Origin of the sequence: Mycobacterium sp. OAE908 (genome assembly GCF_017872775.1) — a bacterium.
Lineage (GTDB): Bacteria > Actinomycetota > Actinomycetes > Mycobacteriales > Mycobacteriaceae > Mycobacterium.
This window is the reverse complement of record NZ_JAGGJL010000003.1, coordinates 230,686-288,356: the sequence shown is the minus strand read 5'-3', so window position 1 is coordinate 288,356 and position 57,671 is coordinate 230,686. Positions and strand designations below refer to the sequence as shown.

Sequence of the window (57,671 nt, the reverse complement as noted above, 5' to 3'; positions counted from 1 at the left end):
GGTGACCCAGTGCGCGGTGATCAGCGCGCCGTCGAGGTAGGTCCCGTTGGTGCTGCCGTCATCTCGCAACGCCCAATTGACGCCATCGCACTCGATGAGCAGATGCCTCTCCGACACTCGTGGGTCTTGGATGCGCATGGTCGCTTCCAACCCACGCCCCACAGTGATCGGCGCATCGACGACCTCCACGGTGTAGGGCGGCGTGTCCCCCACCGTGATGGACAACGCCGGCGCCTCGGCTTGGCCGTGTTCGTTGGTGGTCGGGCCGGTGTACGCGTGGGTCATTGCGCTCCGCTTCTCTGTGTCCGCATGCTGCTGTAGTGCTATCGCTTCAATGGCGCCCGTCGTAGGAGCTAATGATAGCAACCGGTATCGAGATCGACAATGAAGCCGCTATCGGATCCGCTCTGCGCCGCGCCGTAGATGCCGAGTGCGGCCGATATTTTAAGTTGCTTTCTACGGCTTTTTGCCAGCTCAACCTGCATTTAGCCCTCTGGGCGCGGACCGCGCGCTACGGGATCGAAGGATTGCGACTTGCTTTCGGAGCGCTTTCGTTTATTGTAGCTCTAACGACAGCATTTCGATAGCATCGAGTAACTGGAATGGAAGGACCGGCGATGACCGCAGCGCACCTCATCAGGCCCCTGAACTCTCGCGTGAATCTGCCCTCGCCCTGCGTGGCCGATCCCGATCGTTGGCTCGAAGGCGGCGAAGACCCCGAACTCAAGAGCCTGTGCCGCGGGTGCCCGCGCCGCTGGCAGTGCGCCAAAGACGCCCTGGAGACGCCCGGTGTCGAGGGCATGTGGGCCGCGGTCCACATCCCGAGGGAGGGGCGCCGTGCCCGAACATCTGCGCTACGGCAACTGCGCTCGCTCGTCGAGCATGCCGACAGCATCAGTGCCGCCACCCGGCGGTAGAAGCGCCGGCAACAGATGCGCCGCCCCACCCATGCCCACCTCACACCTCTCCGCGGCGATATCAGTCGGCGCGAATCGGCGAAAGGATCCCACAGTGTTAACACCCAATAGCGTTGTGCGAGCGACTGTTCGCAGTGTCGCGCTGATCGCCGTGGCAGCGTCACTGGCCGCGTGCGGCAGTGACGAGCCGGCCTCACCCGAGGAGTTACTCGACGGCAAGACACTTCCAGCGACAGCCCGCGGCCGCGTCGTCGGGGTCGGCGATGCCGGCGCGTGTCACCACGTCGACGCGCCCATGCTCGACATCGAGAGCCGAAACGACGCCGAACCGCAGCTGCGGATCCCGCAGCCCGCGGGCTGGGAGCGTTTCACCAAACTCGACAGCGAAATCCTACGATTCGCCTCGGCGAACAGGGATCTTGTCGCCAACCAGTTCGCCCCCAACGTCGTGGTCACCCTGGAACACACCCCTGACGCCGATCCCCAGGTGATCTTCGACCAGACGCGCGACAACGTGGTGAAAATGGCCGGCGCGCAAGACATGGCAGTGAAGGCGGGCACCCTGTGCGGGCTGCCGGCCGAGGCGGTCACCTACGTTGCCGCGGCGATGGGCCCGGCGACCCCGGCCCGCCCGATCTCCGCACTGCAGGTGGTGACCAGGACCGGCGGGCACACCTACCTGGTCACCGCGACGATGCAGACCACCCAACCGGGCAACCCCACCTACCAGCGTGACGTCGAGACCATCCTGACTGGCCTCCAAGTGCTGCCTGCCGCAGCAGACAAACTCACCGGCCAGAAGGGCAACTGAAATGTCATTCGCCTACCTAGTCGGTTATCTCTCGCTGCCCATCACCGGAATCGTCATGCTCATCATCGGTATTGCCCAGCGAACAGGGTCGCGGACCAATACGGCGCCACCGGCACCGCACGCACATCCGGGGGCCTGGCCTTCGAGCCCGCACCATCACCGTGCCCACCCCGACCCACAGCAGTCACCTCACTACGACCCCCTGTCGCCACCACGAAGCAGGGCCGGTACCGGGTTGATAGTGGCCGGCGCGGTCGTGGTTCTCATCACGATGCTGGGCGCCGTTGGGCGCGTATCCACTGCCTCCCAATCGATCTCGAGCCCAAATCGCATCGACGTCGGCGACTGCCTCGCCGCAGAAAACCTCAAGCGCTCGGGCACGCTGAAGCCCATCGACTGCGCCGACCCGCAAGCCAACTTCGAACTGGCCGCCCTGTCCGGTTCCGCACAATGCCCAGACAAGCCCATCAGCGACACCGTCTACGTCTACCTCACGAAGGTCCATACGACGATGTGCTTCATCCCGGTTCTGGCGCAGGGCGCGTGTTTTCGGGCCGACTCGGTGTACACAGTGTTCGACGTCGTCGAATGCGCGGACCGATCAGCCGGGGCCAAGTTGATCAGGGTCGTTAAGCGGATTGACGGCAGCACCGACAAGGCACTATGTCCCACGGCGACAAAGTCTTTGGCCTTTCCCCAACCCGCGCGGCTGTACTGCTTGACTACGGTGACCAGCACATGACGATCGCTGCATCACGTCGCCAGCAGTCGCTGCCGCTCGCAGGCGAGCCCTGGGCGTTTCGCACAGCCCGCAGCACCGACGACACCGGTGTCTATCTGACGGGATACTCGTCATGACCGATCATCGATCCGTGGCCGGCCGCAGCCCGCAGCGCGCGGCCCATGACCCACTACCCCCAACCGGTGCGCGCCGCGTCTCACGGATGGTCGACAACACGCTGAGCGTGGTGCTGTTCGCGGGTCAGATCGCGCTGTGGGGCGTGGCTTTCATCAGCTTCATCGCGTTGCCGATGAGTATCGACAACTGCGCCTACCAGGATTGCGGGCCGGAAAAGTGGATCGATTACGCGATGCTCACCGTGGCACTGAGCGCCCCGGCCGGGGCGATCTTCAGTGGTGCCGGCATCTATCTGCTCGCCACCCGCAAAGTCGGGTTCTGGGCGCCACTGCTGGGCTGCGCAGTCCAAGTCGCGATGCTCGCGGCCGCGTGGCTCATGGCCGGCAACGCCGGCCCCATCCACTGACAACCAGGAGGTACAGCGTGACCGAAAACGATGTGGCATATGAGGATCGCCAAACGGTCTACCAGGGCTACATGAACGGCGCCCATAACGGCGATGCGGTAGTTCAACGCGCTTTCGAGTGGTGGATGAACCGAACGCTGACCGACCTCGATCACTGGGCGGCCGTCCACGGCACCGACGCCGACACCTTCCGGGAGGTCCTCGAGCGGGCCCGCGCGACCGCGCAGCAGTCGGGAGCGCACAATGGCTTCCACGAGATTTGGGAATTCTTCCTCACCCTCATGAAGGACGGCCGCTGAGGACTGCGCGCCTGCCGTGTGCCGCGGTAGTTGGGCAGTCCTGACCGCGGGAAAATGGTTGGCCGCCAACGAGGTTCAACCCCAAAGGAAGCAGGGTGGTAATGCGCAGACTCGATGCCGATGAGTCGGCACAGCAGAGTAGTTGGCTGTGCGACACCTGGCCGCCGCTGTATGGGGCGACGGGGTGCACCGGATTTGATCCCGCCGGATCGTGGCTGGCGGCGGCGTGGGTGCTCAACGCGATATACGAACGCGACGATCTGCCATCGGGGCTGACCCATCACCAGCTGCATCAGCAAGCCATTGCCGCCGGCCTGCAAGAATCGGCCGTCGTCGGCGGGGTGAACCTCGACGAGACCACCGTCACGACCGGCGGGGGCCTGGGGTTCGCCGAGAAGCCGCCGTCCCCGTGGCGGCGTGTGACGTGGTCCGAGCTTGGCCGCCGCGACGGTTTCGGGTTCTGGGCCGTCGACGGCGAATGGCCCCAGCCGCGGTTCACTCCGCAGACCGACTGGCACGACCCTGCCGTGATGCCGGCCAACTCTTTGCCGCTTGTTCGGCCCACCGAGGAGTCAAGCTGGCCGGTGCGCATCGTCCCCCCGACTGAGGGCTCGCTGGACGCTGAGAGCCTCGAGGGGCTGGTCGATGTTCTCAGCAGTCACACGACTTCGGAGGCCCTCGCCGACTGCAGCTTTTATTACGGCGTGGTTGCGTTCGTCGGACGCGAAAGCGGCGCCACCATCGACGCTGGAGATCTGCACCAGCTGCCAGCGCTGGTGCGCGCCCAACCGGGAACCCGGTTCACGCCCAACAACTTTTGGCCTGCCGATAAGTCGTGGCTGGTTTACACCGACGCCGACCTACACGCGACACGGGTCAGCGGGTCACCCGAACTCATCGATGCGCTATGCGCACAACGCAATCTGGAAACACTGCGATGCGAGTAGCCGCAGCGATGATGCGTGGTTGACACGGCTGAAGCGGCACCGGGTGTCTTGCTGGGGTCGCCGCGGCGATCATGTCGGGGGGCAGGAGTCGCGCGGTCGGGCCGTGCGCTCAAAGCCGTAGCCGTACAGCGTTTCTCGGCACACCGCCGGCAAGGAAGCGCGCATCGACACTGGCTCTCACCAGAACCGCGCACGGTGATCTCGGTGGCCGTGGCGCCTACCGTAGCGACCCTCCGAGCGTGAGTATCTTCTGCGGCGCCGGCCACTCAGTCACGGCGGATTTCCTCGACACGAATGTCTTTCAACTCTTCAGGGTCGATGACGCCGGTCCACCCCATGTGCTGGTCGCCCGCCAATCCGATTTCGCGCGCCACGGCGGGAGAACCAATAAACCAGACCACGACTCGACCGTCTGGCAACTGGTGCTGAAGGGACACAGTGTGTCCACCGAGTGTTCCGCTGACACGGACAGCAACAACACCGTCGAGGGCAGTCCTGGGGACTTTCACCCAGGGTTCGTAATGACCCAGTCCCACAGAGGACTCACCGGACTGGAATCCGTCGGGCACCTCGGGCCCCGGTTTTGCGCGCAATGCGACCCAGTCGTCACCGCTGAATACGATCCGAAACCGCTTCCCGCGGTACTGCGCTATCGCGCCCGTCACCGGAACCTCAACCATTGGCCTCCCTTGCAGAGTCACCACCGTGGTCTGCGGGGTTTGCCGCCCGCTGCGCACACTGCGCGTCCGATGATTGCAGGGTGCCGAATTGGTGTCCAGGATGTGCTGCGACGGCCTTTACCATTGAACGGTGTCCGATGACGAGCGGTGGCGCAGTTGGCTCTACGAAACCCACTCAGCCACAGAGCTTCACGACTGGGCATTGCGCCTGCGGTACTTCCGGTTCTGCCGCGCCGTCGGCGGCCATGCCAACGACGGCGACAACCTGCGCGTCGTGCTGCGTGCAGAGACCGAGCCCGCACTGCGCAACCTGTTCACCGTCCTTGGTATCACGCCCACCACAATCCCCCCGGACGCGCCACGTCCACAACCAGGTACCCGATACACTGTCACGCAGTACGCGGCCTTCCCGGCGCGCATCGACCGCTTCCCCACCCTCGCCCAACCGGCCCACGTGCATATCGCCGGGCACAAAGCCTTTGCATGGGCTTATGCAGGGCGACTGAGGATTTCGCTGCACGACGCAGATAACCCGTTCGAGGTCACCGAGCCCACAGTGCAAGCAGCGCTTGACATCGAGCAGCGGCTGTCACAACTGGCGGCCGAGATCATCGATCCGCCCATCGACAACCGCCACTGCATCTGTCCCAAGTACTACGGCGAGTTATGGGAGTGAGTCTGACACCGCCGCCGGATGGGTACCGTCCGGCCCTGCTCGACACAACGTGGGTACAGCTGAAATATGAAGCACCGCAAGGAATATAGAGCAGGTGATTTGACCGCCCAGGCGAGCAGTTCCAGACGCATGAACACCATCCGGGTAGAAGTCGTTTCCGGCTTCGAGTCCGACGAGGTGGTGTTGTTGGCCGCCGACACCGTCGGGTTGGATACCTTTGGGGCGGCGCTCACCGAGGCCCAACGACGAGTGTCAGCGCCGCTCGACCGTGACGGAGTGACGCACCGATTCGTCTTGCAATCGGGATTGGCCGACATCGGTTTCGCCGAAAGGTGTGTTACGCGGCGGCTGGACCGCGCCGAGGCTGCTGCCGAACTCAGCGAGGGCCTGGCGGCGCTGAGAACCAGCGCCCACCCATGTCACCGATACGTCGACATCGGCTCTCCCACAGCAACGCTCGTTCTCTCGGGCGACGAATACAGCCAACCGTTGGGTAGCGCGCCGGCGAGGCGTTCGACGTTGAGCCGAGGACAGCTCGACGCCATCACGGATCGTGTCGATCGAGGCGCCGACCCTGCTGCGCTTGCAGGCTGGTTGGCCCGAATCACCGATCGCCACGATGACGCCCCGCTGTTCCAGGCCGCCGCCGAGGATTTCCAGCGCGGCGACAGCGACAAGTGGTACGCCGCGGCCGATCACGTTGTCGACTGAGCCGACACGCCCGCCACAAAGGAGACACCGTGGGTCTATTCCAAAAGAAGAAGCAGTCTCAACCAGCCGCCGACGACGCCAAGGTGTTCTACTCCACCCCTTTTGGCGACACAAGAGACGGCAAGCAAAAGCCCTTTTTGCTTGAACGCGACGGTGTTCGATACTTTCCGGTTTTTCGTAGCGTGGAGTCGATGAAGGAGTGCTTCGAGCGGATGAACCGCGCCGGGTACATGATCCTTTCCGGAGACGTAGCGGCGGTGATGGACACCATCCGCTCAATTGAGCTGTTGAAAGGCACGGGGATTGTCATTGAACCTTTCAGCGAAAACCCGGTCGAGATCATGCCTGACGTGTGACCGACACTGGCCGGCACGCTGCACATGGCGGTCTTGTAGCGGCCTTGTCACCTGGCTCTGTCTTCGAGTTTCGGGTCAAGCCGAAAGTCTCTCGACGAGTGTCAGCCAATCCGCGGCCGAAACCCAATATGCGGGTGGTTCCTGCCAATCCAGCGTTCCGACGCGCCATGCAAACCGATCCGAACTGTCGCGCGGGACCCGCCCCCAACCCAGGCCGCGGGCAACGGGACACCCGATGCTCAGCATCTCCACACCAGGAATGCGCAGCACCAGCTCAACCCTGGGAAAGCGGCTACCCTTCTCGCCTTCTCGAAAGATCCAGTGTGCCGGTAGCGCCCTCGCCTGGTCGAGCCGAGCCGACACACTCTTTGACACTCATTGGTGCCTGCACCCGTTGCCGCGGCCTAGAGCCCGCAGGGCAGGGGGCCGATGAACGGCATGCACGGTGTGGCCGGGGGAACCGCGGGAGCGGCGGGATAGACACGTCCCGACTCGTCGATTAGATCCGCCGGCTGGTAGCCGTTGCCGCTGCTTTGCAGGTAAAAGGCGTGGCAGACACTCCAGTCCCAGTCAATCGGACGATCGTCCGATACCGGCCTCGACTGCCCTGGGCACCAGTGAAACCAGTGCGGATCGGCTTGCGCAGTACCTGATGCCAGTCCAATACCGGTGATCGCCACGCCGGTAGACAGCAGGGTCCTTGCGACCGTAGTCCTGAGGTTCATGTTGTCACTCCTTCGCTCAATTTCGCTGTGCCACTGGTCGTGTGCTACGTCTCGTAATGTGCACGACAGACCCGTCACCGGTATATGGGGCATTTGCCTGATATTTACCTCTGCGCAGCGAAGGAACCCACCAGGGTGACCACGGACCAATACGATCCTGAGCAGCGCGGCCGCTACGGCGCCGCGAGCTGGCTGACTACTTGGTCATCGAGATATTTCGTGGCGAGGTAGCCACCGGGTTCATCCATGAGGGCGGCGACAGTGTTGGGGTCGTCGATGATCACCATGTGCCCCGAGTAGCTGGCGAGGGGTTTGGGTAGTCCGGCGTAGCCGCCCTGGCCGGCTGCAGAGTCGCTGCGGATGACGAGCAGTGTGTCAGTTTGGATTTGGTAGATCTGGTTGAGGTCGGCGATGGGCTGGGTGCTACCGGCGGCGACGGGGTTGCGGACGAGACCGGCGTTGTAGCGGAACCCCAACGACTCCAGGTAATCGCTCGCGAAGGACGGGGTGAGTACTTCGGACACGCCGGTGTCGGAAAGCGTGACTGCCTCAACGGATTTGCCGTTGAAGCTGGGGTTCTGGTTGCTCAGGTCGCCTTGCCGTGAGCGCACCGAGTTGAGCAGCTCTTCTGCCTTGGGCTGACGGCCCAGGATGCGGCCGATCCAGGTGAGCTGGTTCTGCCAGGTCCAGCCCTCAGTGGCGTGTTCTGTTGGCCGGGTGACGGTTTTGGCGATCGCGGCGAGCTTGCCGTAGGTGTCGTCGGTCAGTCCGCCGGTGGCGATGATGAGATCGGGTTTGGCCGCAGCCACCGCAGCGGTGTCGATCACCGAGAGCACCGTGGGGTTGCCGGTGACCGCTGACTTCTGCCAGCTGGGGAGTTGTCCGCTCGCGGCGGTGAGCGCGACGGGTTGCACGCCGAGGGACAGCACCGCGTCAGCGTCACCGGGTCCCAGCGCGGCGACCCGCATCGGCGCTGCGGTGATCTCCGTGTTGCCATGAACGTGAGTGAAGGTTTGCGCCCGGTACGTCGGCTGGCCCGGGCCCCCGAGCCACAGGACCATTGCCCCGGCGGCCACCGTGGCGATGGCCAGCAGCACAGCGGCGATGATCACCGTGCGGCGGCGCAGCCGACGGGATTTCGTGGGCGGCGGCGTGAAGGTGGGCGGGCTAAACGGTGCCGGAGCGGGGCCGGGTCTGTTGAAATGCCCAGTCGGGTACGTGATCTGGGCGGTCGCCGGGTTCGGCTGAGGGCGCGGCGGGGGTTGCCACGGCTGGGTACGGGTCGGCGGGTCGGGTGCCGCGGCTAGGGCTTGTGTTGCCGCGGCGGCGAGGTCGCGGGCGGTTTCGTAGCGCTCGTTGGGGTCTTTAGCCATCGCTTTGGCGACGACGGCGTCGATGGCTGCCGGCAGTGTGGGAGCTTGTTCGGTGACTCGTGGCGGTGGCTCGAACAGGTGGGCGGCGGCTAGGCCGCCGGGGCCACCTTCGGCGGAACGGAAGAACGGTATCTTGCCGGTCAGCAGGTGATACAGCGCGCCGCCCAGCGAGTAGATGTCAGAGCGGTGATCGACGGCGGCGGTTGGTTTGAGGCTTTCCGGCGAGGTGTAGGGCAGACTGGCGATCACGTTGCCGGCCTGGGTGAGCCGGGCAGCGCTGGGATTGCGCACGCGGGCAATGCCGAAGTCGGCCAAATAGATTCGCTCGTCGTCGGCGCTGAGCAGGAAGTTGGCAGGCTTGACGTCGCGGTGCAGGATGTGGCGGCGGTGCGCGTAATCCAGGGCGGCGGCCACTTCGCCGATGATGCGCACTGCGCGTTGCGGGGTCATCCGGCCGTTCTTGATTTCCTTCTCGGCGTCGCTGCCGTCGACGTACTGCATCGAGATCCATAGCCGCCCATCGGTTTCGCCGCGATCGTGGACAGTGACGATGCCGGGATGTTCGAGGCTGCTCGCAAGCTCGGCTTCGTTGAGGAATCGGCGCCGGATCTCGTCGTCACCAGAAAGCTCCTCCGAGAGGACCTTGATGGCCACACTGCGCGGCAAGTTGGGGTGACGGGCACGGTAGACGACGCCCATGCCGCCGGAACCAACTTTTCCCTCGATGGTGTAGCCGGCGAACACGCTTCCGACGTCTAGCGCCATGGCCGCCCGACCTCACAGGGCCCCGGCCATGCCGAGCAGTCGGGTAATCGAAGTGATGGGGTCATCGGGCCATCAGCAGCGCGTACTGGGCCGCGGTCTTCTGTTGCGCGTCATGCAGTTGGGCGGCTTGGGCTTCGATGGCGTAGCGATCGGCGGTTGTCAGACAGTAGAAGCTGGCGACCTTGCCCTGGGAGATGTCCAGGCAGCGGCTGTTGGGCATCTGCTTGACCGGCGCGGCCGGCTTGCCGGTCGCCGACGCTTCTGCGAAGAATCCGTCGGTAATCCGTTGGGCCGCTTGGGCGTCGCGGGCTTCATAGACGGAGGTTGCGGCGTTGGCCATCTGGTTCATGTCCGTGTCGTTGAACAGCTTGGAGCTGCGGGTGGGGTCGGTTTGAAGCTGCAGGGCTCCGCGTCGTTGGTACACCGCGAGCTGGTTGACGCTGGCCGCGGCGGGGCTGATCGGCACGGTGCGGGCCAGTAGCCCGGTCGGGTCGATGGGCAGTTCGGCGAGTTTGGCCGGGTCGGTGGGTGTGAATTGGTCGATCAGCGGCACCTGCAGGTCAAGGGCCTTGGCGATCAGCCCGACCGCGGTGTCGAGGTTGTCGGTGGCCTGGGCGGACATCACCAAGACGAAGGGCCCATGAGCGGTGAACGCCCGTACCTGGGTCCACTGCAGATTCTTGGCGGATTCGGTGAACGTCTGATTGAAGCCGGCGGTCTCGGGGTGGCCGGGTATTGGCACTGGTGTTACCGGCGGATTCACGACGGGTTCGGCGGCGGCGGCGTCGCTGATTTCCTTGGCGGCGTCGGCTGCTGAGGCGGGGTCGGCGAAACGAAGGACCGCGTTGTCGAGCTCCTTGTGGTCGGTGTCTTCTCGCGCGGTGTAGTACCCGGTGATGAAGTTGTGTCGGGCGGCAGGGGCGGCCAGGGATTCAGGGAGCACAAATTTCACTGCGCCGGCGTTCTTGATGACCAGGGCGCCGTTGGCGGAGCCGCGGATGAGGGCCGGGTCGACTTCCCAGGGGCCGGTGACGTAGTTGGCCATTCGTTGGCCTTCGACGATGGCGCCGAGTTCGGGGTTTCCGGCGGTGCCCATTGGCCGCGGTTTGGTCGGGTAATTGCCGACGTCGAGTAGCGCGACGTCGATCTGCCCGGGCGGGGGGCCGCCTGCGGCCTTGACAGCCTCGCCGTTGATCGCGGTGCTGCAGGAGGCCACCAGCATGGCCGTGGCCGCCAGCGCCGCAGACGCCGTGAGGAACTGGGCTGATCGGCTCCGTGTCGGTGTGTCACGGACACTGCGCATGTCAGCAACCTACCGCGAGAGGCCGATCAGGAACGTCAGGGTGTGGCCGACCTGGCGGCCATGGGCCTCGCCAACCGCGAGATCGCGCAGACGTTGTTCGTGATCGAGAAGACCATCGAAGCCCATCTGCACCGCGTGTTCCGCAAGCTCGCGATCCGATCGCGCCGGCAACTGCCGACGCTGCTCGCCGAGACGGGACCCTAACACAAAAGATCAGGGTGCCGATCCTGATGACGGTCGCCGCTCCCGGCGACAGGCTGCTCGCATGGAGAACGAACACGACGCAGCGGCCGAGCTCCTCATCGCCCCAATCCCTCTCGAGGTCGTCGAGCTGGCCCGCTCCGGCAACCGGCTAGAGGCCAAGAACATTCCTCCGCCGCCGGAGTCCAACGTTTGGGACGGAGACAATCCCCCGACCGAGCGATCGCTGCTATCCGTGGTGCCTCTAGTAAGCGGCGGATCGTCACCGGCGCTGCGAAACGTCGGTGAACTTCCCGATCGAACGCATAGTCCAGCCGCCGCACCCGTTCCATATGACGACCCGACGCGGCGACTCATGAACATCCGAGGAGAGGAACAGACCATGAACAAAACCACCCGCACACTGATGAGAATCACTGCCGGAGTACTCCTTTCAGGAGGCGTTGCCTTTGCTGGCGCAGAGCTGAGCAGCGGGACCGCGCAGGCCGGCCCATTGAGTCACTTCGGTGACTTTGACGCCGATACTGCCTACGCCCGGCCACTGCCTCAGGGCGGCCCTCCCAACACACCACTGCCTCCTCCGCCAGGGCCTGCAGATGCACCGACTGCGCCCGCGGTCTCGGCTCCTGCGCCTCCACCTCCGCCCAGGAATTGCGGCACCGACATGTTCACCGGCCTCCCCCTTCCCTGTTAGGAGCCGGACGCGACCATGGAGCAGGACGACCCCGAGGCACGCATCGCCGAGCTGGAACGACAACTGCGCGAGGTGAAAGCGGCCGCGAACAGCGATCATTCGGCGAACTATCCCTACCGTGAGGATGAGCGCGCCGGAACACCCGCGCTACCCGAAATGACGCAGTCGGGTGGCTCCCAAACTCACGACGCCACGCGCCTTGCCGACGCTTTCATGCGGGCCGCCGCCGAGTCCGATACGTCCGTCAGAGAAGCCCTCGAACGCGCCGGCATTCGTCCCGGCGTGACGATGAAGGTCAACGGGAAGGTGGTCTACCACGGACAAGAGCTGCCTCCAAACATCAACTATCAGAATGGGTTTGCGTCTCCACTGCCGTTTGACATTTCTGCCGATTCGCTCGTACGCCCGCAAAATGCGAACCGGCGCTCGCGACTAGGGCTCGATAGCCCTGGCGATGGCTTCGGGGCTGTCGCCGCGGCGATGGGTGTGCCCATCGCGGTCGGCCTCGGTGGTTCGGCAACTTTGACCGCAGCGATTCCCGCGAGCGCCTTATGGACGAGCCGCTTCGTCTGCGGTGCGCCAAATCGACTGATGCTCAACACCTCGCACTACAGCTACAAGCCGAGCCAGTCGGGCACCAGCGTCAACTTCCAATGTCTTGCCGCAGACGGCGGCCACGACGTCAACTGGTTCATGATCATGGCGTTGCAGGGCTTGCTGATCGCTGTGGTGCTCGGCGGTGCGCTAGCCGTCGGTCTCGCCATCCGCCGCCGGAGGCGGAAGCAGCCGCTACGAGCCTCGGGCGTCATCCTTGCCAGCTGTCTGGGTGCCCTGGCACTAGCCGCCGTTGCTTGGCAAGTAATTGCAGGCTCGGCTGTCACACAGATGCCGAGTGGCGGCAGTCTGACCATCGACGGCAACGCTGAAACCAAAACCATCGCGTGCAACGACGGACACCTCACCATCGACGGCCGCGAAGAAACGGTCACCGTCATCGGCCATTGCAACCGCATCTCGGTTGATGGCGTCATACATCACGTCACAGTCGATTCGGTCGATGCAATCGATGTTGGCGGGCTCAAAAACGTTGTCACTTACCATGCCGGCTCGCCGGAGATCAGCGCTGGCGGTTCGAACACGGTCCAGCGGGGCTGAGGCATCTCGAAAAATCACCATCGACGCTGCCCCTATCGGATCGGCCGCCGCCGCGATAGCACACTAAGCGCGGCGCGATGGGTCAGCGTCAGCGCATCGAATAGGTGTAGGAGTTGCTAATCGGAGTGAGCGCTTGGTCGGATAGCTCGGGATGACGCTGGTGCATCACAGCCTTGACGTAGTCGCCAGCCTGCCCGAGGGTCAGCCGGTTCCAGTCAGGCTCCACCCGCATTGCTTCGTGGAGAAGTGACCGGACCATTGCTCTGGCGGTCTCGGCTCGGTCTGGCCCGTAGTGTGCGTCGAATTCTGCGTCGTTCTTCCCGGGGCTGTGTTTGAGGTAAAGCGCGACTGCCTCGCTGGCATCGATTCCGTGATCGGCCGGCGCTGTCGCGCCGGCATAGCCCGCCTGCTGGCGGTGTGGGGGCGCGGTTGACGCGACCGCGACAGGGCCGGCGGGCGTTGAGAAGTCGTCGGAGAGTGCGGCGGCCAGCTCGGTGATCGCGCGCCGGAACCGACGACTCACCAGGTCCATATGGATCTCGTTGCCGGCTGCGATGTGCGCCTCCCACGGGATGAGCACCACGCGGCCGTGGCCCACGAGCTGCTCGTATTGGCGGCCCAGATCGGTGACATCGATCTGGGGCTTGACGGGCACCAGGTGGCTGATCACCACACAGGATCGTCGGGCCAGATGGTGATATCCGTTCTGCCCCAACCAGTTCATCGTGACTGCGGCCTGCCGTGCCCCGTCGGCGGTGGCGCTGCAGACGATCACAGCGCTGGAGATCGTCGACAGCACCGCACGCGTGGCCGGGTTGTGCAGGCCTTTGCCGACGTCGGCCAGGATGAGGTTGTAGTAGGGGCCGACGATGCGGGTGATTGCGTGCCAATCCTCGGCGCCGAATTCTCGGCGGGCGCTCCCGTAGTCGGGGGCGGCCAGCACCTCCAAACCAGCGCCCGTCATCTGGGTGTAGGCGCGGATGTCGTGGTAGCGCACCACATTCGCGTCGTGCAGCAGGTGTTCGACGGTTGCTGGGGATTGGCGCGCGGTGCGGTCAGCCAGGTTCCCGGCGCTTGGGTCGACATCGATAGCTAGGATTCGGTCACGTCGAATCTGACTCAAAGCGGACCCCAGCGCGGCGGTCACTGTGGTCCGCCCGACGCCGCCCTTCAATCCGATAACGCCGATCTGGTGCCCGTCAGGTGCGGGCCGCCGGACCCGGCCGTAGAGCGCGCTGTAGTGCAACTCGTCTGGGGACGGGCCGACATTGATGCGCGTGGCCTGCCAGAGCCACCGTCGCCAGCCGTGCCCGGCGACAGGTTTCTGCGCTTGCTGCTGCGCGGCCGTCACCCATCGCGAATTGTCGTGTTCCACAGTGCTATCCCCGGTCTCCGCCGTAGGAGTTGACGCCTCCGACATTCTCTGGCCCGGTGCTGATGACGAGGTCAAAGGTTCCGAACAGTTCTGTCATTGCGGCAGCACCGCTGTCAACAACCAAGTGATCGTGTGGCTCACGATCAGCCACTCGGTGACCACGAAGACAAACCCTGCGGTGACTAAACCTGCCTGAATCTTGCGCATCCCTCCACCGTCCCGGCATATCTGCCACGGCTGGGTTCACTCCGTAGCCGCAGATAACTCGATTTGTCTTGCCAGATAAGCAAGTTCGGGATACTTGATCTCGTTATCGGTCTCATCGAGGTTCCACAGCAGCAGCATCTCCATTAGGCGCGCCAAATCGTGATAGGAGCGCGCATGCGCGGAGGCGGGCATATCGCCGGGCATCCGGCCGGGACGCAGCGCCGCACCCGTGCCCACCGCCTCCAGCATGGCCGACTGAAGGTTCACCCAACAGTCAGGGGGCACCCGCACGCCCTTGCCCAGCAGGTCGATGACTTCCCGAACCACTGGTGGCACAACGAAGTCCAGGAGTTCCCCCGCCCGGCGCATCGTAGTATCGGCAGCGGTCACTGTCGTGCGCCACGCCTCGGACTGATCGGGGCGGCGGCCGTCTCCCAGACCGATCAGCCGCGTGTATTCGGCGTGGTCGAGGGTTTCCAGCCGGTGCAGATGCTGGCTGTCGAGGGCCATCGCGGGGGCGTCGTCGCGGATGGCCGCTGCCGAGTTGACTGAACACTCGGCGAAATGCGGGACCCCGGCTTCACGGGCCGGTGCCGACGAGCCACCGTGGTCAGTGGAAACCGCCAGCGCCCATAATTCAACGTTGGGATTGTTGGTCGTCACCAGCTCCGCGAACGCCACCATGGTCTCTGCCGGATTGGCCCAACTGAACCAGCGCGAGGCGAACCGCGGACCCAGTGTGGGATCAGAGAACAACATCCGGGCCGCACGCGGCACGAAGACACCCTGCGGGATATAGCCGGTGCCTTCGCTGCTCACGATGATCGTTTCGACTCCCGAGCGGGTCCGGAACATCCCGACGCACCAGTCCAGGAACAGGTACAGCCGCGAGGCGTGCAGCAGCTGATACACGATCTGCTCGGCCGACTCGAGCAGCGGATCGGGAAGTGACGAGCGGATACCCTCGCTCGCGGCACCCGCAGAGGCCCCGACACCTGACCCGACCACACCCGGGGGAAGGGGGGCGACCGGAGCCGACGACGACGAAATACCGCTGGCCGCAGGGCTTCCACTCGCGCCGCCGGCCGCTGGGCTGACGGCGCCCGAAGGTGCTGGCGCGCTTGGGATGTCCGATCCGAACGGCGGTAGCGGACCGACCGGACCGGCGGGAACGCCGGCTCCGCCGGGGACAGCCGGAGGCGATGTCGGTGCCGCCACAGGGGTCGGCGGCCCAGTGACCGCAGGAGCACCAGAAGCCGCTGACACCGGCGCGGGTCCGGAAGCGAATCCACCACTGGGTGCACCGCCACCCGCTGTGGGCGGCGGGCTTTGAACCGGCGGCATCAGCGGAGCCGCCGGCCCCCCCGAGGCCCCAAACCCGGCGTTGAAACCGCGAGAAAGTTCTGCTGCTGGTGTTGGAGGTGGCGCCATACCGCCGGCGGCGTTGGTCGGCAGGCCTCCAGACATCGGCGACGTCAACCCCTGTGTGGGCAGACCGCCACTCATACCGCTTGGCGCGGAAGGCAACTGCATGCCGCCACCGGACGGACTGCTGATAGGCGAGGCCGGCACGCTCGGCGCGTTGCGGGAAAGCGGGGGCGGAACTCTCGGGGGCGGCGGCGCATTCAGGTCTCCACCTTGCACATGGGTGGGTATCGGCGTTTCCCCGTCACCACCGGGTGCGGATGTTTCATCGCCTCCTGCCGGGCCGTTGAGCCCGGCAGAGCCGGGGTGACTGCCGCCCTTGCTGTCTGGCGAGCCGCCTTTCGCATCTGAAGGTGGTCCCGACGATAGGCCCTGTCCTTCGTGCGAGGTTGGACGTGTATTGGCTCCGTCGTCGCCGTTCGATGGCGGCGGTGTGAGCGGCATCCCGCCTGGGCCGCGTCCGCCGCCCATACCGCGACCCTCGTTCACGAACTGACGAAGCTGAGGGTCCACTGGATCACTGGTACCCGGCTGTTGCGAATCCGCGCCCGCGCCGCCCTTACCTGAGTTCGACTGTGCGCCAAGGCCTGCAACTTGGGGTGCCAGGCTCTGCATCGCCGCTGTCGCTGTTGCTGATTTGGTCATAGCCTCAGCCCGCGCAGTCGCCAAGACCTGCTCGATCTGCGACCAGATCAATAAGGATTGGCCGAGCCCATGCGGCTGTTGCTCAAGGCGGCCGATCTCCTCATGAGCCTTCTGATCGATTTCATCGAGGTCCGCACGCAATCCGTAGAGCAGCCGTCCCGCCTCCTCGGATGTCCGAGCCATCGCGAAATACTTGTCGGCCTGCTCGGTGCAGGTGGCGGCGAAGTCATAGCACCAGTTGCAAAACCCATCGACAAACTGCCCGGACTGTTCGTTTGCGACTTGCCTCGCATCGCCTCGGATTGAGTCGGCTGCCTGAAGTCGCTTGACACCCTCGCTGTGTTGAACTTCCGAAGCGGCGTGAAAGGTTTCGGGATCAGTCAGCGGCCAGAGGCCCCCGACGATCATCGCCGAGTACTTGCGCGTTGGCATGCCCGCTGGGGCGGTCGTCGCTACCAAGTAATGCCCAGCTTTCCGCACACCAACAACGGCCCGCCATAAGCTGTCATGCTGTCACCCCACGCTTCGTCGTCGGGAGGTTTCGAGGGCCCGGGCTCCATGTTGTGCACCAAAAGAATTCGGTCGTCGATGAAGCGCTGCAATGTTCGCCTGAAAAACTGACTTGCGTCGGGGTGGTCGTCGAGAGCGTTCTGACTACTGCGTGCCCAGTCTTGGGTATCCGAACGATACTTTGGCAGGGCCGCATCGCGCGCCGGAGTTCCTGTCGCGCCGGTTGCCAGCCAATCGTTGGAGATCCGGTCGTAATCCCCCATTAATGGCGCGATGGCATTACACAGCGCGCGATCGGCTGCCGAAGTGTCCGCGGATGATGTCGGCGCCGCCGTCGATACTGGCCCTGATGCAGGTGCAGAACCGGAAGTTGGCCGGAACAGGCCGATGATTCCAACCACCAGTGCGGCTACCGCTATCACCGCGGCGACCAGCGCCAGCCACGAAAACGAAGGCGGTTGTAGCGGACCGCCGACCGGCTGTTGAGGCGGCGATGCCCACGGCTGCTGAGGCGGGCTCATTCCGCCGCCCTGCTGAGGGTGCATTTACCCAGCGTAAGTCATCGAGCGGAGAGGTCTCTGCGGCAAAATTGGCCCGGGACGATCCGCACAGCCTGGTCCCGGCCACACCGCGTCTTCGAGAGATGAGTCAGTGCTTTCCGCACCGTGGGACGTATTGAGCGTTCAGCGGACCTCGTCGACAAAGCGCATCGCTGGCACCGCGGTGATCCGTAGAATCACCTCTAGCGCACCACGATCGGAAGCCCACCTTGTTCCAGACGCTTCACGCCTGCGAGAACGGCGACCTCTACCAGGTCGAGCTCGACAGCGTTTCCGACATAGCCGACCTCGTCCAGGAAGACTGCCTGGAATCTCTCACCAGCACCGACCGCACAATCGACTTCTGGCTGACGCCGGCGCTGCGCGGCATCCACCGGTCGGTCAATCGCACAGCTACCGAGTTATTTTTGGCTACAACACGATTCGATGCACATACTGTGCCGCTGCTCCGCGGAAATGTCGTGCTGGCCAGCCATGACGGCGGGGGCAACCTAGCAGGATTGGCAGACGCTCAGATTCGCTGGCTCGTCAACAGCGAACCCACCCGCAGTGAGGAATGGACGCTTGGTCGCCGGTTCTCCAGCGACGAACGAGGGCAACACCGCACAACCAAGTCTGATAGCGCACACCGCAACTCGCTGCGACGCCTCTGGCGATCGATGCACTGAGGCCATAGCGCCGCTGTCCCGCCGACCGAGCAGGCCCGCGGTTCGCCCTAATCCTTGCTTCTCACAACGATCCAGGCTGGCGCCGATCCGCTGAACAGCTACTGTTGCGATCGTGCTCGGCCTGGCCATCGTCATGTACATCGTGGCGGCCCTTTTCATCATCCTCGCGTTCCGGCCGGGACTCGTGTTCTACGCCCAGCAGGGCTGGAAGTTCCGCGAGCGCCTCAGCCCGTCAGGTCTGTACAGCGGAGTGAGCACGGCGAGCTGCCTGATCGTTGGGTTGGCGTCGGCGGTGATCGGCACCATCGTGTTGGTGAAAGCAGTGACACATGACCCCAGAGCCGACGCACAACGACACTGCATCGATGTGGTGCAGCCGGCGTTTGCGCGCTCCATCCGATGGGACGGCGGTCATGTCAGCAACCCCGACGTCGTGACTGACCTCGCGCGGGTGCACGGCGTCGAAGCCAAGATCGAACCCAGCCCGGGGGGCTACGACGAAGTCGCCATCTACGACCCCGCACACCACTCCCCACCCGATCAGGTCGTGTTCTCCTTCTCAGGCAATCCGATCGTCGGTGCCGACCACGCCGACTCACTGTGCAACTACTGACGCATACAAATAACGCAACAGCGGTCGTATCCTCTCGGTCATGACGGAGGACGGCACGGAATTCCCGGCGGCCGCCACGATCGCGCGGTTCGGGCGCGCCGCATGGTTCTTCGGCAATGCCTATGAAGCCGTCGTGGGTGTTCCGGAGTTGATCGCGAGCGCCGATCGGCAGGGCGGAATCTTCGGCGTCGGCAGCCCTGTCCGCTACTTCGCCCCCATCGGACCGGTAGCGGTCGGCGGAACTGCAGCTGTGCTCGCAAAGTCGTGGCGCGCCGGCGGTGATCGGCGCAAAATCACCGCGGCAAGCGCGACGCTCAGCGCTGCTCTCGGTGTGAGTGCGTATCTGATCGCGTCGATCAATGTGCCGCTGCTGCGTGGGAAAACCGCCAAGGAACACCGAAGCCAGTTGATTTCACGCTGGCATCGGGGCAACTTCGTGCGGCTGGGACTGCTCGCCGCCACCGAGATTCTGGTGCGGCGGGTTGAGGTGTCGGCGCAATCGGCACCACGCCCGCAGCCCTAGTTGGCTGACGGCCTCGGCGCGGTCGCGCGACCCGCCGATCCAGCCACCCACGACACCGCGCGCATCGTTGGCAATTGACGTCACCGATAGGTAATGCTGGGGCCATGCCTCTTGGCGTCGGCTCCGTGGTCGCGGGATACCGCATCGAACGGGCGCTCGGCACGGGCGGCATGGGCGTGGTGTACCTGGCCAAGCATCCGGCCCATCCGCGGCGCGACGCGCTGAAGTTGCTCAGCGCGGAGCTCTCGCGCGATCCCGGCTTCAGGGAACGCTTCCTGCGGGAGGCCGACATCGCCTCGATGCTGTTCCACCCCAACATCGTGTCGGTTTACGGCCGCGGCGAGACGGACGCCGGCCAACTGTGGATCGCCATGCAGTCGAGGGCACCGACGCTGAGCGAGCGCTGCGTGACGGGACGATGACCCCGATCCGGGCCGTTCACATCGTCCGGGAGGTCGCCAAGGCGCTCGACTACGCACACGACCGCAACGTGGTTCACCACGACGTGAAACCCGCAAATTTCCTTCTCGCCAATGACTTCGGCAACAACGAACACGTCCTGCTCAGTGACTTCGGCGTAGCGCGAACCATCGGCGACAGCGATACACCCGTCAACGGACTCCTCACCGCGACACTGGCCTACGCCGCCCCCGAGGTCATCGCCGGTGACCCCGTCGACGGTCGGGCTGACCTGTATTCCCTTGGCTGCACACTGTTTCGGCTCCTCACCGGCAAGCAGCCGTTCTATCAGGCCAGAGGCGAGTCAGCCACGGCCCGAGCGCACCTCGATGCGGCGCCGCCGCGAGTATCCGATCACTTACCCTGGGCGCCAACGCAACTGGATCAGGTGATCGCCAAAGCCCTCGCCAAAGACCCCGCAAAGCGCTTCGCGTCGGCGCGGGAATTCACCAACGCAGCAGCTGAGGCGATCCGGGGTACCGCGCCCGCGTCGGCAGCACCTCTGCCATCCGACGCGGACACTTCGAGCGCCCGCCGGGCGCCTCGCCACAGGGCAGAAGACCGACCGACCTCACTGACCCCGCCACCGCCGGCGCCCTCGCCCGGTGATCGCCAAGAGCACGGTCTGCTCGACCAGCTTGGCCTACCCGTGATCAATCCCAAACCGGCCCACCGAATTCCAGCGCGACGGCTACTCATCGGAGCGGTGGCCACAGCAGTCATTACCGTCGTCGCCGGCCTTGCGATCTGGGCGATGCGGCCTTCGCCCGCACCGAGCAGTCCAACCGCAGGACCGTCCACGTCCTCGGCGGCGCCGGTCAACAGCGAAGCTCAAACCCGACTCCTGCAAGTGTTGCCCGCTGGGTACCCACCTGGCCGCTGCCACCCCGCAGCGACATCAGACGGCGCCGTCGCAGTTGTGGCTTGCGGCGAGAACATCGAGCCTGACGGTCCGTCCTCCGCGACCTTCACCCTGGCCCGCGATCCGCAAGCGCTGCGCGCAGCGTTCAATGCGACCGTGTCGAGCTCGGTCACCGTGATCTGCCCGGGTCGCATTCAGTCCCCAGGCCCCTGGCGCCATACCGCGGATCCCACGGTGATGGTCGGAACAGTGTTCTGCGGCACCCGAAACGGTCAGCCGCTTGTCGCGTGGACCAATGACGGCGAACTGCTGCTAAATGTCACTCAAGGCGAGGCGCCAAGACCCACGCTAGAGCAGTTGTACGCCTGGTGGACCACCCATTCCTGATGTACCGGCGGCCATCGGCTGCAGCGTGGTAGGAAACTGGACTCTGTCAACTTCTCCGGAATCGTCGACACCCTGATCGATGCGCTGGCCACACAGGGACTGACCGAACATCCGCCGGTTCTGCTGGCTGCGCGGCACTTTAAACGCACTGTCCTTCCGGATCATGCGATCCGACGATCACGAGCGCACGAGACGACGCGCTCGCCGTGATACGGCGCGCTTCGCGACGCTTTCCGCATCACAGTCTGCGCCTGGTTCGAAAAGCGTTGTTGGACAGCTGATTTCACGTACATGGACGTCCGTCGATCAAGCAAGTCAGCACGGTCGCGGGCTTATACGGCGGAGCAGGCCGCAGCGGCGTAGCCTGCGTGGGACTAGATCAGCGTGTGCCCAGTCCCGCGATCAAATTGATCGTGGTCGCCAGGACCACGGCGCCGAGCATGTATGACAGCAGCGCCTGCCGCAGCGCTGTCGCGCGCATGGCGCGGCTTTGCAGATCGGTATCGGAGACTTGATAGGTCATGCCGATGGTGAACGCGAGATAAGCGAAGTCGACATAGGCAGGCGGCTCGTCCTCGTTGAAATCGATTCCGCCGGCGGGCCTTAGGTAGTAGAGCCGGGCATAGCGCAAGGTGAATACCGTGTGCACGATCAGCCATGCCGCTATGACACTGGCGATCCCGACGGCCGCCGCTGCCTCGGCTTCGCCGCCGTGGGCGGACCCAGCCAGCAACACGTAGCCGACGCCGGCCAGGCTCGCGATGCTCGCCACGACCATGATCGTGCCCGTGGCGGCTCGAGTGGGGTCTTCGCCCGTCGCATGCGACGCGGTTTGCTCCGGTGTCATCCGCCCGACGGCAGTCCAGGTCCAAACCAGATAGACCGCCGAGGCCGTGATCCAGCCTGCTACCGGTGCGTACCTCACCTCGACGACAAAACCGACTAGTAGTGCAACCGCCACCCCCGCTGCCGCAGCCACTGCTAACCGGATGGCGGCAAGTGCGTCGGCCCCGAGCAACCGTGATGACATCAGGCGGGCTCAGCGATGAAACCGACTGGACCGGCTCTCACCGGACTAGTCCTTGTACCAACATCAGTGCATCTCCTGCGCCCGGTGATTCCTGTCAGGGCCGAATACCCGAACGCGGGTAGCCACAATCGACAGGTTCCTCACAGCCGACATCGAGCCGAGGAGAGGTCTGAGATCGGCGGGCACAATGGCTAGCGTGGAACGACCCGCAAGCTGCCCCGTCTCTCAGTCCATCGCCGGACCGGACTCCGCCAGCGCCCGCGCCATGTCATCGACGTGCACATTCAAGACGGTCGGATCGGTGCGCACCAGTTCCTCGAGCTGCTGGGGTGCGGGAGCCAGCTTGTGCAGGCGTCGGGCGCGTTCGCGCTTGCAGGCGGCCACGACCTTGCGGGCGTAACGCCCGTTGCCCGCAACGTCGAGCAATGTGCCGCTGCCAGAACGCATTCCGCGCAGCCGCGCGGCCTCGTCACGTAACAATGACCACGCCTGCGGGCTGACCACCAGCCGTTCCTTCGCGGCCATCTGCTGCCCGATCGCCACGATCTCCTCGGGCGCGTAACTGGTGAACGTCAACGTGAAGTGAAACCGTGACGCCAGACCGACATTGGCCTTTAGGAAGGCCTGCATCTCCTCGGGATAGCCGGCCACGATCACCACGAGTTCGTCGCGGAAGTCCTCCATGTATTTCAGCAGGGTGTTGATCGCATCCAGCCCGAAGGAGTGGCCTTCGGTCTTGGGCACCAGCCGGTAGGCCTCGTCGATGAAAAGCACGCCGCCGCGGGCTTCTTCGCACACTTCCTTCATCCGGGTGGCGGTCTGCGACACGTAGCCGACGACGATGTCCTCTTCGGTGACCTCCTTGACGTCGGGGCGCGCGATCTTGCCCAGCCCGAACAGCACCTCCCCGACCACTCGGGCGAAGGTCGTCTTGGCGGTGCCCGGCGGGCCGAGGAACACCATGTGGTTCTCGTTGGCCGACTCGACGGGCTGGCCCTGGGCGGCCATCAGCTGCTCGATCTGAATCTCGGTGCGCCACACCGCGATCTGCTCCTTGGCGGCCTCGAGCCCGACGAGCTCCTCGATGCGGCCCTGCGCCAACGTCAAGACTTCCTGGCGGTGGGAGGCGAGTTCGGCCTCGGCGCGCTGGTCGGGATTGATTTGGGTGGTGGGATCCCATTTGTCGGTGCGACTGGCGATCGACTCCGGATCGGTCACCACGATGCGGTAGTGCGGATTGTCCAGCGCGTCACGGGCCTGGCGGATCAGCTCGCCGTCGACGACCGCGGTGCGAAATGCGGCCTGCGCCTCGTCTTCTCGGCCCAGCTCACGCAGACACCAGCCCTTCGTCAGCGCGGTGTCGGCGGTGATCAACTGGTTGGGCGTGTCGATCGTCTCGGCAAGCTCCAACGCAGGCGCCAGCGCACCGAGGCTGGCCAGCGCGGCCGCGCGCAAAGCGGTAGTCGCCGCGGTGATCTCGCGGTTGGTGTAGGTGGCGGTCCGCGGCGGAGCGACCTCGGTGACGGTACGCACGTCGGTCCAGCGGGCGGTGAGGTGATACAGCGCGGCTAGCACGAACTGGCGCAGCTGCGCGGCCTGGGTGTCTTCCACCAACGCCGCGTCGCTCAGCACCGCCTCGGCCTCGGCGTAGCGCCGCGCGGTGATCAACGCGCTGGCATACGCCAGCGCGATCGTCCCGCGTGACCACGCAACCAGCGGAACGTAGAGCGGGGCGGCGACGGTCGCCTGCAATGCGCCGTCCTCCAGACCGATGCGGCGGCTCTCGCGGTACAGGGCGCGAGAGTTCTCATGGGCACCGGCCAGCGCGGGCAGGCTGTGGTCCCCACACGCGAGCCGACCCATCCAGGCGTCCGACATCGCCGGATTCTCGGCGGTGATCCTGGTGAACGTGGCCAGCGCGCCTTCGCGGTCGCCGCCCTGGAAGCGGGTGATGGCCGCGTCGAACGCTCGGCGGTGTTCGGTCGGCGAATTCACTTCTGGGCGGCCCTTTCGCTAGCTGCTGCCGGTGATGGGATCGACGGTAGTCGCCGCCGAGCCGGCCTCGCCCGGTGGCGGTGGCGGCTCCTCGTCGGCGGGGGGTTCCTGCGGCAGTGGAATGTCCTCGCCTACACCGGTGCTCGCCCCCTCGGCGATGGGCTCGACCGCGACCGCCTCGCTGTGCCCGACCGCAGGCCCGAAGGCCTGCACTCCACAGTCCAGTCCCCCCTCGCCGGGAAACGCCGGGGCCGCCTCACGGGCACCGGCACTCCCACCCGACTGACCCTCACCGCCCACCGGATCGCCCCCGCCAACCGGATCGACACCCGAAGCACCGTCCCCCGAACCCGCAGCACCCCAACCCGGTGCGCCCGCAGCTCGGTCACCGCCACCGGGCCCCGTCGACACCGTGTCGACGCCGCTGGCAACCGGATCGAAGCCGTCCAGCGGTTCGCCCAGCACCTCCTGCGGCGTCTTGTCCGCGATCTCGTCGGCCAGCTCCCACGGCGCCTTGCCGCCCGATCCCAGCTTGTCGCGCAGACCGCGGGCACCACCGACGGCGGCCGAGCTGACCCCGCCCACCGCCGCACTCATCGCCAGACCGCCGACGAGCTGGCCTCCGCGCACCAGCAGCCCCGGCCCGGCCGGGCGCCCGGCCAAATCGGCCCGGATATGGCGCAGCAGATACAGCGCCGCCAGCGACGCCGCACCCATCATCACGACGTGGGCGAACGGATTGGCGCCGCCGAGCTCGGCGGGCAGCGGCGCGGCGATGAGGCGTTCGATCGCCAGCCCGATCACGCTGACGAACACGATGAACACCGTCACCTCGAGGCCATGCTTGAAGAACTGCCACACCACCGCCTGGGCGTGGCGCTGCGGCGGGCCGGAGATCGCGCCGGCCAGCAGGCTGGGCACCAACTTGACGGTGGTGTACAGCGCGCGCAGCGACGCCATGAACACCGAGGCGCCCGCCGACACCATGAACCACCCGAACAGCAGCGCGGCGACCACCAGCACCAGCCCCGTCCACACGTTGGTGCCGTCGAGGTGCTGCGCGTAGCGCACCGCCGCGCCGTCCCCGCAGCGCGCCATCGCGGTGATCGGCCCATCGGAGGCCCCGGCCCGCACCGCCGCCGACCACTGCGCCCCGCAGCCGCCGACGCGGTCGACGACGTGACCGAAGTTGAAGACCTGCAACGGTTCCCGCACCGCGTGGGTGATCAGGCCGGCCGTCAGGGTGTCGACCTGGCCCGTGAACCCGCCGCCGCTGACGGGCCCGTTGTGGGTGGCTGCCTCGGCCGTGGAGAACCCGACGCGCCGGCCGAAGGCCAGCAGCCCGTCGGGCCCGTACATCATCCCGGCCGGATCGGAGAACACCGTCACCGCCAGCGCCGGCATGGTCAGGGCGGTCAGAATCAACGTCGCGCCCCGGCCCGCTTCACCGCGCCGCACGGCCAGCACCCCGAGGAACACCCCGACCGGCACGGCGACGGCGATCAGCCCCCAGCGGGTGGTGACGTTGATGACCGCGGCGGTGATCGCCCTGGCGACCTCGCCGATCACCGTCAGCCAATACGTCGAGATCGTCACCCGCATCACCCACAGCGCCAGCGTGATGACCCCGACGAAGAAGCCCGCCTCGGCGGTCAGCATGCTGGCGGCGGCCACGCTGGTCAACAGCACGTCCCAGCCGTGCACCATCCACGCACCCCACGTCGCGGGATCCCACGCCGATCCCTGGGGCCCGGCGGCGATGAGCTGGTCGCGCACCGAGGCCAGCGACAGGTAGTAGTCGCCAACGGGGACCCCGTAGCTGTCGTGCAGACCCGTCCAGTTGAGCACCACGGCGTTGGTGGACGCGCCGGCCGTCGGCGCGGTGCACACGGCGATCGCCGAAAGCACCTGCAGTACAATGAAAATACGCATGTTGCGTCGGACGCGGGGGTGGCGCGCCAGCCAATACGCCACGCGCACCGTCACGGTGTGGTCCCGGTGCGCATCCGCCTGCGGTAGGGGTTGGTGTCGTAGAGCTGCGCCAATTCCGATGTCGGGGCGGAGAACAGCCGGATTTTGCCCCACCCGCCGAACTCGTCGAGCATCCACGCCTCGCCCTGGCGGCCGGGAATCACCCGGCCGTGGCGGTGATCGATGGTGTCGTCGCCGTAGGCCATGATCTGAGCGGGGCTGGTGTTGGTGACGTAGTCGGCCAGCAGCTTGGGGTGACGCTCCAGATCGCGGCCACACCAGCGCAGAGTGTCCTCGGCGATCGCGGATTCCTTGAACCCCAGGCAGATTCGTTGCTCGATGAAGTGGTCCTCGAGCACACCGAAGTCGTGGCGCGGCGCCTGGCTGATCCCGACGAACTGTGTCCACGCCTTGCGGCCCTGGCGGATCAGGGTGTTGGCGCAGCGCTGCCCGCCCGGGGAGTGCGTCCAGGCCGCGCACTCCTCCACCACGAAGACATCGGGTGCGGTGTCGCGGGAAAAGAACGTCGACTGCGCCAACTCGGCGGCCATCCCGTAGAGCGCTTGGGCCGCGCGCTGGCTCGGGGTGCTTTGGTGGTGCAGATGGGCCTGGTATTCCTCGGTGACCGTCGGCAGCTTCAGCCCGCCGAAGTTCCAGATCACCAGCTGCCGTGACAGATCCGGCGGCGGGGCGGTGTCGTCGAACATCGGCGCCAGTAGCCGCTCGGCGCGCAACCCTTCCAGGGCCACCAGCAGGTCGTCGTCGACGCCGACACGGTCGGGCCGCGTGCGGTCACGCAGCAAGGTGATCAGTCCGTTGGTGGTGCCGATTCCGTTGGCGTGCCGCGACTCTGGGGCCAGCAGCCCCTTCAGCCGCGCGGCCTGCGGGCTGACCGGGGAAAAGCCCATCTGCGGCAACAGATGATCCACCGTGCGTTCGGCGGCTTGCGCGAACGGGAAGATGCGCAGCCCGTCAAGGGTGAACCGCGGCCGTCTGGCGTCGATGACGATCTTGCGGTCGTCGTCGAACATGCTCAGCGCGTGTTCGTGCTCGCGCGCCTCGGTCGGGTCGATGAGATGCACCCCCGCACCGATCCGCAGCCACGACAGGATCAAGTTCTTCGCGCACTGGCTCTTACCGCGTCCCGGCGAGCCGCCGATCACCAGGTTGCCCGGATTGTCACGAGCGGGCGCGTTGAGCAGATCCAGCAGCACGACCTCGCGCAGGCCCGGGCTGGTGATCGTCTCCCCCAGCGGCACACCGGTGTTGTTGCCCAGCCCGGTGGCCAGCAGCGGAACGAACTTCCCGAACGCCGCTGTGGTCGTCGGATTGCGGATCTCATGCAGCGCCGCAGAGCTTTCCGTGCCGGGGTTGAATGCGCGCCACCACGTCTGCTGGCTGCCGCGGCGCCGCCGCAGATCCAAACCCTGCCTGCGGTAGCGCCGGATCACTTCGCTGATCGCGGTGTCGACGGTCTGCGGATCGGGCGCCGCCGCGGCCACCAGCACGGCGGCGTTCACCCCGCGCTCGGCGCCGCGTTTGAGCGCGGAGGCAAGTTGCTTGCCGGACGCCAGCTTTCGGACCAGCTCGTCGTCGCTGTGGGCGTGGCGGCCGATCTGGCGGGCCTGGTCTTTGATGTTGAGGATCACGTTGTGCGCGGTCGCCACCGCCACGTCGGCGGAGTCGAAGGTCACGTGGATCGTCCAGTCCACCGTGGCGCTCGGTGTGCTCAGGTCATCGAGCACCTTGAACAGCGTCGACTGCGGCCAGCGCACACCGGTGTCGGGAAACGACTCGATGCCCAGAAACGCTTGATACGAGTCGGGGATGCCGTCGTCGGGATCGCGGTAGGTGCGCAGGAACACCTCGGCGTCGCTGCGCGCGGCACGCCAGCGCCGGCCCCGGGCGCCCGCGCCGGAGGGGTCCGTCCACACCGGGGTGAACGCCGACCCCGGCAGCCGCGCATCCATGTCATAGGGTGTGCTCGGCAGCGGATGGCGCCAGACGTGACGACTGGCGGTGTAGTTCCAGTGCCACCAGATCTGTTCGGCGCTGGCCGGTTTGGCGAACAGCGACGGCGGCAGCGCGCCCACCATGCCCGCCGCGAGCTCCCGGTACCGGTGCAGCGACTCGGCGCTGTCCTTGTCCCGGCCAACGACCGAGGTCAGCCGCCGCTGCCAGGTTCCGGTCGCGGTTGCCCCGCTCAGGCCGTAGTCCAGGGGCAGGCTCAGCCAGTAGATGCGGCGGCGTGATCCCCTGCGGCCCAACGCCGATTCCCACGTCCGGCAGTGCGCGACCCAGTCGCGGGTGTGCGCGGGAAGCGCCGCCCCGGCGGCGACCTGCGCGGGGTGCAGGTCGGGGTGGGCGAACAGCATCCGCCGGGCGATGTTGCGGGTGGACACGTCGGTGGTCAGCCCGCTGAGCATGGCGCCCGACGGCAGGGCCCGCAGCAGCTCGGCATGCACATCGGCGACCCGGTCTTGGGCGTCTTTGGCCATGAAGATGAACGGCAGTCCCGACAACAGATAGTCGGCGTACACCCCGGTATCGGTGAACCGCAGGTTGCCGACCGCGGCGCGCGGGCAGTCATACCGGGCCGAACTCATCGGCGGGCAGCGTCATTCGGCGGATGCGAGCACGACACCCGGGGCCGAAGATCGGCGAGAAACCACGCGACGCGGGTGCGGATCGACGGCCGCGAAGCGGGCAGCTTCGACAGCAGCCACACCGCGGCGGCGGTGATGGCAACACCCACGGCGAGGATCAGCAGCGCCCGCCCACTGTCGAGGTTGAGCGTGACTGCGGCACCGGTGACGATGAAGCCGATCAGCGCCGCGCACGCGTCGGGCAGGCGCCAGCGCTCCTTGAACGGCAGCCGGAAGCCGTCGCCGGCGTCGCCAAGATAGATCGGCAGATCACGTTGGTCGGACCAGACTTTGGCCGGTGACTCGTCGACCATCACTGGCCCCAGGGGTTGGGGACGTTGACGTGGTTGGTCACGCCGTGGCTCTGGAACTCGTGGGTGATCAGTGCGGCGATGCCCGCGGATAAGAAGATGGTGACCGACAGCCCGATGACGAGGAACTGGTGGGTCATTCCGGCGCCGGCACCTTCTTTCGACGTCTTGCCCAGGGTGGTCATGGTGCCGGCCACCAGGGCGACGGCGGCGAGCAGCCCTTCGATCATGTAAGCGATCGACGTGCCCGAGGTGAACAACCCTTCAGCCAGATACCCCATCCTGCGACACCTTTCAGCTGTGCGGAGCGCCTACCGGTGTGGCGGTGGTCTCGTCGCTGGTCTGTGGGATCAAGTCTATGTCGGCGATCATCCAAGTTCCGCCGCTATTTTCGGCGGTCAGCGGGAAGCTGAAGTTCAGCACCGCGAACTGCGAAGTTTGCGCAGATACGCTGGCGCGCACATGGATTCGGGTTCCCGCAGGGGCGGTGGCGGGGATCGCGACGTCGGTTGCGGCGGTGGTGAGCACCGCGCTGTGGTAGCCGCCGACCGGTTTGATCCAGGAGTCGGCCATCACGTAGCGATCCAGCCCGCTGGTGGCGGTCAGGTAGGTGGTGATAAATCCGCTGACCACCGCATAGACCGGGCTCGCGGGATCCAGCGGATGGGTGTAGCCGATCTTCACATCGGCGCCGGGGCCGGGGTCGCTGATGGGCGTCGGCATGTCCATGGCGCGCGGCTGGTAGTTCCAGATCGCCACGGGCACACGGTAAAACGCGCGTGTCGCCTCCGCGGAGGCGTAGGGCCGCTGCTGCACCTCGATGGTGACGGAGTATTCGCCGACATCCCCGGTCGAGCCGGCCGGGACGACCGACCACACCTTGGGTGTGGTGATGACGGCCGCGGGCAGCGATCCGGTGGTCGCCGCCGGCGTCGTCGCGCCTGAGTCGGGCAGGGTGAGGTAACGTTGCAGGGCAGCGCTTTTCGCGCTCGGCGTCGTCAGCACCGCCCACACGAAATCCGCGGCGAACTCGCCGGCGGCGGCACGCTGGTTGGCGACCCTGGTGGCGATCGCGGCCACGTCGGCGTCGTCGGGGTGCGGGGCGGTGAGGAACACCTTGGCCGCCGCGCACGCGCCGAGCGCCGCGCACACCACCAGAGCGACCACCGCGGCGGTGCGGGCGCGGTGCCGGCCGGTGTCGAGACGGTGGCGCCACGTCGCCGACATGGCCCGTTCAGCTGGGCGCATGACCCAGGAACTGCAGTTGGCTCATCGCGAACGTCGCATCCACCGGATCGGTGAACGCCGCAGCGTCACTGGCGCTTTCAGTCGGAGGGGGCATGTCGGTCGCGCTCTGGTCCTCTGTTGTCGTCGGTAGCGGTGAGGCCGGCGGGCGGCCGGTGTGCAGGACGAGCACGTCGACACGCGACGCCAGCACCCGGGTGGGCAGGGTGGCGGTCACCGGACCGTGCACGCTGTTGGTGTCGACGAAGAACGGATCGGCGGCCAGCTGGTTGCCGTTGAAGAAGTTGAACTGCAGCCGGGTCACCACCCGGTGCGCCAGCCACTGGTCCTTGCCGCCGACGGTTTTGGCGACCCAACCGGGTGTGACCGACACGGAGGTGAGCATGTAGCTGCACGCGGACTCGGGCCGGGACTGCTCGCAGGTGAAGCGCACATGCAGCACCTGGCCGTCCAGGAAGCTTTCCTGGCTGCCGCGGGCGCACACCCACGCCGAGTCGGTGCTGGTGTCGGTGAGCGCTTGTGGTGAGGTCGAACCGGGCCCGCAGCCGGCGGTGGCCGCGGTGAACGGCACTGCGGCCTCCGCCAGTGGCGCCGATAGTGCGCTGGTTGTGGGGGCAGCCGAAAACCCCGGCGGCACAGCGATTCCCCGGTGTTGTGGACTGGGTTCAGGGTCGGGCCCGCCGCCGAACACGGCGAATGCGACGATCATCACCACCGCCACCACGACAACCCCCGCGCACAGCCACAGCCCGACGCGTTTGGCGCCGGCGTCGGCGTCCACGGGCGCGGCGGCGGGTTCGACATCGAGTTCCACTGGCGGCTCGCTGGGCGGTGACTCGTCGTTGCCGTCCGGCAGTTCGTCGTCACCGGCATGGCGACCGGTGCTCGCGTGTACCGGAAGCGGCGTTTCGGTGAACAGTTGATTCACCCACTCCTGGGCCTCGGGCGTGGCGAGCGTGTGCTCACTCACGGCGGGTGCCGTTCTCGTCGAGGACGTCGATGTCGATGACCGGCGGCCGCGGGGCCTCGATCGGCACCATCTGCACCGGCACCAGGATCCATCCGGGCGGCGGCACCGCCGCGGGGCGCACCGGTGTCGGCGGTGTGCGCCGGTTCCGCTCGAGCAGCCGCAGCACCAGCACTGCGACCAAGGCGACGGCGAGGTAGGGCAGCGCCGCCACGAGCGCCTCGGCCACGGCGATCAGCGCTACGGCGAAAGCGATCGTGCCCATGACCAGAAAAGCGAAGAAGATCCTCATGCCCGCAACCTAACCTCGCGGTCTGACACCACGACCGCACCGAATCGCATTGATAAACAAGACGTATGCGTCATGGCAGCGTCCTCTCCCCCGGCTCGTTGAGCGGTGTGGCGGCGATGACGCCGGGGCCGGTGAGGTCGTAGCCGCCGAGAACGGCGGCGGCGTCTGCGGCTGTCAGTGCGCGCTTGGCGGGTGTCAGGGGCCACCATTGTTCGGAGCCGGCAATGGCCAACCAGCCGTTGACGATTCCATAGATGCCGGCGACCACCGGGACGACACTCACCTGCAGGCACAGCCACGGCAACACGGCGATCTGACCCAATGAGCCTGCGGGGTCATAGCACAACGCGTAGAGCAGCAGCCCGACCAGGCCCAGCGCAGCACCGACCCACAGCATCGCCGCGATCGGGAACGCGCGCAGCGTCTGGGGAATCAGCCGCACGATCACCTGGTACGCCGCGAAGCCAGCCGGCCAACCGATCGGCGCGACGACCGCAGCCAGCAGCGCCGCGCACAATTCCACCTGTGCGCCAGGTGATTTGGACGCCCGCAGCCACAGCGGAGCGATCAGGGTGTCGTCGTGCGGGTCAGGTACCGCTGAGGTGCGCACGCGCTGGCGCTTGCGGACGACGCGACCCAACTGCTCGGCGCGACGCCGCTGAATGGTCGACCAGCCCTGGTGATAGGCGATCCATTCTCGGCGCACCTCGTCGAACCGGTCAGGGGCCACCAGCTGCATGCATCGAGCTTAAGGTGGGTCAAACATGCGACAGGACACTATTTTTGCGGGCAGCAGATGACGTCGACGACGCTGAGCTGGTTGTGGGGCCTGGCCTGGTCGCGCCGGCACCGTAGATGTGACCGTTTACCGGGATTTGCAAAGTATTGGAAATTCGCTATCGGTACGGCGCAGTGTCGGTTAGCGATCGCTGCATCGGTCTTCGGCTACCACTTTGGAGGCGTCCCACGCCGATGGAAGGAGTCGAGTAGTCGCCTACTCTAGCCAGGCCTTTATCAACGCTTGACGATTGGCATCGACGGAACCGTCCGACGGTCGGAGGAACCATGGATAACCGAACCGATCAGTCCCAGAGCAGTGGTCGATGGCTATCTCGCGAGAAGCTGATCTTCGCGGTCGTAGTGCCCGTGTGCCTTGCCGTGTTATCTGCCGGACTCGCCTGGTGGTTCAACCGGCCAGAAACCAAAGTGGAGATCGTCAGCTTGGACGTCGTGCCCGGCGCGGACGCTGAAGGGCCACTGAAACCGGGCGGTGTGTACGAGATGATTCCGCCGAAGATTCGGGTGACTCTGCGCAACATCGGAGACCAAGTATCGGTAATGACGGGCGCCGAACTCGAAGTCCTTGACTACGCGCACCTGCCGCAATGCTGGCCGGGCGCGGGTCCTATAGCAGTTAGTCAGGCATACAACGCAGTGCTGCCTCGGGATCCCCGTCCGCACGACAAGATTGCGGTAGACGTTGCACAGGAGATTGCGCCAAACGGGACCGACCGGTTCGAGTTCGCGCTGCAGCTGGCCAATCCTGAGGACGCAAACGGCATTCATTTCTACCAACTGAAGGTTTCGCTGATTCGGGATGGCTCACACAAGATGGACGCCGGAATCGCTGTGGTGGGCGCGCCGGAGGTATACGAGGCCAAGCCAAGCCCCGTAGACCTCGCCGCACCAGGAGAAATCGGAGAGTGCTTCGGCCGTCTCGCGAGTGACTATGAACGCGTTCAGCAGTGGCAAGGAAAAGGCCAGCACACTATCCATAGTGTTGCCGTTTCAGAAGTGTTGCCATTTCAGAAGGTGCGGTCCGCGACGGCTTGGCGCCGATGAAGGCCTATCTCAGCCCAAAAGCGTTGTGTTGCATCTCCACTGAAGCGAGTCGCCTGCGCTGGCGGCCTGCGCTGTCAAGCTGCAGGGTGTGCTCGCCTGCGCTGATGTTCGCGAAGGTGCCTGCGCGCCGTCGTCCACGGGATCGTTCCCATGCTCATCATACGGCGCACAGGGGGTCTTGCGGCAAGGCCCCGACCGTGCCGCACAATCGCTCGGCACCAACACGAATGGAGGGTTTCGATGGCAGACATGGCCGACACACCAGAACGCTTCGTAGTGCACGAATCCGGGTCGTACTTCCACGGCACGAAGGCCGACCTACAGGTGGGGGATTTTCTGACGCCCGGTTATGCGTCGAATTACCGGGCTGAGCACATCTCAAACTACGTGTACATGACGAAGGTGTTGGACGGGGCGGTGCTGGCGGCCGAAATGGCTGTCGGCAAGGGCCGATGCCGGGTGTACATCGTTGAGCCGCAGGGGCATATCGAGGATGATCCGAATGTGACTGATAAGAAGTTTCCGGGCAATCCGACGCATTCCTATCGCAGCGCCGGTCCTGTGAAGATCGTGGGAGAGATGACGGACTGGGTAGGGCACTCGCCCGAATACCTGGAGGCATTCCGAGCGGGGCTCGATGAGATCAGACGCAAGGGCAACGCGGTCCTCTACGACTGAGCAGACACAAGGCCGTGATGAGCACCCCACTTTGAACCGAAAGGCAGCGCGGCAGGAAACGCTTTTTGTAAGCAAGCCTATTGCGCTCATCTCGCGGCCTGTAATTCTCATGCACCGTTCAGCTCTCCGGGTTAGGCTTGGTTCAGGTTGAGTTCGCAGCCGACGCGACACGGCAGTTGTCATTGCTACCGATTGCCTTCGTTTCGCGTGTCTTTCCTATTTCTCTATTGCTTCCATTCATCGAGGTTTCTTCGTGGTTCCTATTCGTACCCTTCATCAAGTCCACCTGCTGCCGCTGCGCAACGGCTACATCGTCGACGGCCGCATCGCGTGGTGGAAGGTTCAATCGCGACGACAGGCGATCGTCATGGCGGTCATCGGGGAGTTGGATGCTTCCAACTCCAAGCAGTTCGAGGCTTCCATCGACCAGCTGGTGTCCTCGGGTGAGCCGTTCGTGATCGACCTCGCGGATGTGGACTTCATGAGCTCACCCGCCATCCGTCCGTTCTTCAAACTGGTGACCGAACGGGTTGCCGCGCGACCCTGGGGATTGGTCGTACCGTCGCGGCTGCAGGCACTTCTGCGTATTTGCGACCCCAATGAAGCGCTGCCTGTCGCATCCTGCCTTGCTGATGCGCTACGCGACGTCGCGATGCGCGACAGCGGCGTGGTCCGGTTGCTTCCGAGGATGCGTTCCGCCATCCGTTGATCCGATGCCGCCGTCCGCTGCAGGTGCCTGCCTCATTAGGGCCGTGCAAGCCCAACGAGTATGCCGACCACCCATTCGCGGTGCTAGTGCATTTGACGAATATTTAGCGCTGGGTGTGCCGGCTCACTACCACCGCGGCGGCGTCGCCACGCAGCCCGCAGCTCGTCGAGATACACCACGAATTCATCGAAGTCGATGAGCTCGACCATCTGTCCCGGCTGTCCACGGGGAATCAGCCGCGCCTCTGAAGTGTTGCGGGGCAACAGTTCTGCGGTCTCCAGCACGTTGCCGAACTGACGGCCGGTGGTTTTGTCGTCGCCGCTGGCGGAATAGGACTGATGGCTGCGGGTTGTCTTACCGGCCCACAGCGCCGCGGACTCCATCACGTCGCGTTCGTGGCAGCCGTACATCACCAGCGACGCCGGAGTCACGTCGCGGATCGCCTTGCCCTGCAGCGGTCCGTAGACGGCGTCGAGTTGCGAACCGGCTTGCGCGGCAAAGCAGATCGAGCAGCCAAGGCCGCGGGACTCAGCCAGGTACTGGGGCAGCCGCGGGATCGGCGTATTGGTGATCTCATCGAGGAACAGCCCGATGCGGGTGAACTCCTCCCACTGTGCGACCTTGGTGCGCTGCCGGTTGATCACTGCATCCATCAACACGATCGCCTGTGCGGCGACCGTGCCGTCGGCTGGCGTCAACAGATACAGCGTGGCCGCTGGGTCGTCGAAGAACGACAAGTCCAACGCAGGGAGGGGCCTGTCACGGCGTGCAGTCAGCAGCCAGGCGGTGAGCACCTTGGTCACGGTCATTTTCACCGAGTCCCGTTGCTTGGGTTCCATGTCCAGCACCGAGCGCACCCGCGCCTGCAACAGATGGTCTTGGCTCCATGCCGCGGCCTGCGCCCATCCGGGTGCAGTGCTGATCTGATATCCGCCGCCGCCAGCAGGACTGTCGACGTTTTCCGACGCCTCCAAAGTCCACTCCATGCCCAACCCGGTCGCCTGCGGGCTGGCCGCATACAGCAGACATGTCAAAGGTGCCAGCGCCAGCTGGTCCCATGGTCCCGTGTCGCTGCCGGTGCGAAATGCCGTGCCCGACAACGCGACCGCCGAGGTGGACAGCAGGCTCTGAGCGGCGGCACTGGCATCGTCGAGTGTCGTGATCAACGCAGTCGGGTCGAAGCGGTGGGCGACAAAGTCTTTCGGATAGTAGGGTGCGCTGATCGGCCGAAGATCCAGCAGCGCAGCCGGACCCGGCCGCCTTGAGGCCACCATCTGCATCAGGTCGTCCTTGCTCGAGGACACCAGCGCCGGACCCGGCCACAACACGGCCGCCTGCGACAACCACTTGCGGGTCTTCCCGGTGCCAGGCGGCGCGTAGCCGCCGACGTGCGGCGCCGACTCCAGCGGCACGCGGCGCCCCGCGTCATCGCGGGTCCAGCCGGCGAACGCGGTGACCGGCGCCCGATACCGTTCGGCCAGAGCGTCATTCGCAGCCATGACTCAACCGTAATGGCTTCTCGACTACGTGACCGACGCTAATTCAGCGATGCCGCTGGCTGGGCTCCTGGGGGCGGTGTTCCGGGCAAAACCCCTGCGGCTCAGCATCATCGCGCAGCACCCAGCCTGCAGCGTCGACAGCGTCGGCAGGTTCGGCGCCGCAGGTCTCACACCGCACGTACACGCCCGCCTTGGTCCAGGCCAGGAAGCGCCGCAGATTCTCGCCCAACACGATCGACGCCGCCACCTGCTCGCCGGTGTACATCCAGCCCACGCCGTCCACCCAGGTCCGCGGGACGAGCTGCGCGATGACGGGCCCGGGCAACCCGCAGGCAGCACCCACGTCTTTGATCGTGAAGCTCGCGTGACCGGATTCGCCGGCGTGCCCGCGCAGCGGGCCGAGCGCCCTCGCCGGGTCTTGCGCGTGTGCACCGCCATTCACGGGCTCAAGCTTAAAGCTTGCTAGGCATGTCGCCATTAGACAGCGGCCAGGCCGTGGGCCGCCCGCTGTACGGACACATGGCCGCAGTTTTCGGGGTGGCGTTCAGTCCCGACCACCGCAGCCCGGTCGGTGACCCGCGTTCCGGCCACAGGCTCGCTATACGCGGAGTTCGCCACGCCGTAGCGGCATCCGAATCCACCGCAGCCCGGTATGGCGATTCGACGGCGGGGCCTGACCGCCGCACCTATCGTGTTGCTGAACCGCACCGTGGGGATAGCTCGGCGAATTTAGTGCCATGGCGTCGATTCAAGGTCGAGAAAGGTGCGCGATGAACATAATGCCGCTGCTCCCAACCGCGATAGCGATAGGCGTCGCCTGTGCCCCACTGGCACAGGCAGATGTGCCAGGACTCGGTCCGTTCGTGGGCCAATGGGTAGCCCATGGGGAGAGCTTGATCGTCAACGCCGACGGATCGGGCAGCGAAACCTACAACGGGGGGTCGGTGAACTTCCAAATCAGCGGTGTCCAGCCCCCGCCACCTCAGCCCGACCACACCGCGTACGGCAACATCACCAGCGGCGGCAACGCCGAGCGCGGCAGCTATGTGACGATCACGCTCGTCGACGGGGGCCAGGGCGTGCTCCTAAGCGTTGCGAACGGGGACAACGGGTTCCCATTCTGCAAGGTAGTCAACGGCAACAAGCTCAATAGCGCCGACTGCGGCGGATAGCCGCCCTTCCGGAGCACATTCCGCGAAACGTCTGGCGCACTTCGAAATTGCCTGGCGGAACTGACGAGTCCCGCGTCGAGGTGCGCTGTGTCCTCTGCGAAATACAAAGTGTCACTTCCTCTTTGGATCTGCGTTGGCCACGGCCAACACTTCGCCAGTTGAGGCTGCCGGCCGCCACGCTGCATGCGATGACCACGCCCGCGAACCTGTGAGACCTCTGTTTACTGATATCGAGTAGTCGAACACCAGGTTTTCCCACCGCTCACGATCTATGGTCGCTTTACAAAATATTTTCGTATCGGAAAGTAGTTGCTATGCGAAACATCGGGGGAGCCCATATCGCGGAGATGGGATGTGCTTCGCGTAAACCGATCCAGACGAATGATCAAGGGTGGCGAAGCGGCACGATACTGCGAGATGGACGGTGGTCTGCAGGGCGCAGAGTTGTGAGCCGGTTCGTTTTCCCTCTCGCTTGTGCAGCATTGGCGTGTCTGGGTATCGGGCCGCCGAGCGCGACGGCCGACCCGGGTGGGGACCGGCTCGGATGTGGAACGTTTTGCCAAAACGCGGGCGGCTACGGCGGCGCCGGGCCGGCACCTAGTCAGTACGCCGTGACCGTGGTCCCCACCGGCACTGTCACCGCCGACCCGGATGGGTATGTACCAGTGACCTTGGCGTGTCATCTGTCATCGCAGTGCACGGGAGTCGTCATACTCTCAAGCCCGGGGGCGTTCAGTGGGCGCTCGGATTTGGTCGTAGCCGCTGGTGCGACGCGGACTATCGGTGTCCCGTTGCCGCCCTCGGCGATCGCCTACCTCCGCGCCAATGGCCCGACAACCTGTTACGTGACAGCTGACGCCAGGGCATCGGCCGGACTGAGCCAACAGGCGGACGGTCCAGCCGCCATCAACGGCGAGGACATGCTCACGGTCGCGGCGCCGGGATGAGATGAACCTGCGGTCGTCCAGGCTGACTCTCCTTGCTGATGCAAGTCTGACGAGTACGTGCTTCAAGCTGCCACAGGTGATTACGAGGCGCGCGCAGCCCAGCGGGTCGCCCGATAGATACTGGCCCCGGGAGCCGGGCCGCCTCAGCGATGATGCCTTCCGGCCGTCGAACGTCAGGCCAGCGTGACGACCGCCAGCCGACGGCGGCTCCGTCGATTCACGCAGCGCGAGGCCCTAGTTGCGGCGGTCGCGGGCGTCGTCGCCGCCGTGATGATCGTGCTCTATTGGCTGAGCGCCCTGGCAAACCTCGAACGGGCCAGTGTTGACACCCGCTTCTCGATACGCGGGCCACAGTCTCCCGGCGACGGGATCGCAATTATCGCCATCGACCAGAAAACGCTGACCGCGCTGAACGTGCAGCCACCGATCGCACGTGCCGCCTACGCCCAAGTCCTGGACCGAATCCACCCTGCGTCCCCGCGACTCATCGCCATTGACACCCAGTTCATCGGTCGCTCTCACCCGCCCGACGACCAGATGCTGCTTGATGCGATCGCACGCGATGGACCTGTCATTCTGGCCACCCATGAGGGCGATCAAGGGCCCATCCCCGTGCCCGCCGGCGTAGTTAATGCCCGGGGTGCCATACCGGCAAGCGCCGCCGTCGACACCGACCCAGACGGCGTGTTGCGCAAGATGATGTTTGCGCCGGTACAGCTGCCCACGCTGCCCGTTCGCGCCGCGGAGCTGCTCAGCGGCCATTCGGTGCAGCCCTTCACGCACAAATGGATCGACTATCGGGGCGGACCCGGCACTTTCCCGCACTACTCGTTCGTCGATGTGATGGCTGGCACCGTTCCGGCGAGCGCCTTTGCCGGCAAAGCTGTCCTCATCGGCACCACGGATCCGGTTAACGACGTCTTCGTTACCCCGATCTCCTCGGCGCCGATGGCCGGCGTCGAGGTTCAGGCCAACGCACTGTGGACGCTGCTCGCCGGCGTGCCTCTCAACTCGGCAGCCCCGCCGGTAGACATCGCGCTGGTCCTGCTCGTGATCGCCATCCCGGCGCTCATCGGTGCTCGCAACGGCGCGCTCTACAGTTTCGGTGCCGCGCTGGGCACCGTTCTGCTCTTCCTGGTCGGCGCACAGCTTGCCTTCAACGCCGGGCTGATCGTGTCCGTCGCCTACCCGCTGATGGGGTTGGCGACGGCAACAGCCGGCGTCATCGCGGTCGACTCATTCATGGAACGGCGTCAACGCCAGGCTCTCGAACGGGCACTGGGTGACCTGCTACCCCCGCAAACGCCGCCGGCGTTCTTCCTCAGCTACCGGCGCAGCCAGAGCGCATGGCACGCCCGCGACATCAAACGCGAATTAGTCAACCGTTTCGGTGCGTCCAGCGTCTTCATGGACAAGTCGTCTATCGAATACGGTGAAACCTTTCCGGCCCGCATCGCCGAGGCGATTCGCGGATGCAGCGCCATGCTGGTGCTGATCGGACCCAATTGGCTCGAGCAGGTGGACGGCCGCCGGCGCATCGACGATCCGAACGACTGGGTGCGTAGGGAGGTAGAAGCGGGACTCCAACGCAGCGAGGCTGTGGTCGTGCCCACCCTGGTGGATGAAGCGACGAGCCCATCGGCAGCCGAGCTGCCGGAGTCGATCGCCGCACTGGCCACGCTTCACGCGGTCCAGCTCTGCGGTGACGACCTCGAGGCCGAAATCGACAAACTGGTTCAGTCCATTCAACGTGGCCGCCGCCGCACCAACGGAGAAGCCAAGCAAACCGCGGTCAGAACCGACGGGGACGCGATGGGCGGATAGTCGGTAGCGCCGCTCTGCGAGCAGCGATGATGAGCCCGGTGCATCCGATGACAAGCGCTCTCGAGGTCAGTCAGGAGCGATGGGCAGTCCCGGGCACGCGGGGATATACCCGATGTCGGGCGACACCCAGTCCCGCCACTGTTTGCGACTCATGTTGCTGGTCAGCTTGTCGCACAGCTGTGCGGGATCGGCGACGGCAGGCCAGAGCCGCACCGTTCCGTCCACATTTGACGCAGCGACCAGGCGGCCATCGGGGCTCAATGCCACTCCCGCTATGCCGTCGGGGGTGGTGAGCGGAGCCGCCGCCGGTTTCCCGGTGGAGGTCTCCCACAACCGCAGACTGGCGTCGATCCCGCCCGTTGCGAGTTGGTCTCCGACGCCAAATGCCACGCCGAAGACAACGCTGGTGTGACCCAGCAAGGGACTGTGCGGCAACGGCTTTCGCGTGTCGGCGTCCCAAAGGTCGATGACGCCGTTCTCGTGAACAGCGGCGATGACCTTGCCGTCCCGGCTGAATGCCACGGTGGCGATCGGGAACGGGCTCGCGGTGGTCATGACAGGTCCATCGACCTGAGCGGTATCGAGTTTCCACAGCCGCACGCCATCGGCGTAACCCGCGACGATTCGACGCGCATCGGGGCTGAAATCTACAGAGAAGATCTGTTTGTCAGCGGTCATCGGTTTGCCGAGGGCACGACCGGTCCTGACGTCCCAGAGCTGCACGGCGCCAGTCGATGTCTGACCAGAGGCGACCATGTTCCCGTCACGACTGAACACGAACGGGATGCCAAGTCCGTCAACTTCTTGGCCCTTGGTCTGTACGGGCTGCTGGAGAGGCTGCGCGGTGTCGGCATCCCACACCTGCAGTGTGCCGCCGCGTGTCGCGGTGACGATCCGGCCGCCGTCGACGTAGCGGAAGTACACCCCGGGACCGCCGCTAGGTGCCAGCGGCGGTAGCGGCTGGCCAGAACCAACGTCCCACCGCTGGACAGTGGTGTCGCCGGAAATCGCGACGCGGTGGCCGTCGGGGCTGAACATGACGTTCGTAGCAGCGCGGTCAGGGCCCTTCATCGGGTAGCCGACCGTGGCGTTCCACAGTCGAAGCGTCCCATCTGCGCTGGCGGTGGCGATTTGTCGGCCGTCGGGGTTGAATGCCACCCCGTGCACCTCGCTCGTGTGTCCGGTCAAGGTGGGACCAACCTGCACACCGGTGTCTGTGTCCCACACTTGCACAGCTCCGTCGCTGCGGCCGGTAACGATGCGATGGCCGTCGGGACTGAACGCGACCCCGAAGTAGTTAAGGAGGACATTGCCGGCGGGCATCGCGCGGATGGCGGAGCCGGTGTCTGCGTTCGACCACTGCAGAAAGCCGCCGGCTTCCACCATTGCATGCCCATCGGGGCTGATGGCGCTTTGCCATACCCTCGTCGGTAAACCGTTGTTGAGCGGCATCAGCATTAGCGGCGTACGGGGCGCACCGGTCACGGCGTCGCTGATAATCGTTGCGCCCATTGAACTCACGGCCAGAACCTTGCCGCTACGGTCGAATGCCACGTCGGTCACAGGCGGGGCAGCGTCCCCAGGGTTCTTGGGTACGAACACCTGCCTGGTGCCGCGGAGTTGGCCGGTGCGCGCATCCCAGGACCTCAGATTGCCGTCGAGGCCGCCCGTGAAGATCGTGGAGCCGTCGGGGCTGACCGCGACGCTCGTAAGCTGACCCACATTCGACGGGCTTTGGTTGCGCGCCTCGCCGGTGTCGGCATTCCATAGCCGCAGCGCCCCGTCAGCACCCGCAGAAACGATGGTGTGCTCGCTCCTGAACGCCACAGATGTCGCCGGGCCGTTGTGCGCCTTGATCGGCGAACCGATTGGTTTACCGGTCACCGTGTCCCACTGGCGCACCGTCCCATCGACCGCTGCGGTGGCCACGCGGCTTCCATCCGGGCTGTACGCCAGATCCAACGGCACCGATGAAATGTCGACGATCTTCTGCGTGGTGAATCGGTTGATCTGCGCGTTCAGAATCGACACGGGGTTGGGCACGATCGCGTTGGCTGCCAACAGTTCCTGGAGGCCGCGCGCGTCGCCGCCGGGAGCGACGCCGGCAAGGATGGCTGATCCCTCAGCATTGAGTTTGGCGGCGATTGCCTCGTGCAGGTGTTGTTCTGCTTGTTGTCGCTGCGCGACAGCGACGACGGCGAACACGACCGAAGTCACCGTGAGCATGACCAGCCCCGCGACCGCCGCGGCGCGCAGGCGGCGGAACCGCCGTCGCTCCCGTTGATCATCGCCTTCCAACTGATCTTTGGGCTTGCCGTGAATCGGGGCAGCGAGCGCGGTTACTTTGTCACGGAAGCTCAGCGAACGCAGATCCCACGGTGAATCGCCGCTGACATCGATGTACAACGGCTCGGCTCTCAGTGATCCGGGCACCTTCAGCGCCGGTGGAGCAGCGTCCGACGAGTCGTCGAACCGTCCATGCTCGACATCCCAGTTCAGATGGCCCTCGGCTAGCACCAGCATCAGCTTGTCGTGGCCGCGGTATTCGAGCCAATATGCGAGTTCTTTGTCGACCCACTTCGACGCGGCCGCCTGCGGGGACAGGACGACAATCATGAAGCGCGAAGAATCAAGGGCTGCAGTGATTCTCGCCCACAGGTCGGGTGCGGCCTCCAAGTTGGTGTCGTCGCGAAACACTCGTAGAGCCCGTAAACGACCGAACCTGCAGCCGATGCGGTGCAGCCCCTTCTGAATCGCGGTGGTGACTTGCTTGTCGCGGTGGGCGTAGGACAGGAATGCGTCGTAGGCGATGGGCGCGGCAGGCGTGGGGCCCAGAGATTCAATGGGCTGTGCCAACTCCGCCATGTCTCGCCCCCGGAAATCTTCGTCGATCCAGCAGCAGCGGTCGCGCTGTGGCAACCAGCTCAGTTTGTCACTCAGAGCGGCGGGATTAATCACTTTGATGCAGCACCAAACTGAGAAGGCGCGGTACGGGTCGCGCAGTGGAGCGGGCCAGTCCACTCCTGGCGGCCGCGACGCTGGCGGCCGCGCTCACGGCGTCGACTCGGCCAAAGGCACCGAAGCGGGGTGTGGAACGGCGCCTAACTGCGGAGAAGGATGCGGCGGTCAACGCTGCGTGAAGCAGGACGTTTACCGAGGTGGCGCGGGATCACGCGAGCTCGGCAGGCTCGGTCTTCTCCAGGCGTAGGACTTGGAAGCCGGCGTTGGCCAAGATCTGCGGAATCGATCGCACGAACATCCGGTCATATTCGGCGATGTGGTCGGGAAGCTCGTTGAACGGGATGAGGTACTCGGTGAGCTTCTTGTCCGGATCTTTTGGCCCAGCGCGCCAACCCGCCTGAACGCGTTCATCGATCCAACGGTCGTGCTCCTCGATTGCCAGTTTCTCGACCTCCTCGGGGTCGAACGTGAAATCCGATGCCCCCCAGTCCCGTAGCGGTGCAATCACGCAACCGATCATGTGCAACTTGACCGGGATGTCACGGGCCTGCGCGCGACTGGAGTCCCTGCGCGACTCGTCGAGTTCTTCCCACAGGGGCGCCGGCTTGTTTTCGGCGAGCTGCTCCTCGCGCCAGCGATTGTGGACGGCGACCGCGATCAGCTCGAAGGAGCCGCCCTGTACGAACTCGGTCGTGCACACGTTCTCCAGCGTAGGGAACACGTCGATGCTCCTGAGCGCGCCGCTGGCTCTGGCGTCTTCGATCAGTCGCGCGACCCCGTGGGCGCGTGACAGCGCCACCACAAGCGGGATGCCCGCGTCGAGCGCGTGGCGCAAGGACAGGGCCGCCTCAAGCGCGTCTTCGTCGCGGTATGCCGTCACGTAGGCGCTGGTCATCGGTGGTGCTCCGGCGCTGGTATGGAGTTCGGGCAGCTGCTGTACTTCACGATCCAGAATCGAGATGCATACGAAGCGGCACACATACTCCAGCGCCGGAAACTCGTTCACCAAAGCCTGCTTGCGGTCCTCGGCGTGATCATCGATGACGGTGACCCATAGCGGGGTGTCGTCGGTTCGGGTGTCGTACCACTCGCGGGCGGCATGTTTGACAAGCCAGTTTCCGAGCGCGTCGAGCCGACTGATGAGCAGATGTGGATGCGAGCCGGGTGGGCCAACGGGGAAGTTGTCGAGCCACAGCCGCGCTCCGATCTCCTCGGTGTTGAAGAAGTCGAGCACTGGCGCCGAACGCTTGGCGGGCAGGTTGGCTTCCTGAATGCGCAGCAGTGCGCAAAGCTCCGGGTCGCCGATGCGGGCAAGACACTGCAACTCACCGCTACGACGGTCGCTGGCCAGTCGTCGGCCGACGGCAACGATTTCGGTGTTGACCGCATCGTCAGCGCACACCGCGACAAGCCGGGCCGCGCGGCGCACCCCGGCGGCACGCAGCGTCCGTTCCAGTTGCGCGTCACCGACGATGACCGGGATCTTCAAACTGCGACACAACTCGATGTGCGGGTTGGTCGGATCCATCTCCACGGCGACGACTTTCACGTGAGACTTACGTCTTCCGTGGGGTTCTCGAAGGTGCCGCAGGAACACGGTGCCGACGTAGCCGAGGCCACACACCACCACGTGGCCACGCATCAACGGGACGCGAATTTGTTGAAATCGGTCTCGGAACAGCGAGGCCAGGCCTGCAAGTGCTGCGTAACCGGCCACCGCGGGCGCAAGGAACCGTGCGATGTCCAACCAGATCGGCAGTCTTGTCTTGTCTGGCGCCGTCGCCGGCAGGAAGAGCATCAAGCTGCGGTACACGACGTCGGCCAGGTCGGGGGGCGCGTCGTAGGCCTTGAGGAGGTACTGGTGGTTGAGGAACTGCGCGTAGCCGATGCAACCAAAGATGAAGGCGAGCGCGCCGGCGATACTCAGCAACACCCAGCGGTAGTCGATCAAAAAGTGCACGCCAGCGCGCAGGCGTCGCACCAAAGACTCCGCACTCAGGCCGCTCCGTGGGGCCTGCGCGCGCACCTCTGTATTGATTGTCTCGACGGATTCGTGACCGGGTCCGGTGTGTTCAGGGGGCCCCCGCATCGCTTCCCCCTGCGCGGATAGACCGTCACGACCTGTGGCGCGTCGTCGAAAATGTAGCGCACCTGCCAATGCCAGGTACGACATTCTGCGCCGTTGGCGAGAGCCAAATCCATGCCATGTCGCTCACGGACCACCCGCGCGATGGGTTGGTGATCGAGAGATCGGCGAGTCTTGGTTCGGCATCCATCGAGGAAGCGGGCGCGGGGTTGAGCTCGCGGTCGAAAATTGCCGAATCCGAATCGGCGAGCTCCGGTGGCCCTTTGCAGACAGTCGAGGCGGCACACCGACATCGGTCGCGCCTGTCATGATCGTGCACTCACCGCGATGGCCGAATCAGGGATCGTCGATGCCTACCTTTGGGCGGTGCCTTAACGCGTCTCGTTAAGCGTTATTCGTGCCGCCGCGCTGGCGACTCCTGCGAACTAGTGACAGCAGAGCATCACCTATTTTGATGCTATGCTGTCAACGTGCGCACGACGGTGACTCTCGACGATGACACCTTGGCTGTCGTGCAGCGGCGCATGCGGGAGCGAGGCGTCTCCTTCAAGCAAGCACTCAACGACGCCATCCGCGACGGGGCGCAAGGCCGCCCCTCCCCTACGCCCTTCGTCACCCGCTCGGCTGATCTGGGCGTTCCCTCGGTGAACCTCGACCGCGCCCTGCAGTTGGCCGGTGACCTCGAAGACGAGGAACTGTTGCGGCGACAGCGCCGCGGCGCATGAAAATCGTCGACGCCAACGTGCTGCTGTATGCGGTCAATTCGGCCGCCGAGCACCACAACGCCAGCAGACGCTGGCTCGACGGCGCACTGTCGGGCGCTGACACCGTCGGCCTTGCGTGGGTGCCGCTACTAGCGTTTATCCGGCTGACGACAAAAGTCGGGCTGTTTCCCACTCCGCTGCGAACCGCGGATGCCATGCGGCAAGTCGACGAGTGGTGCACCGCTCCGGGAGCGGTCGTGATCGGCCCCACGCCGCGTCATTCCGAATTGCTCAGCGGTTTGCTTTCGCATGTCGGGACGGGCGGCAACCTCGTCAACGACGCCCATTTGGCCGCCTTGGCGCTGGAGCACCGTGCCGGAATCGTCAGTTACGACAGCGATTTCGGCCGCTTCAATGGAGTGCGCTGGGAGACACCCGATGCACTCCTGGTGCGCTGAGTTCAGCTGACGCCGCGCAGGCAATTGCCGCTGCGGCAAATTGACGGTCCAACGCAAAGGGCCGACGCATGTGCGGTCCGACTGCGGTAGCGGGAGCATGCGGTCACGCAGTCCGGAATGCACGTCCGCCCAGCCCTCGGCAGAGCGTCTGCGCCGCTATCTACGGCGCCGGGTCGGATCCGCTGTGGCCGTCCTCCGGCGTCAGCACGCCAGCTCGGGCGCCGACTCGGCGCGAAGCTTGTTCAGACCGTTCTGCACCGTGCCCACTGCGTCGTCTACGGCTGGTTTAAGGGACGCACCCTCTTCCCCGTACACGATCTGCGCCGTGGTGGCGACGTCGACCTGACGGCGATCGAATTCAATCATCTGGCGGAGGTTATCGCGCAGAACATTCACCTGGCCCTCGAAATGGGCGGGCCAGTCGATGGTGTCGATTCGGTCGATGAAGCGCTGCGCCGCATCTTGTTCGATGGCTTTGGCGGCCTTCGCCGCGTTCAGGTCGTTGACCGACAGTGCCGCTTGGAACTTGTCATTCACCGGAGCGATGTCCTTGAAGAACGTGTGCTCCGCCACCTCCAACTGAGCGAAGGCCATTCCGGCCTGGGGCTCAGGGTGACCGAGTGCGGCGATCAGACGGTCGGTTTCCAAGCTCACTATCGCGTCGTCGAGGTTCAAGAGCCCTATTAGTCGTTTCATCTGTTTCTTGTCATTCTTCTCGGCAGCCGCGGTCAACGCATCCATGTCAGCCAATTCAGCGGCGTTGAGTTCACGGAGCTTGTACACGATCAGTTGTGCCGCAGGGGGAACGGCGATTCTCGCAAGGTCGTCGTCCCACGTCATCATCACGACGCGGTACTCGTCGACGCCAGCTTTTATGGTGTCGACGGCGCCGGCGTCAGCCAGTGGGCCGAAGCCGGAGAATCCGGTCGCGCACCAGAACGGTTTCACGGCCTTCAGGAACTGCGCGAATGCGGCATCGACATCCACCGCCACACTCGACGGACTTGGGGCCGCGACACTCGACACGCTTGGCGCGGTTGGCGCATCGTTGCCGCCGCAGCCTGCCACACTCGTCACGACGGCGATACCGACCATCGGTACCCAGATCTTGCCGAAAGCAAGTCGCATCGCTCGCCCCCGCGTCGATAGGCCGCGAAGTCCGTTAGTTGCTACGCCAGGATTACCCATCGTGTCCTCACTCACTTCTTGGACGAGAGTCGTTGGCACTCGTCGTTATTCGTCGGTGAGCATGTGCGCGACTGCTCAACGGCGGACTGAACGCGATTGGCCGGGCGGTCCAGCAATCGGTCGGGCTGCCCCGATCGGAGCGGCCGAGGGCCAGGAATCTGATGGTTCCTGACCCCGGCCGCTGCCCCTTCCCCCGGGGCAAGAGTTGTTCGGGCTCAGCAGTTTCGCCGAGCCCGACTCCCCGCACCTCCGCCCCGCGTTCGGACACGTCAACGATCTGCCGTACGTCATGAACTATCGGCCAGCCGATGACACGGCGTGAGGTTTACCCCTGACGCAGCGCTCCACTTGTCGGCTGCACAAACCGCCGGTGTGACTGATTCATGCTTCTGTCTGGCCGTCTGTGCGGCGCCTGTTCGCCGAGCGGTGGCCAGTGCGCGGGTACCGGTCACCATCTGCCGCCCGACAATTCGGTACTGGTACACCACCTGTATGTCCTTCATTTGCAGATGGTGACGCCGGTGACGCAGGCGACGCCGGCACTGTCGGTGACCGAGGTGAGGTTGCGCCGGTTGGCCGAGGTCGTGGGCGGCAGCACATGATTGAGCACGCCGCGGTAGGCGCCCTGATAGGCCTCGCCGGGCTCGAGGATCCCGTCGGTGTCTTGCGGGGTGCCCGACGCGCCCAGCAGCCCATGGTAGATCCCGCCCAACGGCGTCCTGTTGAGCATCGGGTTGTGGTCGAACACAGCGTCACCGACCGTCTGCCCCAAACTCACCAGCGGGGCCGGGTAATTCAGAGCGGGCCGGTTACCCACCCCCACCGCACCGCTGCCTCCAGGACCGCCGCCAGGGCTGCCAGGTCCACCCGGACCGCCGCCTGAGGGGCCGCCAGGCCCAGGGTCGCCACCGCCGCTGCCACCGCCTCCAGGACCCCCAGTCCCGGTGCCACCGCCGCTGCTGCCACCGGAACCGCCGCCTGGCGGCGCTGCGTGAGCGATTCCTGGCGTAGCGATGGCCGCGCCGACCCCCGCGAGCAACAGCGCGCCGGCGGTGAGCGCCCCGGCGATTACGATTCCGGCCTTGCTGATGTCATGTTCTGCCCGGTGGTTACCGTTCATGTATTGCCCCTCGGCTACTCACGGCTGCCTGTTGGGCAACTGTTGTGTTCGTTGCAAACGTTAACGACGAACGGCCCAAGCCGAATGAGGGAAAACCCTGGCATTTCCCACCTACCAGCAGCTGATCGGGTATTTGCTATCCGGTTTCAAGAGCGCAGGGCGATCCGGCTAGCAAACAGTTGTCTGATGCCCGTGGCTTGAGCGGGCAGGTGCGTCGTGCAGCGATCGCGACGACCCTCAAGTGACTGCACACGGCTCACCGCTGATCGCATCGGGCCGGCCCAATCCGGACCGCCGAATCGCGGTCCTACGGTGAGTGGCGTCCCCTCCTAGCTGCACTTCACTGGACTCGAGACTGCGCCGGTCCGCGCCAGGACGTTCCACAGCTCTTGCTGGGCGTCATTGGCGGCGGCCATTTCGGGCGCACCCTCTTCGGGAGTCCGAACTATTTGCGCGGTGGTGGCCACATCGACCTGATGGCGGTCGAATTCGATCATTCCGAGGAGGTGTTTGCGCAGGGTATTGGCCTGGCCCTCGAATGTTCCCGGGGGCCAGGAGATGGTGTCGAGCTTGTCGATGTAGCGCTGGAGCGCATCTATCTCCATCGCTTGGGCGGCCTTCGCCCCGTCCAGGTCCTTGGCGGCCAGTGCCACCTGCCATTTGGCCGCCACCGGGTCGATTTCTTTATAGAACGTGAGGTGAGCCAGATCGAGTTGATCGGCTGCCACCCAGGCTGGGGCTTCGGGGTGGCCGAGTGTCTCGCGTAGGTGATCGCCTTCCAACGTCGCCGACGAGTCGTCGACCTGGACCTGGAGCATCACAGTCCACATTCGGCGGGTGTCTTTGTCGTCGGCCTCTACCAATTCATTCAGCCCGGGCAGCTCGGTGGCGATGAACTCCCGTATTTTGCCGACGATCGGTTGTGCCGCAACAGGAAAGGCGATCTTGCTCAGCTGGGCATCCCACGCCGCCACCACGTCGCGGTGCTGGCGGGCCCTGTCTTTCATGATGCCGTAGTGCTTGTCGTGGAATGCCTCGAACATCTCGAGGTAGGCCTTCGAGCACTGAAAGGGTTTTGTTGCTTCCATGTATTGCTCGAAGGCGACATTGGGATCGACCGGTGGGCCCGTCGGGCTCGATACCCCTCCCGGGGCCGCAGTGCCTCCGCAGCCGGCGACGCTCGTCGCGACGGCGATACCAAGCGCGGGCATGCAGATCTTGCAGAAGCCACTTCGCATCTCATTCCCCCGTCGAACAGTTCCCCGGCGGAGAATATCTCCGGCGAGGAACAGCTCTGCAAACCTGTTGGAGGTTGCCACAGCAGTTGACGCTCACCCCGGACACGCCGTGAGAGGATCCGATTCGTGGTAGGCCTTTATCAGGGCGTCCCAGAGTGCACTCTTTGCTTGAGCGACGGCTTGTCCCGATTCCGGCGCCTTGACGATTTGCGCTGCGGTGGCTACGTCGACCTGATGGCGGTCGAAGTCGATGATGTCTTGCAGGCTCTCGCGCAGGGCGGTGACCTGGTCGTCGAATCCCGGTGGCCAGGCGATGTTGTCGAGTCGGTCGAGGTAAGCCTGAGCGGCTTCTTCGTCGGTGGCATTGACGGCCTTGGCCGCGCTGAGGTCGTTGGCCTCCAGCGCCGCTGTCCACTCTGTAGACAGCGGGTCGGCGATCTGAAAGTACTTGAGGTGCGCCAAATCGAGTTGATCGGCGGCGATTGTGGTTGAGGGCATGGGGTGGCCTAGAGCCGCGCGCAGATCATCGCTTTCCACCGTCACCGACGAATCGGCAACCTCGACCTCGTATGTCAGCCTCACGATGCTCTCGATGTCGGTGACGTCAGTCGGTGCCAGGTTAGTCAGTGCCGCCAACTCGGAGGCGGTGTTTTCGCGCATCTGATCGACGATCGGTTCCACCGCAAGCGGAAAGGCGATCTTGCCCAGTTCAGCGGACCACGTCGCGATTACGGGACGCTGCTTGCGGCCATTTTCCTTCACGGCGTCGTAGTTGGATTTCTCGAACGCCTCACCCATCGCGATATAGGCGGATGAGCAGTCGAAAGGCTTCGCGGCTCTTTCGTACTGCGTGAAGGCCGCAGCGGCATCAACGGGCGGGGTCGACGGCCTCGGTGCCGCCTCCTTGGACGGAGCCGACGCGCCCGGCGCATGCAACCCGCCGCAACCCGCCACGCCTACTGACAGCACGATACCGACCACAGGTATCCAGACCAGCCGAAAAACAGGCCGCACAATGGTTGGTTCTGGTTGACCATGGTTACCACTCATGGCTTTGCTTCCCCCCGGTCAGACGATCGTTCGTAGGCTCGGTGCAGGACGGTCGGAACGAATGACCTTGCCCGACAACTCGATAGCGATGCTGCGCTAGCGCATTCGCTGCTGTTTCGTTAGACGCTTGCCTGTGCTTCACCGGTCGAAAGGTCTCCGCGGAGAACATCGCTGATCTGCGCGTTCCTGCCGCCGACCGAGCAGTCGTCGGGCCAAGCCTAGGCCTTGGCAACCGCGTTGTGCACCAACAGATTTGGGATCGTGCGCAGTGCCGGGTGCCGGGTGCGGAATTCGTTACCAAACAGCCGACTCTGCAAACGGTCGACTCGGAACGCTGGACTCGCCAGGGTGATTGACGACGTGGCGAGTCCCGCGAATCGCGGATGTCAATCTTCGCGCGATCAAGACCTGGTGCCGTTGCGGCCGGCAAATCGGCAGTGGTGGTCATTTTTTCACTGCGAGGGTGTTGAGGTCGACCTGGCTCAAGTACGGCGAAATGCCGACGTTGGTCACGTTCGCCCCGACCACCTCAGGGTCGTTTTGATGCAGTGTTGGCAGGAATGGCCATGCAGTGGTCTGTATTTCGTTGGCGATGTCGACGAACTTCTTGGCGGTCGCAGCCGGATCCTCTGTCGAGGACCTGAGGTCCTGCAGTTGGCCGGACAATTTCGGTTCGAAGTATTTCCCCGGGTTGCTCGACCCCCAGCTGGTGCCGTCCTCGTTGGGCCCCATCAGGGGCAAGACCACCGCCGCCGCGGTGGGCCAATCGAAACACCACACTTGGGACGGGTCGATGTCCCACCCGTCGACACCGGCGAGGAGGGTGGAAAGCTCCTCGTCGGGATGGGGGTCGACGGCGACTTTGAGGCCGATCGCCTCGAGGTTGGCCTTGATCTGGGTGATCTCCTTGCTGTAGGCGGAACTCAAGGAATCGCTCACGGCCATGTGCAGGGGTGGCACCGACTTACCTTCGAGCAACTTCTTCGCTCCGTCTGGATCGCCGCCGGGTTTCAGCGCGAGATCTGCTGCCACGTAACCGGGAACGTCCGGCGGAATTACTGAGTCGGCGACGGAGCCATAGACATCGCCACCGTATGCGGACTGGATGCCCTGCCGGTCGATGGCCAGTGCGATCGCGTGCCGGACATCGGGGTCCTTGATTGTTTGCGTGTTCATCGTGATGTACTCGACACATGGGCCCGGCCCGTTGACGAACCGGGGCTTGAGTGCAGGCTCCTGCGCTCTGGCGAAGTCGCTCACCTGCATTATTCCGTCCAGCGGGACTGCGAAGGCGTCATTGCCGTCGCTCTTGATGAGTCGCTCGCTGGCCGCACCCTTGTCCGCATTGAGCTCAAACTGGAAGCGATCGGGATAGGCGGGTCGGTTGGGATCGGTTGCCGGATCCCAATTCTCGTTACGTACCAGCGCGAGCGATGTGCCAGGTTGATAGTTCTCGATCTTGTACGGCCCGGACGCGATGGGACGATTGTCGTAGGCCTGCTTCGTGTCCTTATCCTTGGGCACGGGCGCGGTATAGGCCATAGCCATAATCCAGTCGGCGTCGGGTTGGGTTCCGCTGAAATGGAAGATCAACGTCCGGTCGTCGGGAGTCTCGACGGAACTGAGGTCCTTTTCGGGTGTGGCATAGGGGCTTTCGAAACCTGTTGGGTTCTCGAGGAGGTCAGGCATCCACGTCGCACCGAGGGGGAACACGTCACGATCGAAGGAGCGCATGACCCCGTATTTGATGTCCTGCGCGGTGATTGGGCGGCCGTCTTCGTACTTCAGGCCCGCCCGCAGCCGGTATGTCCATGTCCGCCCGCCGTCGCTGGGAGTGCCCAGCGTTTCGGCCAGGTCCGGTTGAATCGATGGTTCCTCCCCTGGCGTGTCCTTGATGAACGTCAACGTCCGGTAGATGAGCCGACCCACCTCCGTGGAGTCGGTCGTGTATGCGTTGGCCGGATCCAGGGCATCGAAAGCAGAAGCCTGCAGTACATAGACCGTTCCACCTTTTCCGGTCACGCCCTTGTCTTTGATGTGGAGCACCGAGGGTTCCGCGGTTGGCGTTCTGGTGTCCGAAGGCTCGGGTTTGGCACTGTGTGGGCCGTTCGACGAGCAGCTGGCCGCCGTGAGTGAGGTCGCGACGACAACCGCCGTCAAACTTTTCCAGCGATGATTCATGTGAACATTCCCCCGAGTTTCATCATTCTGATGGCAAATACGTTGCGGATAAACAGCTTTCGAGATCTACGCGGCGAGAGGGAGAACGCACTGGCGACCACGCTCATGTCGTAGCCCATTCGCGCTCCTTCTCTCCCGGCACTGCGCCGGAATCCAAATGCGGATACTGCACCGCCGCACTGAGTGCCACCTGGTTCGCAAACGGGTCAACGGCGACTGTCATCGAAGCAGCCGAGGCAATGGTTTCTCGCCCAAGTGAACCGGCTTTTCGATCGCGCGGTCCCCGTCGCATGACAGCCCGTGGGGCTGGTCAGCACACCAGATATTCTGGCCGCCAGATCCGTCTGGGTAGCCGGCTATCGCGGCACCTGCCCAACAGGCGATCAAGATCACTGCTGCGGCAACTGCCGCAATCGTGGTCGATGGCCTCATGCCCGCACCGGCGGTGTCAGACGCCGCCCCGTATGCCGACCGTGGTTCTGGCTCGCGGACACCACCGACGCCAGCAGTGCCTGCCGTCCAATGAGTGACTTTCATTGACGGCCCCTCTCGTCAGGTACCCCGACGGTTGCTCACTCGTGTCACGCTAGATTCGGTGCGGACCCCAGCGACACAGGGAAAACCCTGGAATCCGGCTCGGGTTCCCGGCGCTCACCCAGGAGCCCGGCCCCGCGGACGTGATATCGGCGCCGTTTGATCGACCGTGGGCCGGGCTTATTGCCAAACCTCATCACCACTGGGACACCAGCGTTGTGACTCCCGCGTGGCCGCGGCCATGATTTCCGCACCCGTCGACGGCGGTGGCGTTATCGGAGGATGCGGGCTCGAATGTCGCTGCTGATGCGGTCGGCTGGCCAGCCGGCCCCCCGGCAAGCTCTTGTGACGGTATCGGCTGATTCGGCGGCGAACACGCCGTAAAGCACTTGGTCGGTGGACGCGGCCACCGCCGCCAGCAACCGGATCGGATACCCCTCGCTGTGAAGGCGGGCGACGGTATCACCAAGGGCGGCGGCCACCTCGTCGATGTCGCGATTGACTACAGCGGGTCGATACCACTCTGCGAGAAAACACCGCTGCGGCCGATCCGGTGCACTCATCCCCGCGACGCTACTGCTCCTGGGCGGGGGGCGAACCAGGGATATCCCTGGAGTTGGCGGGGTCGAGGCGGGCATGCAGTTGCGTGCGGGAACGGATGCCGAGTTTGCGGTACACGTTGCTGAGGATCATTTCGACGGTCTTGAGTGCCAGGAACTGCTCGGTGGCGATCTCCTTGTTGGACAGCCCCGCAGCCGCGCGCTGAGCGATGCGCTGCTCGGCGGGCGTGAGCCCGGACTGCGGGTCGTCATTGGTTCCGCTGAGCCGGGCGAGTTCGGCGCGGGCGCGCTCGGCCCACAGCGGCGCACCAATGTCCTCGAACGTGCGCAGCGCCTCCCCTAGCGTCGCCGCGGCGGCCGGCTTGTGACGGCGGCGCCGCTGGATTTGGCCGAGAAGTACTTGGGTGGTTGCGGTTTCGAACGGCATCGGCAGCCGCTGGTGATAGGTCATCGCCCGGTGCGCGGACTGCTCGGCGGCGGCAAGGTCGCCACAATGCGCATGCGCCATGGCTCGGCAGCGAGCGCCTATCGCGAGCATCCAGGGGCGGTCAAGTCGCGTGCCGTTGTTTTCAAGGCTCTCGATGAGCGGCTCGGCGTCGTCGGTTTGCCCGAGCGCGATCATCGCCTCCACCGCGATGGGAATGAAAGCCGCAGTGCTGAATTCGGTGTTGGGCAGGTCGGTGAAACTGCGGAGTCGTGGCTGCAGGATGTTCAGCGCTTGAGCGTAGTTGCCGACAAAGTTCTCCAGATAGGCCCGGCACTCGATGGGGCGCAGCGCCGCTTCTGAGTCGCCGCACCGATGGGCTGCTTGCATGGCCTGCGCTCCGGCGGCGCGCGCATCGTCGATACGCCCGGTGAGGGCGGCAACCCACGCCCGCGAGGTGAGCGCCATCGTCAGGATCGAGTCGCCGCCGAGCTGCTGTGCGCGTTGCACCGCCTCTTCGGCAGACTGGTGAGCCGCATTGAGGTCGCCGCGCCACCAGTTCAGCATGGTGCTGTGGATCTCGACCCACAGCATCTCGGTGTCAGCTCCGCGGTCGAGGCATCGCTGGCGGACGGCATTCATGTGCGGCTGCGCTTCGTCGACGCGACCGGCCCATGCCAGAAGCATGGCGCTAATCGCGTCGGCGCCGAGCGGGATGACGACGTCGGAATCCGGGTCCTGGAGCGCGAGAGCGCGCTGAAGTTCGGCGTCGTTCACGCCCTGCCCGTTGAAAAACAGTGCATTGGCATGCGCGGCCAGGGCCTGACTGGTCAGTGATGGGATGTCTAGGGTTTCGGCGCGCCGCAAGCCTTCGCTGGCGGTGGCCAGTGCTGCCGCACATCGGCCAGCGCTGAGTTGCGCGTAGGAGAGGAAGACCAGGAGGGGCGCCGCCATGGACGGGATCTCGGCGATTTGCTCATAGGCCTGTTCGAGCAACGTGGCAGCCTCGCTGAAGCTGCTTGTGTAGATGCGCATGCCGGCGCGGGTGCCGAGGGCCATGGCCCGCATCGGTCCGCTGAGTTGGTCGACAGTGCGCGTGTCAAGCATCATGTCGGCGCGGACTAGATTGCCCGAGCGAAGGTGCCGTTGGGCCGCTTGGATTCGCCGAAGTGGGTTGTCGCCGCCGATGTTAATCGCCATCTCGGTGAGCTCGGCTGCCGCTGCAAATGCGCCCTGCGCGTTGGTCACGTCCGCCGCGGCGTCTAGCGCCTCCAGCGTGGCCGCGTCGGCACTGGTGGCGGCGAGCGCCAGATGGCGTGCTTTGACCTCGGGGCGTTCGTCGATGCCGGCCAGCGCGCGGTGCATGGCTCTGCGGCGCGCGGGGGTGGCGTGGGTGTATACACCGGTGGCCAGCAAAGGGTGAGTGAACCGGATCTGAGTGCCGTTGATGACGACGATGCGCGCGGTTTCGCTGCGCTCCAACAACTCGACCACCCGCTGCGCAGGAGTTGCGGTCGCCATGGCGACCAACACCACCGTGGGCGCCGGCGTACAGGCCGCGGCCAACAGCAGTTGCGCCGTCTCGACGTCAACGTCCTGCACCCGAGCGCGTACCAGCGCGGCCAACGTGTCGGGCAACTGGCGATCGATGCTGTCGCCGTCGGCCACGGCGCGCGCCAGCTCTGATGCGTAAAGCGGGTTGCCGCCGGAGATCTCGTGGATTCGCATCATCATCGGCCGAGGTAGCACTCGTCCCAAGCGGGCAGAGACCATGGTGTGTAGGCCGCCCAGGGTCAACGGTGACATTCGCAGCCGGGTCACGGTGTCGGGGCGAGGCAACTGTAACCACGACACCACATCCGTCGTGCTCGACTCACCACTACGTGAGGTCACCAGCATCCCCACCGCGCCAGACAGCCGCCGGACGGCGAAGCGCACCACCGCCCTACTGGAAGCGTCCAGCCACTGCGCGTCATCGATCGCCAGCAACACCGCTGTACCTGTGCTGATCCGCTCGATCACCGCAAGAAATGCGGCTGCGACCACCCGTTCGTCGGTGGCCGGACCTCCGACGAGAACCTCACCCGACCGGGCCCGGTCCAGCGCGATGCGCTGCACAGCGGTCAACTCAGCCACCAGCGCCTCATCCACGCCGCTCAACAAGTCCGCGACCGCCGCGTAGGCATAACTGACCTCCGCTGGCGAGCCCCGCGCCGACAGCACCCGAAAGCCCCGCTCGACGGCCTGATCGGCAGCATCGAGCAACAACGTGGTCTTGCCGATGCCTGCCTCACCCTCGATAACCAATGCCGCCGGCCCCTCGCAGGCATCGTTGAGGAGGTCCGATACGGCGCGCGCCTCCGGTTCTCGCTCCACCATGCTTGGCGGCACAGTGCTAGGACGGGCCATAGGCTGGTGTCCTCTTCAGCAGGTGGAAGCACAGATGGCTTGCGGTGGGCGGGCAGACCAGGATCCCCCAAGCAACCCGCTACTGAAACGCAGTATAGCCAGCGGGTAGCCGTTGACATGGGGAAACAGCAGCAATCTGTGCCATGTAGAGGCAGCGCCGCAAATTCTGATCTTGAACAGGTCATTTGGGTTGGCGGACATTTCCGCCCGGCCCCTGCTACACAGCCAGACCTAAACGTCGCAGCACTTGCGGGCTGTATGTGGTTTGCCGAACCATCGCCGCCCCAATCGCGCTGCCCGACCCGGGATCACACAGTTCGTTAACTCACCCTCACCAAGGTGAAGGATTCGGGTGGGCCGGTTCCCGACCCGGCAGGCTCGCCGCACCCCGGTCCGTGGAGTGTGGCGTCCCAGGATCCTTTGAGGGATGTGGTGTTCCATGAATAGATGGCATCGACTGCGGCATAGGTGCCGTCGTCACAGCTGTACCCGTCGGTCCGGATGACGGCCATTGACCAC

Annotated in this window: 52 protein-coding genes and 1 pseudogene (2 of these 53 only partly in view); 23 read left to right on the top strand and 30 right to left on the bottom strand. The window is 65.1% G+C overall.

The annotated features are described in order from the left end of the window. Positions 1 to 285 carry the 5' end (the start) of an FHA domain-containing protein gene (locus J3E61_RS33720; RefSeq protein WP_210086970.1) on the bottom strand. It extends 777 nt beyond the left edge of the window, so 285 of the gene's 1,062 nt are visible here — the first part of the coding sequence; the start codon lies at positions 283 to 285; the stop codon falls past the left edge of the window. 332 nt (positions 286 to 617) lie between these two features. On the opposite strand from J3E61_RS33720, the gene J3E61_RS33715 reads away from it, so the two are divergent. The 6 genes from J3E61_RS33715 to J3E61_RS33690 all read left to right on the top strand — a co-directional run bounded on the left by J3E61_RS33715 (position 618) and on the right by J3E61_RS33690 (position 4,239). Next, positions 618 to 917 carry a WhiB family transcriptional regulator gene (locus J3E61_RS33715; protein WP_210086969.1) on the top strand — a complete coding sequence of 100 codons (300 nt, stop codon included), beginning with the start codon at positions 618 to 620 and terminating at the stop codon, positions 915 to 917. A gap of 115 nt (positions 918 to 1,032) precedes the next feature. Beyond that, the gene (locus J3E61_RS33710; RefSeq protein ID WP_210086968.1) at positions 1,033 to 1,728 is read left to right on the top strand and encodes an LpqN/LpqT family lipoprotein; all 696 of its coding nucleotides are present in this window, start codon (positions 1,033 to 1,035) and stop codon (positions 1,726 to 1,728) included. A 1-nt stretch (position 1,729) separates the two neighbouring features. Further along, a complete protein-coding gene (locus J3E61_RS33705) occupies positions 1,730 to 2,470 on the top strand; it encodes a hypothetical protein (protein WP_210086967.1) in 741 nt (246 codons plus the stop codon). Between the two features lie 112 nt (positions 2,471 to 2,582). Further along, positions 2,583 to 2,993: a hypothetical protein gene (locus J3E61_RS33700; RefSeq protein ID WP_210086966.1), complete on the top strand. Its 411-nt coding sequence runs from the start codon at positions 2,583 to 2,585 to the stop codon at positions 2,991 to 2,993. Between the two features lie 17 nt (positions 2,994 to 3,010). Continuing rightward, the gene (locus J3E61_RS33695) at positions 3,011 to 3,292 is read left to right on the top strand and encodes a hypothetical protein (RefSeq protein ID WP_210086965.1); all 282 of its coding nucleotides are present in this window, start codon (positions 3,011 to 3,013) and stop codon (positions 3,290 to 3,292) included. A gap of 101 nt (positions 3,293 to 3,393) precedes the next feature. After that, positions 3,394 to 4,239: a hypothetical protein gene (locus tag J3E61_RS33690; RefSeq protein WP_210086964.1), complete on the top strand. Its 846-nt coding sequence runs from the start codon at positions 3,394 to 3,396 to the stop codon at positions 4,237 to 4,239. 266 nt (positions 4,240 to 4,505) lie between these two features. On the opposite strand, the gene J3E61_RS33685 is transcribed toward J3E61_RS33690, so the two are convergent. Next, complete coding sequence (locus J3E61_RS33685; protein ID WP_210086963.1) at positions 4,506 to 4,919, bottom strand: hypothetical protein; 414 nt, start codon at positions 4,917 to 4,919, stop codon at positions 4,506 to 4,508. Between the two features lie 130 nt (positions 4,920 to 5,049). Between J3E61_RS33685 and J3E61_RS33680 the strand changes: the two genes are divergently transcribed. The 3 genes from J3E61_RS33680 to J3E61_RS33670 all read left to right on the top strand — a co-directional run bounded on the left by J3E61_RS33680 (position 5,050) and on the right by J3E61_RS33670 (position 6,662). Continuing rightward, the gene (locus J3E61_RS33680) at positions 5,050 to 5,595 is read left to right on the top strand and encodes a hypothetical protein (protein WP_210086962.1); all 546 of its coding nucleotides are present in this window, start codon (positions 5,050 to 5,052) and stop codon (positions 5,593 to 5,595) included. A gap of 129 nt (positions 5,596 to 5,724) precedes the next feature. Further along, positions 5,725 to 6,306, top strand: a complete 582-nt coding sequence (locus J3E61_RS33675; protein ID WP_210086961.1) for a hypothetical protein — start codon at positions 5,725 to 5,727, stop codon at positions 6,304 to 6,306. Positions 6,307 to 6,335: 29 nt separating this feature from the next. Beyond that, positions 6,336 to 6,662 (top strand): SseB family protein, encoded by a 327-nt coding sequence (locus tag J3E61_RS33670; RefSeq protein ID WP_210086960.1) that lies wholly within the window; start codon positions 6,336 to 6,338, stop codon positions 6,660 to 6,662. A 404-nt stretch (positions 6,663 to 7,066) separates the two neighbouring features. Here J3E61_RS33670 and J3E61_RS33665 read toward each other — a convergent pair whose 3' ends face one another. The 3 genes from J3E61_RS33665 to J3E61_RS33655 all read right to left on the bottom strand — a co-directional run bounded on the left by J3E61_RS33665 (position 7,067) and on the right by J3E61_RS33655 (position 10,828). Next, the gene (locus J3E61_RS33665) at positions 7,067 to 7,387 is read right to left on the bottom strand and encodes a hypothetical protein (RefSeq protein WP_210086959.1); all 321 of its coding nucleotides are present in this window, start codon (positions 7,385 to 7,387) and stop codon (positions 7,067 to 7,069) included. A 173-nt stretch (positions 7,388 to 7,560) separates the two neighbouring features. Further along, positions 7,561 to 9,525 (bottom strand): protein kinase, encoded by a 1,965-nt coding sequence (locus J3E61_RS33660; protein ID WP_210086958.1) that lies wholly within the window; start codon positions 9,523 to 9,525, stop codon positions 7,561 to 7,563. A 61-nt stretch (positions 9,526 to 9,586) separates the two neighbouring features. Then, the gene (locus J3E61_RS33655; RefSeq protein WP_210086957.1) at positions 9,587 to 10,828 is read right to left on the bottom strand and encodes a hypothetical protein; all 1,242 of its coding nucleotides are present in this window, start codon (positions 10,826 to 10,828) and stop codon (positions 9,587 to 9,589) included. 60 nt (positions 10,829 to 10,888) lie between these two features. Here J3E61_RS33655 and J3E61_RS33650 point away from each other — a divergent pair, with 60 nt between their 5' ends. Both J3E61_RS33650 and J3E61_RS33645 read left to right on the top strand, forming a co-directional pair. Next, complete coding sequence (locus J3E61_RS33650; RefSeq protein ID WP_210087009.1) at positions 10,889 to 11,032, top strand: helix-turn-helix transcriptional regulator; 144 nt, start codon at positions 10,889 to 10,891, stop codon at positions 11,030 to 11,032. Positions 11,033 to 11,738: 706 nt separating this feature from the next. Further along, positions 11,739 to 12,878: a DUF3060 domain-containing protein gene (locus J3E61_RS33645; protein WP_210086956.1), complete on the top strand. Its 1,140-nt coding sequence runs from the start codon at positions 11,739 to 11,741 to the stop codon at positions 12,876 to 12,878. 88 nt (positions 12,879 to 12,966) lie between these two features. Here J3E61_RS33645 and J3E61_RS33640 read toward each other — a convergent pair whose 3' ends face one another. From J3E61_RS33640 to J3E61_RS33630, 3 genes are all read right to left on the bottom strand, one after another. Next, positions 12,967 to 14,298, bottom strand: a complete 1,332-nt coding sequence (locus J3E61_RS33640) for a MinD/ParA family protein (RefSeq protein WP_210086955.1) — start codon at positions 14,296 to 14,298, stop codon at positions 12,967 to 12,969. 198 nt (positions 14,299 to 14,496) lie between these two features. Then, positions 14,497 to 16,962: a hypothetical protein gene (locus tag J3E61_RS33635; protein WP_210086954.1), complete on the bottom strand. Its 2,466-nt coding sequence runs from the start codon at positions 16,960 to 16,962 to the stop codon at positions 14,497 to 14,499. Positions 16,963 to 16,982: 20 nt separating this feature from the next. After that, entirely contained in the window at positions 16,983 to 17,561 is a 579-nt protein-coding gene (locus tag J3E61_RS33630; RefSeq protein ID WP_210087008.1) for a hypothetical protein, read from the bottom strand. 248 nt (positions 17,562 to 17,809) lie between these two features. Between J3E61_RS33630 and J3E61_RS33625 the strand changes: the two genes are divergently transcribed. From J3E61_RS33625 to J3E61_RS33610, 4 genes and pseudogenes are all read left to right on the top strand, one after another. Further along, positions 17,810 to 18,268 carry a hypothetical protein gene (locus J3E61_RS33625; RefSeq protein ID WP_210086953.1) on the top strand — a complete coding sequence of 153 codons (459 nt, stop codon included), beginning with the start codon at positions 17,810 to 17,812 and terminating at the stop codon, positions 18,266 to 18,268. 112 nt (positions 18,269 to 18,380) lie between these two features. Continuing rightward, a complete protein-coding gene (locus J3E61_RS33620; RefSeq protein ID WP_210086952.1) occupies positions 18,381 to 18,881 on the top strand; it encodes a hypothetical protein in 501 nt (166 codons plus the stop codon). 40 nt (positions 18,882 to 18,921) lie between these two features. Next, a complete protein-coding gene (locus J3E61_RS33615) occupies positions 18,922 to 19,404 on the top strand; it encodes a DUF1772 domain-containing protein (RefSeq protein WP_210086951.1) in 483 nt (160 codons plus the stop codon). A gap of 104 nt (positions 19,405 to 19,508) precedes the next feature. Next, positions 19,509 to 21,112, top strand: a pseudogene (locus J3E61_RS33610) (protein kinase). 379 nt (positions 21,113 to 21,491) lie between these two features. On the opposite strand, the gene J3E61_RS33605 reads toward J3E61_RS33610, so the two are convergent. The 10 genes from J3E61_RS33605 to J3E61_RS33560 all read right to left on the bottom strand — a co-directional run bounded on the left by J3E61_RS33605 (position 21,492) and on the right by J3E61_RS33560 (position 32,301). Beyond that, entirely contained in the window at positions 21,492 to 22,142 is a 651-nt protein-coding gene (locus J3E61_RS33605; RefSeq protein WP_210086950.1) for a DUF1345 domain-containing protein, read from the bottom strand. Positions 22,143 to 22,367: 225 nt separating this feature from the next. Beyond that, positions 22,368 to 24,137, bottom strand: coding sequence for an AAA family ATPase (locus J3E61_RS33600; RefSeq protein WP_210086949.1), 1,770 nt, complete (start codon positions 24,135 to 24,137; stop codon positions 22,368 to 22,370). An 18-nt stretch (positions 24,138 to 24,155) separates the two neighbouring features. After that, complete coding sequence (locus J3E61_RS33595; RefSeq protein ID WP_210086948.1) at positions 24,156 to 26,123, bottom strand: hypothetical protein; 1,968 nt, start codon at positions 26,121 to 26,123, stop codon at positions 24,156 to 24,158. Then, complete coding sequence (locus tag J3E61_RS33590; protein WP_210086947.1) at positions 26,120 to 28,714, bottom strand: ATP-binding protein; 2,595 nt, start codon at positions 28,712 to 28,714, stop codon at positions 26,120 to 26,122. The genes J3E61_RS33595 and J3E61_RS33590 overlap by 4 nt, the downstream gene beginning before the upstream one ends. Beyond that, complete coding sequence (locus J3E61_RS33585) at positions 28,711 to 29,067, bottom strand: hypothetical protein (protein WP_210086946.1); 357 nt, start codon at positions 29,065 to 29,067, stop codon at positions 28,711 to 28,713. The genes J3E61_RS33590 and J3E61_RS33585 overlap by 4 nt, the downstream gene beginning before the upstream one ends. Then, entirely contained in the window at positions 29,067 to 29,345 is a 279-nt protein-coding gene (locus tag J3E61_RS33580) for a hypothetical protein (protein WP_210086945.1), read from the bottom strand. The genes J3E61_RS33585 and J3E61_RS33580 overlap by 1 nt, the downstream gene beginning before the upstream one ends. A gap of 13 nt (positions 29,346 to 29,358) precedes the next feature. After that, positions 29,359 to 30,291 carry a conjugal transfer protein gene (locus J3E61_RS33575; protein WP_210086944.1) on the bottom strand — a complete coding sequence of 311 codons (933 nt, stop codon included), beginning with the start codon at positions 30,289 to 30,291 and terminating at the stop codon, positions 29,359 to 29,361. Between the two features lie 7 nt (positions 30,292 to 30,298). After that, positions 30,299 to 31,279, bottom strand: coding sequence for a hypothetical protein (locus J3E61_RS33570; protein WP_210086943.1), 981 nt, complete (start codon positions 31,277 to 31,279; stop codon positions 30,299 to 30,301). Then, positions 31,272 to 31,568, bottom strand: a complete 297-nt coding sequence (locus J3E61_RS33565) for a hypothetical protein (protein WP_210086942.1) — start codon at positions 31,566 to 31,568, stop codon at positions 31,272 to 31,274. The genes J3E61_RS33570 and J3E61_RS33565 overlap by 8 nt, the downstream gene beginning before the upstream one ends. Positions 31,569 to 31,638: 70 nt before the next feature. Then, positions 31,639 to 32,301, bottom strand: a complete 663-nt coding sequence (locus J3E61_RS33560) for a hypothetical protein (RefSeq protein WP_210087007.1) — start codon at positions 32,299 to 32,301, stop codon at positions 31,639 to 31,641. 413 nt (positions 32,302 to 32,714) lie between these two features. Between J3E61_RS33560 and J3E61_RS33555 the strand changes: the two genes are divergently transcribed. From J3E61_RS33555 to J3E61_RS33545, 3 genes are all read left to right on the top strand, one after another. After that, a complete protein-coding gene (locus tag J3E61_RS33555) occupies positions 32,715 to 33,410 on the top strand; it encodes a hypothetical protein (RefSeq protein WP_210086941.1) in 696 nt (231 codons plus the stop codon). A 249-nt stretch (positions 33,411 to 33,659) separates the two neighbouring features. After that, on the top strand, positions 33,660 to 34,088 hold the full coding sequence (gene arr, locus J3E61_RS33550) for an NAD(+)--rifampin ADP-ribosyltransferase (protein ID WP_210087006.1): 429 nt from the start codon (positions 33,660 to 33,662) through the stop codon (positions 34,086 to 34,088). A gap of 253 nt (positions 34,089 to 34,341) precedes the next feature. Next, positions 34,342 to 34,797, top strand: a complete 456-nt coding sequence (locus J3E61_RS33545; protein WP_210086940.1) for an STAS domain-containing protein — start codon at positions 34,342 to 34,344, stop codon at positions 34,795 to 34,797. 83 nt (positions 34,798 to 34,880) lie between these two features. Here J3E61_RS33545 and J3E61_RS33540 read toward each other — a convergent pair whose 3' ends face one another. Both J3E61_RS33540 and J3E61_RS33535 read right to left on the bottom strand, forming a co-directional pair. Continuing rightward, a complete protein-coding gene (locus J3E61_RS33540) occupies positions 34,881 to 36,296 on the bottom strand; it encodes a TraM recognition domain-containing protein (protein ID WP_210086939.1) in 1,416 nt (471 codons plus the stop codon). Positions 36,297 to 36,339: 43 nt separating this feature from the next. Next, complete coding sequence (locus J3E61_RS33535) at positions 36,340 to 36,690, bottom strand: hypothetical protein (protein WP_210087005.1); 351 nt, start codon at positions 36,688 to 36,690, stop codon at positions 36,340 to 36,342. Positions 36,691 to 37,075: 385 nt separating this feature from the next. Here J3E61_RS33535 and J3E61_RS33530 point away from each other — a divergent pair, with 385 nt between their 5' ends. The 3 genes from J3E61_RS33530 (at position 37,076) to J3E61_RS33520 (ending at position 40,239) form a co-directional block, all read left to right on the top strand. Beyond that, positions 37,076 to 37,468, top strand: a complete 393-nt coding sequence (locus tag J3E61_RS33530) for a hypothetical protein (protein ID WP_210086938.1) — start codon at positions 37,076 to 37,078, stop codon at positions 37,466 to 37,468. Positions 37,469 to 38,079: 611 nt separating this feature from the next. Continuing rightward, positions 38,080 to 38,415, top strand: coding sequence for a hypothetical protein (locus J3E61_RS33525; RefSeq protein WP_210086937.1), 336 nt, complete (start codon positions 38,080 to 38,082; stop codon positions 38,413 to 38,415). Between the two features lie 183 nt (positions 38,416 to 38,598). Further along, the gene (locus tag J3E61_RS33520; protein WP_210086936.1) at positions 38,599 to 40,239 is read left to right on the top strand and encodes a CHASE2 domain-containing protein; all 1,641 of its coding nucleotides are present in this window, start codon (positions 38,599 to 38,601) and stop codon (positions 40,237 to 40,239) included. Positions 40,240 to 40,305: 66 nt separating this feature from the next. Here the strand turns inward: J3E61_RS33520 and J3E61_RS33515 are convergent, their stop codons facing one another. Both J3E61_RS33515 and J3E61_RS33510 read right to left on the bottom strand, forming a co-directional pair. Continuing rightward, positions 40,306 to 43,104 carry a PQQ-binding-like beta-propeller repeat protein gene (locus tag J3E61_RS33515; protein WP_210086935.1) on the bottom strand — a complete coding sequence of 933 codons (2,799 nt, stop codon included), beginning with the start codon at positions 43,102 to 43,104 and terminating at the stop codon, positions 40,306 to 40,308. Between the two features lie 304 nt (positions 43,105 to 43,408). Next, positions 43,409 to 45,181: an NAD-binding protein gene (locus J3E61_RS33510; RefSeq protein ID WP_210086934.1), complete on the bottom strand. Its 1,773-nt coding sequence runs from the start codon at positions 45,179 to 45,181 to the stop codon at positions 43,409 to 43,411. Between the two features lie 575 nt (positions 45,182 to 45,756). Between J3E61_RS33510 and J3E61_RS33505 the strand changes: the two genes are divergently transcribed. Both J3E61_RS33505 and J3E61_RS33500 read left to right on the top strand, forming a co-directional pair. After that, complete coding sequence (locus J3E61_RS33505; protein ID WP_192726441.1) at positions 45,757 to 46,011, top strand: antitoxin; 255 nt, start codon at positions 45,757 to 45,759, stop codon at positions 46,009 to 46,011. Next, complete coding sequence (locus J3E61_RS33500) at positions 46,008 to 46,448, top strand: type II toxin-antitoxin system VapC family toxin (RefSeq protein WP_210086933.1); 441 nt, start codon at positions 46,008 to 46,010, stop codon at positions 46,446 to 46,448. Before J3E61_RS33505 ends, J3E61_RS33500 begins: the two co-directional genes overlap by 4 nt. A gap of 201 nt (positions 46,449 to 46,649) precedes the next feature. On the opposite strand, the gene J3E61_RS33495 is transcribed toward J3E61_RS33500, so the two are convergent. The 8 genes from J3E61_RS33495 to J3E61_RS33460 all read right to left on the bottom strand — a co-directional run. Then, entirely contained in the window at positions 46,650 to 47,576 is a 927-nt protein-coding gene (locus tag J3E61_RS33495) for a hypothetical protein (protein WP_210086932.1), read from the bottom strand. A gap of 559 nt (positions 47,577 to 48,135) precedes the next feature. Continuing rightward, on the bottom strand, positions 48,136 to 48,756 hold the full coding sequence (locus J3E61_RS33490; protein ID WP_210086931.1) for a hypothetical protein: 621 nt from the start codon (positions 48,754 to 48,756) through the stop codon (positions 48,136 to 48,138). A gap of 329 nt (positions 48,757 to 49,085) precedes the next feature. Continuing rightward, positions 49,086 to 49,994 carry a hypothetical protein gene (locus J3E61_RS33485; RefSeq protein ID WP_210086930.1) on the bottom strand — a complete coding sequence of 303 codons (909 nt, stop codon included), beginning with the start codon at positions 49,992 to 49,994 and terminating at the stop codon, positions 49,086 to 49,088. A 93-nt stretch (positions 49,995 to 50,087) separates the two neighbouring features. Beyond that, complete coding sequence (locus J3E61_RS33480) at positions 50,088 to 50,963, bottom strand: hypothetical protein (protein ID WP_210086929.1); 876 nt, start codon at positions 50,961 to 50,963, stop codon at positions 50,088 to 50,090. Between the two features lie 525 nt (positions 50,964 to 51,488). Beyond that, positions 51,489 to 53,090 carry an ABC transporter substrate-binding protein gene (locus J3E61_RS33475; protein ID WP_210086928.1) on the bottom strand — a complete coding sequence of 534 codons (1,602 nt, stop codon included), beginning with the start codon at positions 53,088 to 53,090 and terminating at the stop codon, positions 51,489 to 51,491. Positions 53,091 to 54,031: 941 nt separating this feature from the next. Then, positions 54,032 to 54,322 carry a hypothetical protein gene (locus J3E61_RS33470; RefSeq protein WP_210086927.1) on the bottom strand — a complete coding sequence of 97 codons (291 nt, stop codon included), beginning with the start codon at positions 54,320 to 54,322 and terminating at the stop codon, positions 54,032 to 54,034. Between the two features lie 10 nt (positions 54,323 to 54,332). After that, on the bottom strand, positions 54,333 to 57,152 hold the full coding sequence (locus tag J3E61_RS33465; RefSeq protein WP_210086926.1) for an AAA family ATPase: 2,820 nt from the start codon (positions 57,150 to 57,152) through the stop codon (positions 54,333 to 54,335). A gap of 320 nt (positions 57,153 to 57,472) precedes the next feature. Next, positions 57,473 to 57,671: the final stretch of a hypothetical protein gene (locus tag J3E61_RS33460; RefSeq protein ID WP_210086925.1), read on the bottom strand. It continues 383 nt past the right edge of the window; the window shows 199 of its 582 coding nt (coding positions 384–582); its start codon lies beyond the right edge, outside the window; it ends in the stop codon at positions 57,473 to 57,475.

What these genes read in the sequence shown, in the direction of transcription:
- J3E61_RS33575 (WP_210086944.1), bottom strand. Translation starts at nt 30,291, where the DNA reads ATGTCGGCGACGTGGCGCCACCGTCTCGACACCGGCCGGCACCGCGCC.
- J3E61_RS33630 (WP_210087008.1), bottom strand. Translation starts at nt 17,561, where the DNA reads ATGAGCCCGCCTCAGCAGCCGTGGGCATCGCCGCCTCAACAGCCGGTC.
- J3E61_RS33540 (WP_210086939.1), bottom strand. Translation starts at nt 36,296, where the DNA reads ATGGCTGCGAATGACGCTCTGGCCGAACGGTATCGGGCGCCGGTCACC.
- J3E61_RS33635 (WP_210086954.1), bottom strand. Translation starts at nt 16,962, where the DNA reads ATGCCAACGCGCAAGTACTCGGCGATGATCGTCGGGGGCCTCTGGCCG.
- J3E61_RS33715 (WP_210086969.1), top strand. Translation starts at nt 618, where the DNA reads ATGACCGCAGCGCACCTCATCAGGCCCCTGAACTCTCGCGTGAATCTG.
- J3E61_RS33515 (WP_210086935.1), bottom strand. Translation starts at nt 43,104, where the DNA reads ATGGCGGAGTTGGCACAGCCCATTGAATCTCTGGGCCCCACGCCTGCC.
- J3E61_RS33585 (WP_210086946.1), bottom strand. Translation starts at nt 29,067, where the DNA reads ATGGTCGACGAGTCACCGGCCAAAGTCTGGTCCGACCAACGTGATCTG.
- J3E61_RS33605 (WP_210086950.1), bottom strand. Translation starts at nt 22,142, where the DNA reads ATGTCATCACGGTTGCTCGGGGCCGACGCACTTGCCGCCATCCGGTTA.
- J3E61_RS33655 (WP_210086957.1), bottom strand. Translation starts at nt 10,828, where the DNA reads ATGCGCAGTGTCCGTGACACACCGACACGGAGCCGATCAGCCCAGTTC.
- J3E61_RS33640 (WP_210086955.1), bottom strand. Translation starts at nt 14,298, where the DNA reads ATGTCGGAGGCGTCAACTCCTACGGCGGAGACCGGGGATAGCACTGTG.
- J3E61_RS33645 (WP_210086956.1), top strand. Translation starts at nt 11,739, where the DNA reads ATGGAGCAGGACGACCCCGAGGCACGCATCGCCGAGCTGGAACGACAA.
- J3E61_RS33705 (WP_210086967.1), top strand. Translation starts at nt 1,730, where the DNA reads ATGTCATTCGCCTACCTAGTCGGTTATCTCTCGCTGCCCATCACCGGA.
- J3E61_RS33665 (WP_210086959.1), bottom strand. Translation starts at nt 7,387, where the DNA reads ATGAACCTCAGGACTACGGTCGCAAGGACCCTGCTGTCTACCGGCGTG.
- J3E61_RS33660 (WP_210086958.1), bottom strand. Translation starts at nt 9,525, where the DNA reads ATGGCGCTAGACGTCGGAAGCGTGTTCGCCGGCTACACCATCGAGGGA.
- arr (WP_210087006.1), top strand. Translation starts at nt 33,660, where the DNA reads ATGGCCGACACACCAGAACGCTTCGTAGTGCACGAATCCGGGTCGTAC.
- J3E61_RS33700 (WP_210086966.1), top strand. Translation starts at nt 2,583, where the DNA reads ATGACCGATCATCGATCCGTGGCCGGCCGCAGCCCGCAGCGCGCGGCC.
- J3E61_RS33490 (WP_210086931.1), bottom strand. Translation starts at nt 48,756, where the DNA reads ATGAACGGTAACCACCGGGCAGAACATGACATCAGCAAGGCCGGAATC.
- J3E61_RS33685 (WP_210086963.1), bottom strand. Translation starts at nt 4,919, where the DNA reads ATGGTTGAGGTTCCGGTGACGGGCGCGATAGCGCAGTACCGCGGGAAG.
- J3E61_RS33580 (WP_210086945.1), bottom strand. Translation starts at nt 29,345, where the DNA reads ATGGGGTATCTGGCTGAAGGGTTGTTCACCTCGGGCACGTCGATCGCT.
- J3E61_RS33485 (WP_210086930.1), bottom strand. Translation starts at nt 49,994, where the DNA reads ATGCGAAGTGGCTTCTGCAAGATCTGCATGCCCGCGCTTGGTATCGCC.
- J3E61_RS33470 (WP_210086927.1), bottom strand. Translation starts at nt 54,322, where the DNA reads ATGAGTGCACCGGATCGGCCGCAGCGGTGTTTTCTCGCAGAGTGGTAT.
- J3E61_RS33615 (WP_210086951.1), top strand. Translation starts at nt 18,922, where the DNA reads ATGACGGAGGACGGCACGGAATTCCCGGCGGCCGCCACGATCGCGCGG.
- J3E61_RS33465 (WP_210086926.1), bottom strand. Translation starts at nt 57,152, where the DNA reads ATGGCCCGTCCTAGCACTGTGCCGCCAAGCATGGTGGAGCGAGAACCG.
- J3E61_RS33500 (WP_210086933.1), top strand. Translation starts at nt 46,008, where the DNA reads ATGAAAATCGTCGACGCCAACGTGCTGCTGTATGCGGTCAATTCGGCC.
- J3E61_RS33530 (WP_210086938.1), top strand. Translation starts at nt 37,076, where the DNA reads ATGCCGCTGCTCCCAACCGCGATAGCGATAGGCGTCGCCTGTGCCCCA.
- J3E61_RS33650 (WP_210087009.1), top strand. Translation starts at nt 10,889, where the DNA reads ATGGGCCTCGCCAACCGCGAGATCGCGCAGACGTTGTTCGTGATCGAG.
- J3E61_RS33565 (WP_210086942.1), bottom strand. Translation starts at nt 31,568, where the DNA reads ATGAGGATCTTCTTCGCTTTTCTGGTCATGGGCACGATCGCTTTCGCC.
- J3E61_RS33495 (WP_210086932.1), bottom strand. Translation starts at nt 47,576, where the DNA reads ATGCGACTTGCTTTCGGCAAGATCTGGGTACCGATGGTCGGTATCGCC.
- J3E61_RS33590 (WP_210086947.1), bottom strand. Translation starts at nt 28,714, where the DNA reads ATGAGTTCGGCCCGGTATGACTGCCCGCGCGCCGCGGTCGGCAACCTG.
- J3E61_RS33675 (WP_210086961.1), top strand. Translation starts at nt 5,725, where the DNA reads ATGAACACCATCCGGGTAGAAGTCGTTTCCGGCTTCGAGTCCGACGAG.
- J3E61_RS33690 (WP_210086964.1), top strand. Translation starts at nt 3,394, where the DNA reads ATGCGCAGACTCGATGCCGATGAGTCGGCACAGCAGAGTAGTTGGCTG.